This window comes from Streptomyces sp. 796.1 (assembly GCF_047525675.1).
Lineage (GTDB): Bacteria > Actinomycetota > Actinomycetes > Streptomycetales > Streptomycetaceae > Streptomyces.
The window spans coordinates 1-57,671 of the sequence record NZ_JBLIWA010000019.1; the positions used below are offsets into that span (position 1 = coordinate 1).

The window sequence follows — 57,671 nt, forward strand, 5'->3', positions numbered from 1 at the left end:
TTGGAGGTTGTGGAGTCGGGTGTGGTGGGGGCTGGGGTGTTGTCGGGGGTTCGGGTGTTGGTGGGTGGTGAGGTGTTGCCGGTGGATGTGGCGCGGGGTTTGGTGGGTCGGGCTGAGCGGGTGGTGAATGTGTATGGGCCGACGGAGACGACGATTTGGTCGACGGCTGGTTGGGTTGAGGGTGGGGGTGTGCCGGGGATTGGTGGTCCGGTGGCGAATACTCGGGTGTATGTGTTGGATGGTGGGTTGCGTCCGGTGCCGGTGGGTGTGTCGGGTGAGTTGTATGTTGCTGGTGCGGGTGTTGCGCAGGGGTATGTGGGTCGGTTTGGTTTGACCGCGGAGCGGTTTGTTGCTGATCCGTTTGGTCCGGCGGGTGAGCGGATGTATCGCACGGGTGATGTCGTGCGGTGGAACGCGGGTGGTGAGTTGGAGTTCGTGGGGCGTGCTGATGACCAAGTCAAGGTGCGTGGTTTCCGGATCGAGTTGGGTGAGGTTGAGGCGGCGTTGGTGGATCAGGCGGTGGTGGGGCGTGCGGTGGTGATGGTTCGTGAGGATGTCCCGGGCGACCAGCGGCTCACCGCCTACGTCATCCCCGCGACCAGCAACAACACCAACACCCAAACCGACTCCGACACTCACACGCCCTCGGGCCCCGACTCCGAAGCCGACACGCTCACCCGCACCGGCACAGTCACCAATGTGGTGCGGGCCAGTCTGGTGGCGGAGGTCCGGGACGCCTTGGCCGACCGGTTGCCGTCGTACATGGTGCCGTCGGCGATCGTCGTACTGGATGAGTTCCCGTTGACGGCGAACGGCAAGGTCAACCGGCGTGCCCTGCCCGTACCGGCGTACGAGGGTGGGGCGGCGGAGCGCGGTCGTGCTCCCAGGTCCCCGCGCGAAGAGCTGCTGTGTGGGGTGTTCGCCGAGGTGCTCGGCTTGGAAGAGGTCTCGATCGATGACGACTTCTTCGCCCTGGGCGGTCATTCGCTGCTGGCGACGAAGCTGACCAGCCGCATCCGCTCCGTACTGAACGTGGAGATCGCGGTACGGCGGGTCTTCGAGACACCCACCGTCGCCCAACTCGCCACCACACTCGACGAGGCCGCCGCGGCGCGCGGGCGGGTCCAGGTGGTTGCCGCGCGGCCGGCGCGGGTGCCGCTCTCGCACGCCCAACAACGGCTGTGGTTCCTGCAACACCTGGAGGGGCCGAGCAGCGCGTACAACATGGTGGTCTCGCTGGACCTCGTCGGGCCGGTGGATGCGGATGCGCTGCGGCTGGCGCTCGGTGACGTGGTCGCCCGGCACGAGAGCCTGCGGACCGTCTTCGCCGAGGCCCCCGAGGGCGGCTCCTACCAGGTCGTCCTCGACGCGGCCCAGGCCAGGCCGCCGCTGCTGGTCGAGACGGTGGCGGAGTCGGCCGTCGACGAGCTGATGCGGCAGGCCGCCGGGTACGCGTTCGACCTGACCACCGAGATCCCGGTGCGCGCCACCCTGTTCCGGCTGCCGCCCGAGCCGGCCGGCGCGTACGGGCAACAGCCCGCGACCAGCGACCGGCCGACGACGTACGGTACGCCCCCGGCGAACGAACAACCCGCGGCCGGCCAGGAACAACAACCAAGCGAGCGCAGCACCCTGCTCCTGCTGACCCACCACATCGCGGGCGACGCCTGGTCGCGCGGCATCCTCGTCCGCGACCTCACCACGGCCTACACCGCCAGGGTGACCGGGGGCGCGGCACCGGTCTGGGCGCCGCTGCCCGTGCAGTACGCCGACTACAGCCTGTGGCAGCGCGGCGTCCTGGGTGCCGAGGACGACCCGACCAGCGAGATCGCACGCCAACTCGGCTACTGGCGCTCGACATTGGCCGACCTGCCGGAGGAGCTGGCGTTGCCGTACGACAGGCAGCGCCCGGCCGCCGCCTCGTACCAGGGTGACCGCATCGCCTTCGAACTGCCCGACGGGCTGTACGAGCGGCTGGGAGAGGTCGCCAGGGAACACCGGGTCAGCCTGTTCATGGTCCTCCAGGCCGGCCTGGCCACCCTCTACACCAGGCTCGGCGCCGGCACCGACATCGTGTTCGGCACACCCATCGCCGGGCGCACCGATGACGCGCTCGAAGACCTGGTCGGGTTCTTCATCAACACCCTGGTGCTTCGCACCGACACCTCAGACGACCCGACGTTCGGCGAGTTGCTGGAGCGGGTGCGCGCCGCCGACCTGGAGGCGTACGCCCACCAGGACCTGCCCTTCGAGCGGCTGGTCGAGGTCCTGAACCCGGAGCGCTCGCTGTCCCGGCACCCGCTGTTCCAGACGGTGCTCAACCTGGACAACGCGGCCCGCGAGCTGGCCCCCGACGGCGCCGACCAGACCGGGCCCGGCGGGCTGAAGGTCACCGGCCGGCCGCTCGGCGCCCCGTCGGCCAAGTTCGACCTGGCCTTCGAGCTCGCCGAGCGCGGCGGCCCGGCCGGGGCGCGCGGGCTCAACTGCGCACTGGACTTCAGCACCGAACTCTTCGACCGGCGCACCGCACACGACATCGCCACCCGCTTCGTCCGCGTGCTGGAACAGGTCGCCGCCGAGCCGACCGTACGGATCGGGGACGTGGCACTCCTCGACCCGGCCGAATGGGCCGAGCTCACCGCGGCGCCGGCGACCAGCACCGCCCCAGCAGCACTGCCCCACCCGACCACCCCGACCGGGCGGCCCGCCCCGACCGCACCACACCGAGGCAGCGGCACCGCCGACACCCTCGTCACGCGCTTCGCCCGCCAGGTCGCCGCCCGGCCCGACGCCGTCGCCGTCAGCTACGAGCGGACCACCCTGACCTACGCGGAGCTCGACGCCCGCGCCAACCGCCTCGCCCACCTGCTGCGCGAGCGCGGCGCCGGGCCCGAGCGGTTCGTGGCGCTGCGCATGCCGCGTACCGAAGAACTGGTCGTCGGCGTGCTCGGCGTGTTGAAGTCCGGCGCGGCCTACCTGCCGATCGACCCGGCCTACCCCGACGACCGCATCGCCTACACCCTGGACGACGCCCGCCCGGTCCTCACCGTCACCCCCGACGTGCTCGCCGAGTCCGACCCGTACCCGGCGACCGACCCGCAACAGCAGGTCGCAGCGGAGAACGCGGCGTACGTGATCTACACCTCCGGGTCGACGGGCCGCCCCAAGGGCGTGGTGGTGCCGCACGCCAACGCCGTCCGGCTGATGGACGCCACCGACCACTGGTTCGGCTTCGGCCCGGGCGACGTGGGCACCCTCTTCCACTCGTACGCCTTCGACTTCTCCGTATGGGAGCTGTGGGCGCCGCTGCTCTACGGCGGGCGCCTGGTGGTCGTCCCGCACACCGTGAGCCGGGCCCCCGACCAGTTCCTGCGGCTGCTCGCCGACGAGCAGGTCACCGTGGTCAACCAGACGCCGTCCGCGTTCTACCAGCTCATCGCGGCCGACCAGGAGAACCCCGAGCTGAGCGCGCGGCTGCGGCTGCGCACGGTGGTCTTCGGTGGCGAGGCGCTCGACCTCGGCCGGCTCGCCGACTGGTACGACCGGCACGACGAGCACGCCCCGACGCTGGTCAACATGTACGGCATCACCGAGACCACCGTGCACGTCACCCACATCGCGCTCGACCGGGCCGGCGCCGCAGCCGCCACCGGTTCCGTGATCGGCGTCCCCATCCCCGACCTCGCCGTCTACGTGCTGGACGAGCGGCTGCGCCCGGTGCCCCCGGGCGTGGTCGGTGAACTGTACGTCGTCGGCGCGGGGCTCGCCCGCGGCTACTGGGACCGGGCCGGGCTCACCGCCGAACGGTTCGTCGCCAACCCCTACGGGCCCGGCCGCATGTACCGCACCGGCGACACCGGCCGCAGGCTCGCCGACGGCCGTCTCGCCTACGCCGGGCGCGCCGACGACCAGGTCAAACTGCGCGGCTTCCGGATCGAACTCGGCGAGATCGAAGCGGCCCTGTTGGAGCGGGACGAGGTCGCCCAGGCCGCCGTGGTGGTGCGCGAGGACCGGCCCGGCGACCGACGGCTGGTCGGCTACGCGGTCCCCACCGGCGGACGGCAACTCGACCCGGAAGCGCTCCGCGCCCACCTCACCGGCGTGCTCCCCACCCACATGGTGCCCTCCGCGGTGGTCACCCTGGACGCGCTGCCGCTGACCGTCAACGGCAAGCTCGACCGGCGGGCCCTGCCCGCACCCGAGTACGGCAGCCGGGCCGAAGCGGGTCGGCGCGGGCCGCGCACCGAGCGCGAGAAGACGCTGTGCGGACTCTTCGCCGACGTACTGGCGCTGGACGCGGTCGGCATCGACGACGGCTTCTTCGACCTCGGCGGCGACAGCATCATGTCCATCCAACTCGTCAGCCGCGCCCGGCGGGCCGGCATCGAACTCTCCGTACGCGACGTCTTCGAACAGCGCACCGTCGCCGCGCTCGCCGAGGTCGCCACCGAAACCGCCCCCGCGGCCGTCGAAGCGCCCGGCGAGGACGTCGGCACCCTGCCGCTGACCCCGATCATGCACTGGTTCTACGAGCGCGGCGGGGCCACCGACCAGTTCAACCAGTCCCGCATCATCCAGGTCCCGGCCGGGCTGCGCCCCGCCCACCTGCACGGCGCCGTCCAGGCCGTGCTCGACCACCACGGCGCGCTGCGCGCCCGGGTCCACGACGGGCCGCCCCGCCACCTGGAGATCCCCGCGCCCGGCAGTATCGACGCCGCCGACCTCATCCACCACGTCGACGCCAGCGGCCTGGACGAGGAGGGCCGGCGCGCACTGGTCCGGCGCGAAACCGAAGCCGCCAGGCAACGGCTCGACCCGGCCGCCGGCACCCTGGGGCAACTCGTCTGGTTCGACCACGGGCCCGACACACCCGGACTGCTGCTCTGGCTCGTCCACCACCTCGTCGTGGACGGCGTCTCCTGGCGCATCCTGGTCCCCGACCTCGCCGAGGCGTACCGGTCGGTGAGCGCCGGCCGCCGGCCGCAGTTGCAACCCGTGGGCACCTCGCTGCGCCGCTGGTCCCAGCGGCTGACCGAGGCCGCGGCGGCGCCCCGGCGGACCGCCGAGAGCACCTGGTGGCAGCAGGTGCTGCGGCCCGGCGCCCCGCTGCTCGGCCGGCGGGCCCTGGACCCCGAGCGCGACACCTACGCCCGCGCCGAACACCTCACCCTGTCACTGCCGGTCGAGGTGACCGAGCAGGTCCTCACCCACCTGCCCGCCGCCTTCACCGCCGAGGTCAACGACGTCCTGCTGGCCGCCTTCGCGCTCGCCTGGGCCCGCTGGAGCGGCAGCCGCAGCCGGGCCGCCTTCCTCGACCTGGAGGGCCACGGCCGCGAAGAGGAGACCGTGGGCCAGGCCGACCTGTCCCGCACCGTCGGCTGGTTCACCAGCCTCTACCCCGTACGGCTGGACGCCGGGGCCGTCAACCTCACCGAGGCGTTCGCCGCCGGGCCCGCCGCCGGCGACGTCGTCAAACGCGTCAAGGAACAGCTACGCGCCGTACCCGACAAGGGCATCGGCTACGGCCTGGTCCGCCACCTCGGCCAGACCACCGCGGAACGGTTCACCGGCCTGCCCACCCCGCAGGTGGCGTTCAACTACCTCGGGCGGTTCACCGTCGCCGACGCCGAACAGGCGGGCAGCGCCGCCGTACCCGACTGGACCGTGCTCGCCAGCGCCGCCGGACTCGGCGGCACCGACCCGCGGGTGCCGCTCGCCCACCCGCTGGAGCTCAACGCCCGCACCGACGACGGGCCGGCGGGCCCGGCCCTGACCGCGACCTGGACGTGGGCCGCGGACGTCCTAGACCACGCCCAGGTCAGCGAGCTCGCCACCGGGTGGTTCCAGGCCCTTGAGGCCCTAGCCGACCACGCCCAACGCCCCGACGCGGGCGGACTCAGCGTCTCGGACGTCTCCCTGAGCCTCCTGAGCCAGGACGAGATCGAGTCGCTCGAAGACGACTGGAGGAATTCGTGATGGTGACGCAGTCCGGGTTACAGGACATCCTGCCCCTGGCACCGCTCCAGGAGGGCCTGCTCTTCCACAGCGCCTACGACGAGGCGGCGCCGGACGTCTACCTGGTGCAGGAGGTGCTGGAGCTCGCGGGCGAACTCGACGCCGAGCTGCTGCGCGCCTCCTGCGCGGCCCTGCTGCGCCGCCACGCCAACCTGCGCGCGGCCTTCCGCTACGAGGGCGTCTCACGCCCCGTCCAGCTCATCCCGCACCAGGTGGAGGTGCCGTGGACCGCACTGGACCTGACCACCCTGCCCGAAGCGGAGCGCACCGCAGCCGCCGACACCGCCCTGGAAGAGGACCGCAGGCGCCGCTTCGACCTGACCAAGCCGCCCCTCATGCGGTTCCTGCTGATCAAACTGGGTGAACTGCGCCACAAGCTGGTGCTGACCAACCACCACATCCTGCTCGACGGCTGGTCACGCCCGCTGCTGCTGCGCGAACTCCTCGCCCTCTACCAGGCCGGCGGCGACGACGGCGGTCTGCCCCGGGTGCCACCCTTCCGCGACTACCTCACCTGGCTGGCCGCCCGCAACCCGGCCGCCTCGCTCGACGCCTGGCGCACCGCCCTGGCCGACATCGACGGACCCACCCTGGTCGCCCCGCACACCGGCGACCACGCCCCCACCGTGCCCGGCCGGTTGGACGCCGAACTCGACCGCACCGCACACCACAGGCTCGCTGCCCTCGCCCGCGAACGCGCCCTCACCCTCAACTCCCTCGTCCAGGCCGCCTGGGCGGTCGTCGTCGGCCAGCTCAGTGGCCGCGACGACGTGGTGTTCGGCGCGACCGTCTCCGGCCGCCCGCCGGAGATCCCCGGCGTGGAGAGCATGGTCGGCCTGTTCATCAACACCCTGCCGGTACGGGTACGGCTGCGCGCCGACGAACCCCTGCTCGACCTCGCGCAGCGGGTGCAGGAACAGCAGACCCGGCTCCAGGACCACCAGCACATCGGCCTCGCCGACGTACAGCGGCTGGCCGGAGCCGGTGAACTCTTCGACACCACCATGGTGTTCGAGAACTACCCGGTGGACCTCGGCACCGGCGGCCAGGAGAACGGGGGCCCCGTCGCCCTGACCGTCGCCGGCGTACGCAACCGCGACGCCGCGCACTACCCGCTCGCCCTCGTCGCCGTCGGCCGCGACGGGCTGCGGCTGCGCCTCGACCACCAGCCCGCGCTGGTCCCCGCCGACCGGGCCCGGGCCGCCCTCGACTGCCTGGTACGCATCCTGGAATCGGTGGCCGCCGCCCCTGCCAGGCCGGTCGGCCGCCTGGAACTGCTCTCCGCCGCCGAACGCCGGGCCGTCATCGACCTCGGCCGCGGCGCCGACACCCACGTCCCGGCCACCGACGTGCCCACCGCCTTCCGCGCCCAGGCCGCCCGCACCCCCACCGCCACCGCCGTCGAATCCGGCGACACCACCCTCAGCTACGCCGCGCTCGACGCCCGCTCCGACGCGCTGGCCCGCCAACTGTCCGAGCACGGCATCGGCGCCGAGACTCCGGTCGCGCTGCTGATGGGACGCTCGCCCGAACTGATCACCGCCGTCCTCGCGGTGCTCAAGGCCGGCGGCGCCTACCTGCCGCTGCGCGACCGCGACCCCGTCGACCGGCTCCGCCAGGTCGCCGCCGGCGCCGGAGCCGCACTCGTCCTCACCGACCAGGCGCACGCGCCCACCGCCACCGAACTCGGCCTCCCCACGCTCACCGTCAACGAACAGACCACGGACGACACCCCCGCGGACGGCCCCGCCCCGTACGAAACCACTGCGGGTCGCCCCACCACCCCGATCCCCGCCGACCGCCTCGCCTACCTCATCCACACCTCTGGCTCCAGCGGCGCCCCCAAGGGCGTCGGCGCCACCCACCGCAACATCCTGGAACTCGTCCACGACCGTGCCTTCACGGGCGGCGCCCACCAGCGGGTCCTGGTGCACTCCCCGCATGCCTTCGACGCCTCCACCTACGAGATGTTCGTCCCGCTGCTCACCGGCGGCACCGCCGTCCTCGCCCCACCCGGCGAACTCGACCCCGAACTCCTCGGCAAGGTCCTCACCGCACACCGCGTCAGCGTCATCTTCCTGACCACCGGACTCTTCCAACTCGTCGCGGACGAGGCACCCGAACGGTTCGCCAGCGTGCGCGAGGTGTGGACCGGCGGCGAGATCGTGCCCGACGCCGCCGTACGCCGGGTCATGGCAGCCTGCCCCGACACCACCGTCATCGACGTCTACGGTCCCACCGAAACCACCACCTTCGCGCTCTACCACCGGCTGCCCCCCGGCGCGGAGGTCCCCGCTCCGGTGCCCATCGGCCGCCCGCTGGACAACACCCAACTGCTCGTACTCGACGCCGCCCTGCGGCCCGTACCGCCCGGCACGGTCGGCGAGCTGTACATCGTCGGCGCCGGCCTGGCCCGTGGTTACCGCGGACGCCCCGACCTGACCGCCGAGCGCTTCATCGCCGCCCCCTACGGCCCGCCCGGCGCCCGCGCCTACCGCACCGGCGACCTGGTCCGCTGGACCCCGGGCGGCGAGATCAGCTACGTCGGCCGCGCCGACGAACAGATCAAGCTGCGCGGCTTCCGCATCGAACTCGGCGAGATCCAGACCGTACTGGGCCGTCACCCGCACGTCGCCCAGGCCATCGTCACCGTCCACGAGCCCCACCCGGGCGACCAGCGCATCGTCGCCCACCTGGTGCCCGAACGCGGCAGCCACCCGGCGCCGGCCGAACTGCGCGAGCACGTCGCCGCCGAACTGCCCGAATACATGGTCCCCACCGCCTTCGTCACCCTGGACGCCCTGCCGCTGACCCGCAACGGCAAGGTGGACCGGGCCGCCCTCCCGGCGCCCGAGGCCAACCAGGACCAGGAGGCCGTCCGCCGCGCACCGCGCACCCCGCAAGAGGCCATCCTGTGCGGCCTGTTCGCCGAACTCCTCGGCCGGCCCACGGTCGGCATCGACGATGACTTCTTCACCCTCGGCGGACACTCCCTGCTCGCCACCCGCCTCGCCGGCCGCATCCGCCAGGCCCTCGGCGTCGAACTCGCCGTACGCCAACTCTTCGAAACAGCCACCGTCGCCACCCTGGCCCGCGCCCTGGACGGCGCGGCCCAGGCCCGCCCCGCCATCGAGGCCACCACGCCGCGGCCCGACCGCGTCCCCGCCTCCTTCGCCCAGCGCCGGCTCTGGTTCCTGCACCGCTTCGACGGCCCCAGCCCGCTCTACAACATCCCCTTCGCGCTCCGCCTCACCGGCGACCTCGACCACGCCGCCCTGCGCGAAGCGCTCGCCGACGTCGCCGACCGGCACGAGAGCCTGCGCACCGTCTTCGCCGAGGACGCCGAAGGCCCGTACCAGATCGTCCGGCACGGCCCCGCCGCCCGACCCGAACTCACCCCGGTCACCGGCGTCGACCAGGACCGGCTGCCCGCCGCCATCGAAGAGGCCGCCAGCCACTGCTTCGACCTGGAGACCGAACTGCCCCTGAGGGCGTGGCTGTTCGAGACCGGGCCGAACGAACGGGTGCTGCTGCTGCTCGTCCACCACATCGCCGGCGACGGCTGGTCGGTGCCGCTGCTCGCCCGCGACCTGATCACCGGCTACCTGGCCCGCCAGCGCGGCGCCGCACCCCACTGGCGCCCGCTGCCCGTCCAGTACGCCGACTACAGCCTCTGGCAGCGCACCGCGCTCGGCGCCGAAGACCAACCCGACAGCCCCATCGCCCGGCAACTGGCCTACTGGCGCACCGCGCTCGCCGACCTGCCGGACGAACTCAGCCTGCCCACCGACCGGCCGCGCCCCAGCCAGTCGGCCCACCGCGGCGGCCGGATCGCCTACACCGTCCCCGAAACCCTCTACGCCAAGGTGCGCACCCTGGCCCGCGCCGCACGCAGCAGCCCCTTCATGGTGCTCCAGGCCGCCTTGGCCACCCTGCTCAACCGGATCGGCGCCGGCGACGACATCCCGCTCGGCACCCCCATCGCCGGCCGCACCGACGACGCCCTGGACGACCTGGTCGGCTTCTTCGTCAACACCCTGGTGCTGCGCACCGACACGACGGGCAACCCCACCTTCCGCGAACTCGTCGGCCGCGTACGCGAAACCAACCTGGCCGCCTACGCCCACCAGGACCTGCCCTTCGAACGCCTGGTACAAGAGCTCAACCCACAGCGCTCGCGCTCGCACCACCCGCTCTTCCAGACCATGCTCACCTTCAACAACACCGAACAGCGGACCGCCGACACCCAACCCCTCGCCAGCCCGCCAGGGTTGGAGATCAGCACGCTGCCGGCGACCAACGGCACCGCCAAGTTCGACCTGCTGTTCTCCTTCGCCGAACGCCACGACGCCACCGGCGCACCGGACGGGCTCAACGCGGGCGTCGAGTTCAGCGCCGACCTCTTCGACCGCGCCACGGCCGAGCGGCTCATCGGCTGGCTGCTGCGCGTCCTGGAGGCGGCCACCGCCGAGCCCCGGCAGCGCATCGGTGACCTGCCGCTGCTCACCGATGCCGAACGCGACCAGGCGCTGGCCGCCGGCCACGGCCCACAACGGAGCCTGCCCGGCACCTCGCTGCCCGCCAGGTTCGAGGCCGTCGCCGCCCGCCACGCCGACCGCACCGCGGTGCAGGACGCCGGCGCCACCCTCAGCTACGCCGAGCTCAACGCCCGCGCCAACCGGCTGGCACACCTGCTCCTCAGCCGCGGCGCAGGACCCGAACGGCACGTGGCGGTCGCCCTGCACCGCTCGGTCGACCTGGCCGTCGCCGCCCTCGCAGTCCTCAAGGCCGGTGCCGGCTACCTGCCGATCGACCCGGCCCACCCCGCCGAGCGGATCGCCGGACTGCTGCACGACGCCCGCCCGGTGCTGGTCCTCACCAGCCAGGACCTGACCGCCGCGCTGCCCGCGGGGCGCGACACCCACACCGTCGTCCTGGACGGCGCCGAGGCCGCAACAGCCCTCGCCGCCCTCCCCGCCACCGACCCCACCGACGCCGACCGCACCGGCCCGCTGCACCCGGACCACCCGGCGTACGTCATCTACACCTCGGGCTCCACCGGCCGGCCCAAGGGCGTGCTGATGCCCGCCGCGGCCCTGGCCAACCTCATCGACTGGCACGGCCGCGCCCTGCCCGGCGCGCCCGGCACCCGCGTCGCCCAGTTCACCGCCGTCGGCTTCGACGTCTCCGTACAGGAGGTGCTCGGCACCCTGCTGCACGGCAAGACGCTGGTGGTCTGCCCCGACGAGGTGCGCGCCGACCCGGAACGGCTGGCCCACTGGCTGGCGACGGAGCGGATCCAGGAGCTGTACGCGCCCAACCTGGTGCTCGACGCGGTCTGCGCCGCCGCCACCGCCGCCCGCCTCACGCTGCCCGACCTCACCGACCTCGTCCAGGCCGGCGAAGCGCTCACCCCGGGCGGTGCCATCGCCGCCTTCTGTGCCACCCCGGCCGACAGCGGCCCCCGCCGGCTGCACAACCACTACGGGCCCGCCGAAACCCACGTGGTGACCGCCGCCGAACTGCCCGCGGCGCCCGCCACCTGGCCCGCCGCCCCACCGATCGGCACCCCCGTCGACAACACCGCTGTCCGTGTCCTCGACCCATGGCTGCGCCCGGTCCCCACCGGTGTACCAGGCGAGCTGTACGTCGCCGGCCGGGCCCTGGCCCGCGGCTACCTCGGCCGCCCCGACCGCACCGCCGAACGCTTCGTCGCCGACCCGTACGGCCCGCCCGGCAGCCGCCTGTACCGCACCGGCGACCTGGCCCGCCGCACCGCGGACGGGCAACTGCACTACCTCGGCCGCGCCGATGACCAGGTCAAGATCCGCGGCATCCGCGTCGAACCCGGCGAGGTCGCCGCGGTGCTGGCCGGCGCGCCCGGCGTGGCCCGGGCGGCCGTGGTGGTCCGCGAGGACCGGCCGGGCGACCGGCGCCTGGTCGGCTACGTGGTTCCGGCCACGGGCGAGCAGCCGAGCACCACCGCCCTGCGCGACCACGCCCTGCGCGCCCTGCCCGAACCCCTGGTCCCGGCCGCTTTCGTCACCCTGGACGCGCTGCCGCTCACCACCAACGGCAAGCTGGCCCACGCGGCGCTGCCGGCACCGGAGTACGGGGCCGGCACCGCGTCCCGCGCCCCGCTCACCCCGGAGGAGCGCGCGCTGTGCGCCCTCTTCGCCGAGGTCCTCGGCGTCGAACAGGTGGGTGCCGAGGACGAGTTCTTCGCCCTCGGCGGCCACTCCTTCCTCGCCGCCCGGCTGGTCGGGCGCATCCGCGAGGAACTCGGTGGTGACCTGCCGGTCCGGTCGGTCTTCGACGCCCGCACCCCCGCCGCGCTGGCCAGGCTGCTGACCGGCGGCGCAGGCAAAGCGGCGACCGGCCCCGACCCGCAGCAGAGCTCGACCGGGCTGCTGCTGCCACTGCGGCCCCGCGGCACCGCTGCCCCGGTGTTCTTCCTGCACCCCGGCGGCGGCTTCAGTTGGTGCTACTCGGGACTGGTCCGCCACCTCGGCGCCGACGTGCCGGTCTACGGCCTCCAGGCCCGCGGCCTGGACGGCGGCGGCCCACTGCCCGGCGGCATGCCCGAGATGACCGAGGACCACCTGGCCCGCATCCGCTCCATCCAGCCGCACGGCCCCTACCGACTGGCCGGCTGGTCCTTCGGCGGCCTGGCCGCGCACGACCTGGCCGTACGGCTACGCGCCGCGGGCGAACAAGTCGCCATGCTGGCGGTGCTCGACTCGTACCCGCCGGGCGAACACAGCGACACCTCGGAACCCGTGGAACACGAGGTGGTGGCGAACAACCTGCAAGCCATGGGCTTCCCCGTCGACCCGCTGGAACTCCAGGCGGACCAGCAGGGCGTCCTGCTGCGCTTCCGGGAGTTCCTCCAGGCCGGCAACCAGCCGATGGCCTACCTGGACCACCTCCAGGACCAGGACGTGCTTTCCCTCAAGGACGTCTACGTCAACAACGTCCGGGTCATGCGCCGGTTCGAACCGGGCCACTTCGACGGCGACATGCTGTTCATCTCCGCGGAAGAGAAACCGGAAGGCAGCCCGGAAACCCGTTTCGATGTCAGCTTGTGGCAACCCTTCGTCAGCGGATCGATCGAGGTCTGCCCGATACAATCAACCCACGGAAACCTCTTGGCCGACGCCCGACATGTGGCCCGCATCGGCCGATTCCTGGCGGACCGTCTCTGACGACGCCGGGCCGTCCCGAAAGACCTCGGGGCCTACCGAGGCGCAGCCACCAAGGAATTCTTCGAGAAGGAGCGATCCATGAGCACCAACCCCTTTGAGGACCCCGATGGCACCTATCTCGTGCTCGTCAACGATGAGGGGCAGCACTCGCTGTGGCCGGCGTTCGCGGAGGTTCCGGCCGGCTGGCAGACCGTCCTGAGCGACGCCACCCGGGACGCGGCGCTTGAGTACGTGAACACGCACTGGACCGACCTGCGCCCCAAGAGCCTCATCCGGGAAATGGAAGGCGCCGAAGCCTGATCGTCAGGGGCGGGGCTGCGGCCCCGCCCGGCATGGCCCGCCAGCCGGCGCCCCGTGGCGTCAACCCGGCCGGCGGGCCATCCGTCTGTCAGCGCGCCGATACGGCGCGGTCACCAGGGGAGGAACGCGATGCCGGTCGCTGCGGTGAACGGGATACGACTCAGTTACGACGACCGGGGCACCGGAGAACCGGTGGTCATGATCCAGGGGACCGGCGGCAGCCGCACCGTGTGGGAACTGCACCAGGTGCCGGCCCTCACCGACGCCGGATTCCGCGTCATCACCCTGGACAACCGGGGCATCCCGCCGACGTCCGAATGCCCCGAAGGGTTCACCCTCGACGCCATGGTGCGCGACGTGGCGGCCCTCATCACCCATCTGGACCTCGGCCCCTGCCGGGTCATCGGCACCTCCCTCGGCGCCTTCATCACCCAGGAACTCGCCCTGGCCCACCCCGAACTCGTACGCCAGGCCGTCCTGATGGCTACCCGCGCTCGCAGCGACGTCCTGCGCTCGGCGATCACCGAGAGCGAGATCGACCTGTACGACGCGGGCACCGAACTCCCGCCCCGGTACGCGGCCGTGGTGCACGCACTGAAATCGCTGTCACCGCGCACCTTGGCCGACGACGCGGCGATGGCCGACTGGCTCGACCTCTTCGAACTCATCGGCCCGACCGGCCCCGGCCAGCGCGCCCAGATGGAGGTCAGCAAGCTCGGCAACCGGCTCGCCGCCTACCGCGATATCCGGGTGCCGTGCCAGGTCATCGCCTTCGCCGACGACCTGATCACCCCGCCGCACCTGGGCCGCGAGGTGGCCGACGCCATCCCGGGCGCCAGCTACGAACTCATCGACGGCTGTGGCCACTACGGCTATCTCGAAGACCCGGCCACGGTGAACGACACGATCGTGGAGTACTTCACCCGGGCCCTGGTCACCGACTGACGCGGGCCCGTCGTCCCCGGCGAGCGGGGAGTGCCAGGAGCCGAGGCCGGGGCCGGGGCCGGGGCCGGTCGATGCGACCGGCCCCGACCCCGTGGGGGAGGAGGGAGAGCCTCCGACGGGGGTTGCGAATGACCCTCCCCCCTCGCTCGGGTGCCCGCCGCGGCGCTAGGCGTGGCCGCCGGGGCGGGGCGGATCCTGGTGGTGTTGGTGCTGCACGGGCCCCTCGGGCCAGCGCCGCGCGTACGGAACCGTGGAGTCCGCCCCCTCCGGCGCCTGCGGCGGCATCGGCTGGTGAGCGGTGGTCGGCGGCAGGTCGCGGGTCGCCAGGTTCTGGGTGGGCGTGTCGTGGGCGGCCGGCGCCGCATGACGGGCCGCCGCGTGCCGAGGTGCGCCCACCGGTCCGGCCACGGGCTGCGGGGTGGCCGTCGCCAGCCGGCTCGGCCACCAGTTCCACCGGCCCAAGGCGGCCATCAGCGCGGGCAGGACGAAGATCCGGATGATGACCGCGTCCAGCGCGATGGCCGCGGCAAGACCCACGCCCAACTGCTTGAACTCGATGGCGTTGAGCGTCCCGAAGATCGCGAAGACACCGATCATCACCACGGCCGCGCTGGTCACCACGCCGGCCGAGCGGGTGATGCCGTCGCGAACGGCCTCCTTGACGGCGCTGCCCTCAAGGGCCGCCTCCCTGATCCGGCTGACGACGAACACGTGGTAGTCCATGGACAGCCCGAACAACACGACGAACAGGAACAGCGGCAGCCACGACACGACCGCCCCGGTGCTCTCGAAGTCGAGGAGCGACTCCGCCCAACTGTTCTGGAAGACCGCCACCAGCACCCCGAACGCCGCCGCAGTGGACAACAGGTTGAGCACCACGGCCGAGAGCGCCACGGCCAGCGAGCGGAAGATGAACGCCATCGTGCCCATCGTGAGCAGCAGGACGAACCCCACCACCCAGGGCATCCGTGCCTTCAGATGCCCGGTGAAGTCCAGCCCCTGGGCCACCTTGCCGCCCACGGCGCCCTCCGAGTCCGGCACGTCGGACAGCACTTCAGGCACCCAGGCCCGCAACTTCTTCAGCGACTCGGTGGCCTTCGGATGCTTGGGTTGGTACGGCGTGCCCACGTCGACGGTGTGCACCCGGTGGTCATCGGACTCCCGGATGACCGGCTTCTGGTCGTGCGCGAACAGCGGGTTGCCCTCCGTACGGCCCAACAACTCCTTCAGCGCGGCCTGCACCTGCCCCGCCTCACCGGCCGGCGCCCGCACCGCGACCTTGTGCACGGTGCCCTCGCTCGGGAACGCCTCGGTGAGCCGGTCCATGGCCTGGACGACCGGGATGTCACGGGAGAGGTCGTCGGAGCCGGGCTGCTTGAGCTTCATGTCCAGCGCCGGCAGCGCGAGCGCGAGCAGCGCCCCGACCGAGACCACGAGCGTGAGGAACGGCTTGACCAGCGCCGGACGGAGCAGCACCGGCCACACCCGCGACTCGCCCTCGCGCATCGTCAGCCGCCACAGGACCGGCATCCGTGGCCGGTCCACCCAGCGACCGAGCTTGCCGAGCAGGGCGGGCAGCACGGTCACCGAGGCGAGCACGGCGACCGCCACCACGATGATGGAACCGGTGGCCAGCGATGCGAAGGTCGCTTCCTGCGCCAGGTACAGCCCTGCCATCGCCACGATCACGGTGGTGCCGGAGACCACGACGGTGTGTCCCGAGGTCTCGGCGGCGATCTCGATGGCGTCGATGTGGCCCTTGCCCTTGCGGCGTTCCTCCCGTTCGCGTTTGAGGTAGAAGAGCGAGTAGTCCACCCCGACCGCCATGCCCATCAGCAGGATCACGTTGCTGATGGCGCTGGTCTCCGGCAGGACGTGCGAGGCCAGGTGGGAGAGGCCCATCGCGGTCACCACGCAGGACAGGGCGAGGATGACCGGCACCCCGGCCGCGATGACGGCGCCGAAGACCACCAGCAGGATCAGCAGGGTCAGCGGCAGGCTGATGAGCTCGGCCTTCTTGAAGTCCTCGCCGATGGTGTCCTGCATGCCCTTGGCGGTCGAACCGGTTCCGACCTGATCGATGTGCAGGCCCTCGTGTGCGTCTTCGACCTCGGAGCTCACATCGAGGAGCGGGGGGACGTTCGACGCGGCGTCATCGGCCTCGCCCTTCATCTCCACCGGTACCAGCAGCGCCTCGCCGTTCTCCGCCGGGACCGGGTCCTCGACCTTGGCCACCTCGGGCAGCGCGGCCATCCGGGTGGCGAGGTCACGCGCCGCCGCCCGTGCCTTGCCGGCGTCCAGCGGGCCGCCGGAGGCCATGGTGATCAGGACGTTCTCCTCGGGCGTCTCCGGGAAGTCGCCGTCCACGGTGATCTTCCCCGCCCGGCCCGACTCCCGGACGCCCGACTCCTGCTCGTCGAGCTTGTTGCTGCCGACGGCGCCGCCGAGGAAGAGGCAGAGGGCGACGAAGACTGCCCACAGACCGATGGCCGACCACGGATGCGTTGCGCTCCAGCGCGCGATTCGTACGGTAGCCGGTTTCTTTCGCACCGTTTCGTTTCCCTCCAGTGATGCGGGAGCCGCCGTGGCAGCCGTATCGGAGTAGAAAATCTAGTTCCGCAGCCCGGACATGGACACGTGGTAAACCGTCGAGGTGGCCGTAGTTTCCCGTAAGCCTGACCCTGTGGTTTCCCATAGGCGCACCCTGCGGGAAGCCGTAACGGCGGCTGTGGGCGCTTGACCACAGAAGAATGCAACAGCTATTTTCGAATTCCCTTTAGCGCTTTTCGAAGGGTGCTCGTTTCTCGGCTCATTTAGTCGAATCCGTCGGCATTTTTAGAAATTCTGACGGCAGGTAGCTGACGTTCTGTGAAGTCCACTGAGGGGAAGAAATGGAAACCACCATCATTACTCGGCATCATGTTGCCAAGATCGTCCAGGAAAAGGGTTTCGACCAATTCATGGACCGAATGATTGACCGGCTCGGCGCGGCCTTCGCGGCGCCCGAAGGACACGGCGTGACCCCGGTACGGGACGGTTTCCTGCGCGGCCCAGGCGATACGGCCATTCTGGAGTGGATGCCGCACCACCAGCCGGACGATTCCATCACCATCAAGACGGTGGGGTACACCCCGACCAACCCGACGACGCACCGGTTGCCCACCATCATCGGCACCATGACCCGCTACGACGACGTGACCGGCCGACTGCTGGCCGTCTGCGACGGCATCCTGCCCACGGCGATCCGTACCGGCGCCGCCTCGGCCATCGCCAGCCGGCTGTTGGCCCGCCCCGACAGCCGGGTGCTCGGCCTGGTGGGCGCGGGTGCGCAGGCGGTGACCCAGGCGCACGCCCTCAGCCGCGTCTTCCCGCTGGAGCGCATCCTCGTCCATGACATCGAGCCCGCGCACGAGGCGTCCTTCGCCGAGCGTGCGGAATTCCTCGGCATCGAGGTCGAGGTGGCGTCGGTCGCCGACATCGAGGCGGCGGCCGACATCCTGTGCACCGTCACCTCGGTCGGCGTCGGCGACGGCCCGGTGCTGCTCGGCGAGCGGTTGCGCCCGCACGTGCACATCAACGCCATCGGTGCCGACCTGATCGGCAAGTTCGAGGTGCCCAAGGCCGTCCTGAAGTCGGCCTTCGTCACCCCCGACCACCGGGGCCAGGCGCTGCGCGAGGGCGAGTGCCAGCAGTTGACCGACGCCGACCTGGGCCCGGACCTGCTGACCCTGTGCGCCCGGCCTGAGCTCGCCGAGGCCCAGCGCGAGCGGGTGACCGTCTTCGACTCGACCGGCTTCGCGTTGGAGGACCACGTGGCCCTCGACGTCCTGCTGGAACTCGCCGCCGAGGCCGGCCTCGGTGACCAGGTGCAGTTGGAACACCTGCCGGAGGACGCGCTGAACCCGTACGACTTCGAGTGAGACGACCGGGCCGTCCTCGCTCGCACCGTCGAGCGCGGACGGCCCGGCGGGGGAGGGGCGGCCCGGCGCGAGCGGGAGCCTCGGGGCGGGTGGGCGCGGCCGAGCCGGGCCCCTCGTCCCGCCGCCCCGGGGGCCCGCGGGCATCGCTTTCCCGCAGGACGACCCTGACGAACCCTGACGACCGTACGCGCCACGCTGCGACCTGCCACCACGGCAACAGCCCGCGGCAGCAACACGCATCACCGGCCCGCCGGCCCACCCACGCCCAGCGGAGCAGGCCAACGCCCCTCGCCGACGGGGCGTGGCATCCGTACGCGACCGCGGGGCTCAGGACTCCAGATACCGCAAGATGGCCAAGATGCGCCGGCTGTAGCCGGTGGTGTGGGACAGCTCCAGCTTGTCGAAGATGGAGTTGAGGTTCTTCTCCACCGAACTGAGCGAGATGTGCAGCTTCTGCGCGATGGCGGTGTTGGTGTGCCCCTGGGCCAGGGCCTCCAGCACGCTGCGTTCGCGCGGGGTGAGCTTGGCCAGCGGGTCGCTGTGCGTGGTGCGGATGACCAACTGCCGTACGACCTCCGGGTCGATGGCCGCGCCCCCGGCGTTGATGCGCTCCAACGCGTCGAGGAACTCCTCGATCTGGGCCACCCGGTCCTTGAGGAGATAGCCGACCCGCTCCGCGTTGCTCGCCAGGAGCTGGGCGGCGTAGTTGCGCTCCACATGTTGGGAGAGCACCAGCACACCCATCTTGGGCCACCGCTCGCGGATCTCCAGGGCGGCGCGCACGCCCTCGTCCGTGTGGGTGGGGGGCATGCGGATGTCGACCACGACGGTGTCCGGGGCCTGCTTCTCGACCTCGGCGATCAGGGACACCGCGTCGCCGACGGCGGCGAGGACCTCGTGGCCCTCCTCGATGAGCAGCCGGACCAGGCCCTCCCGCAGCAGGGTCGAGTCTTCGGCGAGGATCACACGCATGGCAACTCCGCGGTCAGCGTCGTCGGACCCCCCAGGGGGCTGTCGATGCGGAGGACGCCGTCGAGTGCGCCCACCCGACTGCGCAGCCCGGTCAGCCCGCTACCCGCCGGGTTCGCCCCGCCGCCGCCATTGTCCTCGATCCGCACCACCAGTACGGGCCCGTGCAGGGTGAGCCGGACCGAGATCTGCGTGGCATCGGAGTGTTTGGCGGCGTTGTTGACCGCCTCTGACACCACGAAGTACGCCGCCACCTCGACCGACTTCGGGAGCGGCCGGTCGACGTCGAACTCCAGGCGCAACGGGATGCTGCACCGCTCGGACACCCCGCCGATCGCTTCTTCCAGGCCCAGGCTGTCCAGCGCCGACGGATAGATCCGCCAGGTCGCCTCGCGCAATTCGGTGATCACGTCCTGGGATTCCTGGTGCGCTTGCAGCAGCAGGGCCGCTGCTTGCTCCGGGTGTCTGCCCCGGCGCGCCCGGCCGAGCAGCATCGCCAGTGCCACCAGTCGCTGCTGGACCCCGTCGTGGAGGTCCCGCTCGATGCGCCGGCGTTCGATGTCCACCGCCTGGACGACCGCGGCCCTGCTGGTGGCCAACTCGTCGATGCGGCGCCGCAGCAACTCGCGCTCGGACGGCCCGAAGCACTCGTGGGCCAGCCGGGCGTCCAGCGCGGCCAGCGAGTCAAGGCCCTGGATGTCGAGGAAGAGCAGCACGCAGCCGAGCGGGACCTGACTGAAGAACTCCGCCCAACTGAGGCTGCCGTGCGCGATCTCGGTCAGCAGCACCGCCGCCAGGGCGCCGCCGAAGCCCAGGAGGGCCACCACGACGCCGCACACCACGCCGGTGTAGCTGCGGGTCGCCAGATACCCCAGGATCTTCTGGTCGGACGCCTCGTAGTGCTGCGGGAAGCGGTCGAAGAAGAAGGCCGAGCGCCGCATCCGCTCCAGCTTCGTGAGCCGGCGTCCCCATCGGGCCAGCAGTGTCAGCGCCCGGCCGCGCGTACTGCTCCGTAGCCACCAGGGGATCAGTGCGACGCCGGCCAGGAGGAAGAACAGCGTGTGCAGCAGGGCCGTGGCACAACCCAGCAGGACCCCGCAGGCCACCCGGGGCCAGGAGGGCTTGGGCCCCATGTCGGCGGCCCCACCATCGCCGTCGTTGAAGCCGTCGACCATGAGGCGGGGCTCGGGCCCGTGTCCATAACTTGCTGCGATGCCGACGCCGATACCTAGATCGGGGTTGATGCCAGGGCTGAGATCGGGGCCGGCGGCGGCGCCGAAGGCGAGCCCGGCACCGAAGGCGCGGCCGGAGCGTCGGGTGGGTGGCTCGGGGGAGTTGGAGTGGGGCGCGTCCGGTTCGGCGCGCGCCGTAGGGGCTGCGGGCCGCGACGCCCCGCAGCCGGGGCAGTGAGACTGCCCGGGCCGGGAGGCGCCGAGGGATGAGGGTGCGTCGTCAGTCATGAAGTCCCGCGCTGTCGGACCTGCTTGCGGTTACGGAAGCGTACGACCACGAACGCCACGATGGATACCACGACCACGACGAGCACGGCCTTGGAGAGGAACCCGACGTAGGTCTCGACCGCGTCCCACTGGTCGCCCAGCCAATATCCGGTGAGCACCAGCACCGCGTTCCACACGAAGCTGCCCAGGGTGGTCAGCAGCATGAAGACGGGAAGGCGCATGCGTTCGACGCCGGCCGGGACGGAGATGAGGCTGCGGAAGATGGGCACCATCCGGCCCAGCAGGATCGCCTTGGTGCCGTGCTTGGCGAACCACTCCTCCGTACGGTCCAGGTCGGAGGGCTTCACCAGCGGCAGCTTCGCCCACAGTGCGTGCATCCGCTCGCGGCCGAAGAGCGCACCGATCCAGTACAGGACCAGGGCGCCGACCAGCGAGCCCGCGGTGGTCCAGAACAGGGCTGAGGCCAGGCTCAACACCCCCTGCCCCGCGGCGAATCCAGTCAGCGGCAGGATCACCTCACTGGGCAGCGGGGGGAACAGGTTCTCCAGCGCGATGGCCAAGCCCGCCCCGGGGCCGCCCATGGCGTCCACGAGGTCTGCGGCCCACCCCGCGAGGCCGCCCGCGGGTTCCTCAGGCAGGGCGAGGTTCATCTGATGCATGCATGGCCTCCGAGTCGGCGGAAACGGTCGCCGGCGCCTTCAGGCCGCGACCCTTCCAACGTAGAAACCGCAGCTCGCCCGCGGTATGCGGGTTGCCGCCCGACCCACTGACGTTTCCCGCAACCAACCACCTGCGGTAAACCACAGCTCCGCTTCCGGCCCCCGCGGCCGGAAGCGGAGGGACAGGGCAGCAACCGGGAGACCGGCGGGGCCGGCAGGACCGGCGGGGCCAGAGGCACGAGCAGGGCCAACAGCGCTGGTGGGGCTGGTAGAGCCGGTGGTGCCGGGGCCAGCGCGGCTAGTGGGGCCACTAGGGCGAGTGAGACGAGTGAGGCCAGCAGGATCGGCAGGGTCCTCAGGGCCAGGGATGGGGTCAGTGAGGCCAGCGGGCAGATAGGGCCGGCATGGCAGAGATGGCAGACACGACAGACGTAGCCAGCGTGGTGGACGAGGCCGCTGGGGGCGCCGCGTCCCACCGGGATGGGGCGAGCGGAATACGGAATAGGGGGTGGCAAGCGCAGGTGCGGGGGTTGACACGGGTACCGGCCCCTGAAGGCTCCACACGAGGACTCTGCCAACCCGCCGCACACCCCCATCGACGCTCAGCAGCCCCACTCACGCTCGGCAGCCCCGGCAACCCGGCAGTCCGCCGCCAGCCCGCCGGCCGCACCACCGCCCCAAAGCCATGACGTGCGCCACGTCAGTAGCCCAGTAACCCAGGAGCCACGTTCGGAGCCACCCGGGCAGCCAGACCACCAGCAACCGAGCCAGCAGCCATGGCCGAAGCCATTGGACCGCCCCCACCCGAGCCCCCACACCCGAGCCCCCACACCCCACGCGTGCACGAGCCGACCGGACCGGGTATCGCGAAGGGGAGCGGCGTAGGGGACGGGGAGACGAGGCCCCCGTGCAGGTCCGCGGCGCCGTACGCCCACCGCACCCAGCGACACAGACCCCAACACCCCCTACTTCACCCCTAGAAGCCCGCCCCAGACCCCTACGTGGCCATTACACAAGGGTCGTCCCGCTGCGCGCCGAACCGGCTACAGTCGGCGATGTTCTGGTGGGGGAGCAGAACTGACGGGGCGTGTGATGGAGGAATCGGCACAGGGACGCCCGGGCTCCCGTGGCCCGGGGAAGGCGGAGGGGAGCGCCGATGGAGCCGTTGCAGCCAACTGATCCGCGGCGCGTGGGCGACTACGAGTTGCTGGCCAGGCTCGGCGCGGGCGGAATGGGCGTCGTCTACCTGGGGCGCTCGCCCGGCGGCCGGGCCGTCGCGGTCAAGGTCGTACACCAACGCTTCGGCCGCGACCAGCACTACCGCGCCCGCTTCCGCCGCGAGGTGAACTCGGCGCGGCTGGTGACCAACGCGTACACCGCCCCGCTGCTGGCGGCGGACCCCGAGGCGGCGGCCCCGTGGCTGGCCATGGGCTACCTCCCCGGGCTGACCCTCCGGCAGGCCGTCGACCGGTACGGCAAGCTGCCGCCACCCGCACTGCACCTGTTGGCCGTCGCGCTCGCCGAGGCCCTGGCCGACATCCACCGTGCCGGACTCGTCCACCGGGACCTGAAACCGAGCAACATCATGCTCACCGCCAACGGGCCGCGGGTGATCGACTTCGGCATCGCCCGACCCGAGGACGCGACCGGCATCACCGCAACCGGTTCGGTGCTCGGCACGGTGGGCTTCATGTCGCCCGAGCAGGCGAGAGGGGACGAAACGCAGGCGCCGGGCGACGTCTTCGCGCTCGGTGTGGTCCTGGCGTTCGCCGCGCTCGGTGAGGAGCCGTTCGGCACCGCCGACCGGGCCACCACGCTGGGGCGCGTCCAACGCGGGGTCATCGACCTGCACCGGATCGCCGACCGCAAGCTGCGCGCCGCCATCGCGAGCTGTCTGCACCCCAGCCCCGGCCACCGTCCCACCGCCGCCGACCTGCTCGACCGCCTGGGCCGGCCCAAGAGCACGGTGCAGGGCACCCGTTGGCTCCCGGACCCGCTGGCGCGGGACATCGACGCGCGCGGTACGCCCATCGAGCCGGCGCCCGGCCGGGCGGCACCGCCGCCCCCCGCCACCGGGTCCGCAGACCTCGCCGGCGCCACCACGTACGTCTCGCGCGTGGACCTGGCCGAGATTCCGGTGCCGCTGCCGGTCCCGCCGCGCCCCGGCCGCCGCTCCCTGCTCCTCTCGCTGGCCGCCGGGACGGTCGTGGTCGGCGCCGCGGTGCCGCTGGTGCTCCGCGTGCGGGCCCAGGCGGGCGAGTCGCCGCAGCCCGCCGCCCGGCGCCCCGGCACACGGTTGCGCTCCACCGCGCCCCGGGTGCCGGTCGCGGTCCGCCGCTGGCGTACCCGGGTGAGCACGGCCTCGCTGCGGCTGTACCGGGCGGGTTCCATGGTGATCGCCGCGGACGGGCGCGACCGGGTGACCGCCATCGACCCGCGCACCGGCCGGATCGGCTGGCAGCGGGTCAGCGAACAACGGGCCGTGGACGAGTCGGTCGCGGTCGGCCCCGACGCGGTCTACCTGTTCGACGCCGGGCCCGCCACGACCATCGAGCCGTACGCGCTGCGCGCCGTCCACCCACGCTCGCAACGCGTCCGCTGGACGCGCCGGGTGCCCGTCACCGTCCGGGGCGCGGCTGCCAGCGGACCGCTCGTGTGCGTGGCGGTCGATGACGAGGTACGGGCCCTGGCCGCGGCGGACGGGCGCCGCCGCTGGACCGCCCGGGCCAACGGCGAGGCGCTGGCCGTCGGCGCCCGCCTGGTGGTGGCCGTGGACGGCCCGGTGCTGGTCGGCCTGGACGCCGCCAGCGGCCGGACCCGCTGGCGGCGTGAGCTGGCCGAGGCCGCCAACTACTGCCTGATCAGCGACGACCTGGTGGTCACCAGGGACGCGCTGGGCGCCGTCTACGCCCTGCGCGGCCACGACGGGCGCACCGCCTGGCGCCGCCCGGTGGACTACCGCAGCTCCGTCCGGCACACCACGGGCGACCTGGTCTACGTCGGTGAGGTCGACGGCCGGGTGCGCGCCCTGTGCGCCCGTACCGGCAAGCAGATGTGGGCTCGGCGCCTGGTGGCCGAGGGGACGTTCGCCGAGTCGGACACGCTCTGCCTGGCCGGCGACACGCTCTGGGTCCAGGGCCCGCAGCAGACGGTGTACGGGCTGGACGCCACCGACGGCCGGGTGCTGGCGGTGTACGGAGCCTGGACGGCCCCCGAGTCCCAGTCGTCCACCGGCTCCCAGGCCGTCGCCGCAGGCGGGCTGGTGCTGCTCGCCACGGCGGACGGGTACGTCGAGGCCGTCGAGCCACCCCAGTGAACGGAGGCGCGCATGGAGCAGCTTGAACGGGGCGACCCGCGCAGCGTGGGGCGCTGCCGGCTGCTCGCGAGGCTGGGCGCGGGCGCGGCGGCCACCGTCTACCTGGGCAGGTCGCGCGGCGGCCGGGCGGTGGCGGTCAAGGTCATGCACCCCGAACTCGCCCACGACCCCGAGCAGCGCGACCGCTTCCGGCGCGAGGTGGCCGCGGCCCTCGCGGTCGGCGGGGCGCACACCCCACCGGTGCTGGCTGCGGACCCGGAGGCGGCGGTGCCGTGGCTGGTGATGGAGTTCCTGCCGTCGTTGTCGCTGCGCGACGCGGTCGAGCGGTTCGGGCCGCTGCCGCCCGCCGTGGTGCGCGGACTGGCGGCCGGGCTCGCGGAGTCGCTCGCCGCGGTCCACCGCGCCGACGTCGTCCACCTGGACGTCAAGCCGGCCAATGTGCTGCTGACCGCCGATGGGATCCGGCTGATCGACTTCGGCATCGCCGCCCGCGCCCGTGCCACCGGCACGGCGGGCTCCCGCGGCTTCATGTCGCCCGAGCAGATGGCCGGCGAGGCGGGGCCGCCGAGCGACGTCTACTCGTTCGGCATGACGGTGCAGTTCGCCCGCGGCCCCCAGCACACCGAAGGGCCCGACGCCGACGAGGCCCTGGGCACGGTGCTCGCGGCGTGCCGGCGTACGGAGGCCGGTGACCGGCCCACCGCAGCCGAACTGGTCACGCTGCTCAAACCGTTGGCCAACCCCGACGGGGCGTCGGCCAGCGGCTGGCTGCCGCCCGCGGTGCTGGCGGCCATCGAGGGGGAGACGAACACCGAGGTCAACCCGCCACCCGCGCTGGGTCAGCCCGGGCGCCGGCTGTTGCTGGTCGGCGGCGCGGCGGCGGTGGTCGGCGGCGCGGCCATCGCCGTGGACCGCCTGGTGAGCGGGCAGTCCTCGCAGCAGGGCGCGCGCCCGCAGGGTACGCCGCCCGTCCCCTCGGTGCCCCACTCCGCCGGCCCGACCGGGCCCGCGCTATTGCAGTTCGTGGTCACCGGTGACGGGCCGCTCGGCTCCCTCGATTACGGGGTCAACGGGACCTTCACCAGCCTCGACGACGTGCCGCTGGCCTGGCGGAAGACCATCGAGGTGCCGCGCCGCCTGGGCCGGGTCGACTGGCGGTTGCGGATCACCGCGCCCTCGTCGGACCTCGACTGCCGGGTCAGTGTGGACGGCGCCGAGAAGTGGCACGGCCCGCAGTCCGTGAGCCCGCACGTCGGCCCGACCCCCTACTCCATGGACGCCAGCGGCTCCGTCGCGTTCTGGGACCCCTCCCGAACGTAGCTGTCTAGAGTCCCCAGCACCCGCGAAGAAGGGCTCACGCCATGACGAGCAAGGTCAGCATCCTCCCGCAGGACCTCGGCAGCCTCAGCCGCAGCGCCCCGGCCGCCCGTCCCGGCACGCTGTTCGTCATGGGGGCCAACGGGGGCATGAGCGTCGCCCCGGACGCCGACTTTCCGCTGATGTTCGGGCGCAACGAGCCCGACGTCCACGTGTGCGTGGGCGCGGGGGACCGCCGGGTGAGCCGTCAGCAGGGGCTGATCACCCGTGAGGCGTCGCGCTGGATGCTGCGCAACACCGGCAAACTGCCCATCCGCTTCCCGCAGGCACGGCTGGTGCTCGGCGGGGGCAAGGCGGAACTGCCGGCCGGCTACACGCCGCTGTTCATCGTCTCGGCCCGGCAGGAACACCTGCTGGAGGTCCGGGTCACCGCGCCCGCCGGGGCCGGGGACCGGTGGGCCCGACGCAACTCCCACGAGGCGGACACCTACGACCACGACGTACAGAAGCTGCGCAAGGACGAGAAGCTGGTACTGGTCTGCCTGGCGCAGCGCTACCTACGCGACGAGCCGTATCCGCAGCCGCTCACCTGGGCGCAGGTCGCCGACGAACTCGGCGTGCTCTGCCCCGACGAACGGTGGAGCGGCAAGCGCGCGGCGTACATCGTCACCAACGTGCGCCAGCGGCTCAGCCGGGAGCACGGGGTGCCGGGGCTCCTGGAGGAGGAGATCCCGCAGCCGGTCGGCAATGCGCTCAACCACAACCTGATCACCCACCTGCTGGTGACCACCACGCTCACCCGTCCCGACCTGGACCTGCTAGGGCCGTGAGGCACCGCGCGGGCGAGCCGCCACCGCCCCGCGCCGTTCGTGCCGGGCCCCGCGCCGCCGCCACCTGGTGCCGTTCCCGCCGCGCTGCGCGTTGCGCCGCCCCTGCCCGACCTGGTCCGCCCGGTCGTCCTCCCGCCGCGCTCTGCGCCGCTCCCATTCCCCGCCCCGAGAAGGCGCGCCCGGCCGGCTCCGGCGGCCCAGTCGGGGCTTTCGTCCCCGTTTCGTAAGGCAGTGAGGGGCGCCACATGGACAACTTGTATGACCCACGCAGACCCCTGTGACCTCGTGGAACGGCAGATTCCACGGTGCTCGGGCCGGTCCGGTCGGGCGCGGGGGCGACCATCTGCGGGGGAAGTCAAACGGCGGAGGGCTAACATGTGAGCACCGCCTAGCTCGAAAGATAAATCTGTGACTGTCAATGAGGACTCGTTCACTGACTGGAAGAACCGCGAGGAGATCGCGGAATCCATGATCCCGATCATCGGGAAGCTACAGCGCGAGCGGGACGTCACCGTCCTGCTGCACAGTCGCTCCCTGGTGAACAAATCGGTGGTCAGCATCTTGAAGACGCACCGGTTCGCTCGGCAGATAGCCGGCGAAGAGCTCTCGGTCATCGAGACCATGCCGTTCCTCCAGGCGCTCGCCGCGCTCGACCTCGGCCCCTCCCAGATCGACATCGGCATGCTCGCCACGCTCTACCGCGCGGACGAGCGCGGCCTCACGGTGGCGGAGTTCACCGCCGAGGCCGTCGCCGGGGCGACCGGGGCCAACAAGATCGAGTGCCGGGAGCCGCGCGACGTCGTGCTCTACGGGTTCGGCCGCATCGGCCGGCTGATCGCCCGGCTGCTCATCGAGAAGTCCGGCTCGGGCAACGGCCTGCGGCTGCGCGCCATCGTCGTCCGCAAGGGCGGCGGCCAGGACATCGTCAAGCGCGCCTCGCTGCTGCGCCGGGACTCCATCCACGGCCAGTTCCAGGGCACCATCACGGTGGACGAGGCCAACGGCACGATCCTGGCCAACGGCAACGAGATCAAGATGATCTACGCCGACGACCCCTCGGCAGTGGACTACACGGCGTACGGCATCAAGGACGCCATCCTCATCGACAACACCGGCAGGTGGCGCGACCGCGAGGGCCTGTCGCAGCACCTGCGCCCCGGTATCGCCAAGGTCGTGCTGACCGCCCCGGGCAAGGGTGACGTCCTCAACGTCGTGCACGGCGTCAACCACGACGCGATCAAGCCGGACGAGCAGATCCTGTCCTGCGCCTCCTGCACCACCAACGCCATCGTCCCGCCGCTGAAGGCGATGGCGGACGAGTACGGGGTGCTGCGCGGACACGTGGAGACCGTCCACTCGTTCACCAACGACCAGAACCTGCTGGACAACTACCACAAGTCGGACCGTCGTGGTCGTTCGGCGCCGCTCAACATGGTCATCACCGAGACCGGCGCCGCCTCGGCCGTCGCCAAGGCGCTGCCCGACCTCAACGCGCGGATCACCGGTAGCTCGATCCGGGTTCCGGTGCCCGACGTCTCGATCGCGATCCTCAGCCTCCGGCTCGGCCGCGAGACCACCCGCGAGGAGGTCCTCGACTACCTGCGGAACGTCTCGCTCACCTCGCCGCTGAAGCGACAGATCGACTTCATCAGCGCCCCCGACGCCGTATCGAGCGACTTCATCGGCTCGCGCCACGCCTCGATCGTCGACGCCGGCGCCACCAAGGTCGAGGGCGACGACGCGATCCTCTACCTCTGGTACGACAACGAGTTCGGTTACTCCTGCCAGGTCATCCGGGTCGTCCAGCACGTCTCCGGGGTGGAGTACCCGACCTTCCCGGCGCCGGTCGCCTAATCGCCGGCGTCCGGCCGCCCACTAGCGGGGCGGGCCGCCCGCAACACAAGGAGTGCCGCCCGTGCTCCGTACGAAGGCGTACGGAGCACGGGCGGCCTTCGTTGTGACCCGCAGGGGCGGCGGGCCGGGTGCGGCGCCGAAGGTCTGGCCGTGCCCCGGACCCACGGGGCCCGCTCGGCCCCGCCCGCCGACTACTGCTCGGGCCAGGCCGACTCGCCGACGAGCAGCGCCTGTGCGGTCGTCAGGGTCGCCCTCCGGTCGAAGCGCTCGGCCTCCCAGGCGGTGGAGCGCAAGGTGCCCCGGTTGCGGTAGGCGCGCACGATCTTCAGGTGGTCGGGCCGGGCCACGAAGCCGTGGAGGGCGTCCATGTCGCGCCAGACCGAGACCGCGCCGGACCGGGGGCGCCGCAGGTCGGACGAGGCCCACAGCCACACCCCGACCGCGCCGTCCAACTCGCCCCAACTCCGGCGCAGCGTCATCCCGGCGGAGGCCACGCCCACGGCCGTCCAGGGGCGGCGGGCGGTGAACTCGGTGACGCTCACGACGATCGGACCGGTCTCGGCGTCAGGCCGTTGACGGCCGCCGGGCCCGGGTTTCCACGGCGCGAACCAGATAGGGGTCGGCATGTGATCCCTCGGCCTCCTCGGGGCGGTGTGTTGACCGTACGGCCCAGGCGGTGCCGCGCGGCGTGCCTGACGTGCGGTCAGTGCGACGCCTCCGGCCTGAGCGGCGACCCAAGTGTGTCGATCTGGAACACCGGCCTCAACCAACGACCGCACATATCGGCCGCGAACGCCTGTCCTCCCGTGAATTCCGGCCACGGCGACTAAATCTGAACGGTCGTTCGTGCTAACATGCCAGCCCCTGACGTCGAACGAGGAGTCGCGGGCATGCGCCCCATCGAGGCAGTCGCCAGCACCACCCTCAACGTTGTCTCTCGGGTTTCGGGACCGCTCGCGGGTGCCGGTGCGTTCAGCCTGTTCCACATGCCGTTCGTACGGAGCAAGCTGCGCAGCAGTGAGCGCGAGCTGTTCGCGCAGGCAGAGGTGGAGCGGCTGCCGGCCGCCGACGGGAAGCAGGCCGTGGTCTACCGCTGGGGCGACGGCAGCCGCCCCGTACTCCTGGTGCACGGCTGGCAGTCGCGCGGCTCCCGGCTGGCCGCGTTCGTCCAGCCCCTCCTGGACCAGGGCCACAGCGTCATCACCTTCGACGCGCCGGGCCACGGCGACGCGGCGGGCCGCAGCACCACGATCCTGGACTACCGCGCGGTGATCACCGCCCTGCACGACAAGTACGGGACGTTCGACGCGCTCATCGCGCACTCGCTGGGCGTGCTCGCCTCGTTCTTCGCGCTCACCCGCGGGGCCAAGGCGGAGAAGGTCGTCGCCATCAGCCCGGTCTGCGACTTCGAGTACCTGATCGGGGAGTTCTTCACCGAACTGCGGCTGCGCGACGCGCTCCAGGGCCGGCTGCGCGACCAGATCGCCAAGAACCTCTTCCCCGACCTGCCGGCCGAGCGGATGCCCTTCTCGGTGACCCATGCGACCGAGCACGTCACCGCCCCGGTCCTGGTCATCCACGACGAGGGTGACACGCGCATCGAGATTGCCCAGGGCCGTCGCATCGTCACCGCCTTCGGCGACCAGGCCCAGCTCGTCACCACGACCGAACTCGGCCACCGGCGCATCCTGAGCGATGCGGCCGTGGTGCGTACGGCGGTGGACTTCGTCCGGAGCGGCCCGAGTTCGGTCGGCGCGGACGAGGTGCGTCTGGCCTCGGCGGAGTGAGGCACCGGGATGCGACACCGGCGCCGAGCGGCCCCGCCGGGCGCTAACCGCACGATCGTCCGCATATTCGCTACACTTGACTGCCCCCACCAGCACGAAGAGGGTCTGGCACACGAGAGTAGGTACGGGTATGGCAGCGAACGCGACACACATCGACGGCCGGGTCGCTCGCGGTAACCAGACCCGTCAGCTCATCCTCAAGCGGACCGTGGAGATCGCCTCGGTCGAAGGGCTCGAAGGGCTCTCCCTGGGGCGACTGGCCAGCGAGCTGAAGCTCAGCAAGAGCGGGGTCTTCGCCCTGTTCGGCTCCAAGGAAGACCTGCAACTGGCCACCGTCCGCGCGGCCATCAAGGTCTTCCTCGAACACGTCGTACAGCCCGCCCGTGACCTGCCGCCGGGCGTGGAGCGGCTGTGGCGGGTGTGCACCGGCTGGCTGACCTACTCGCGGGAGCGGGTCTTCCCCGGCGGCTGCTTCTTCTACTCGGTCTCGGCGGAGTACGACGCCCGCGAGGGCAAGGTGCACGACACCCTGGCCGCCGCCCGCGTCAACTGGATCTCCTACCTGGAGCAGACGGTGCGCGACGCCCAGAAGGCCGGCCAGATCGCGCCCGACGCCGACGTGCCACAGTTGATCTTCGAGATCGTCGCCATGCTGGAGATGTCGAACGCCGAGTCGGTGCTGCACAACGAGGTCACCGCGTACGACATGGCGGCCAAGGCGATCGTCAGCCGGCTGCGCGACGTGGTCACCGACCCGGAGCTGGTGCCGCAGCTTCCCTGAGGGCGGGGCGGTCCTGCGGCCCTGCCCACGGCGGTCTGGCGGACACCGCGGCGGCCCACCCCTCGCCAGGGGTGGGCCGCCGCGGTGTCGCTGCCGGTCCCTCAGGCGCCCATCGCGTGCACGCCGCCGTCGACGTGCACGATCTCGCCCGTGGTGCGCGGGAACCAGTCCGAGAGCAGCGCCACCACCGCGCGCGCGGCCGGCTCCGGGTCGGACAGGTCCCAGCCGATCGCCGCCCGGGTCTCCCACACCGCGCGGAACGTCTCGAAGCCCGGGATGGACTTGGCCGCCATGGTCTTGATCGGCCCGGCCGCCACCAGGTTGCAGCGGATGCCGTGCGGGCCCAGATCGCGGGCCACGTAGCGGGAGGTGGACTCAAGCGCCGCCTTGGCCACGCCCATCCAGTCGTACGCGGGCCAGGCCGTGCTGGCGTCGAAGTCAAGGCCCACGATCGCCCCGCCCTCCTCCTTCATCAGCGGCAGGCAGGCCATCGCCAGGGCCTTGAGGGAGTACGCGGAGACCTCGACCGCGGTCGCCACCGAGTCCCAGCCGGTGGACAGGAAGTTGCCGCCCAGCGCGTCGCTCGGGGCGAAGGCGATCGAGTGGACCACCCCGTCCAGCCGCCCGTCGCCGTCCACGGACTCCCTGATGCGGTCCGCCAGGCTCTCCAGATGGCCCTTGTCCTGGACGTCGAGCTCGATCAGCGGGGCGGGCTTGGGCAGCCGCCGGGCGATCCGTTCCACCAGGCTCATCCGGCCGTACCCGGTGAGCACCACCTCGGCGCCCTGCTCCTGGCAGAGCCGGGCGGTGTGGAAGGCGATCGAGGACTCCATGAGGACGCCCGTCACCAAGATGCGCTTGCCGGCGAGGATGCCGCTCATCGTGCTACCTCCGTCTGCTGGACGTCGGCGCGGGCGCCGGCCGTCACGAAGTCCGTCACTTCGGAAATGAGTTGGGGCGAACCGAGGATGCGGCCGTGGCCGAACCTGCGGGTGGTGACCAGGCGTGCCTGGCCCTCGTAGACGCGCGCGATGCGGCGCGACTGCTCGGGGTCGACCGCCACGTCGTCCTCGTCGTGGATGACGAGCAGCGGGAGGTGGAAGTCGGCGGCCCCGTGGAAGACCGAGAACCGCGTCCACATGTCGGCCTCGCCCGGGTACAGGTCCCGTTCGATGCGGTGCTTGAGCTCCGCCACCAGTTCGGGGGAGAGCTTGAGTCGGATGCGGAACGCCTCGACGACGTACCCGAAGTCCGGTACGGAACTCACCGCCACCAGACGGCCGGCGCGCACCCCGCCGCGCAGGGCGAGCAGCGAGCCCATGACACCGAAGGAGTGCGCCACCACGGCCTCGAAGTCACCGCAGGAGGCGTGGAGTTCGGTGATGATGTCGCGGTACTCGACCAGGGTGGTGCTGTCGCCATCGGACTCGCCGTGGCCGGGGGCGTCGAAGGACACCGGGCTGTAGCCGAGCTCCACGAGCGGGGCGATGACCTTGGCGTACCGCGAGGCGCGTGACTCCCAGCCGTGCACCAGCAGGACCGGGCGCCGCCCGTCGCCCCAGCGGTAGGTGACCACCCGGTTGCCGCCCACGGTCAGTTCACCGGTGCGCGCGGACTCGATGGCCGCGCGCTCGTCGGGGCGGGGCCGGCTGCGGCCCTGGGGTCGACGGAAGAGGTCGTACAGCTCCTGCCCTTCATCACTCAGGGCCGCATTGGCACTTGACGTCGCGGGGTCCATGGCACGCCTTCCCGATCGATCAGAGTCGGCGAGATACTAGCACGACCGTTCGCTTATATTGCGCGCAGCTCAAGGGCGTGCTGGGGTGAAATGTAAACGGACGGTCGTGCTAGTATTTGGCCGTCAACTCTCTCCTCTGGAGGACGACATGGCGCTTGCGCACTCCTGTCCCGACCCGGGCCGGAAGGCGGCCCGTCAGCCGGGCCCGAACCAGTGGTTCAAGGACCACCTGGACTCCGTGATCGAGGCCGAACTCCTCCAGGGCGACGCCCGTGCGGCGTCGGCCGGAGAGCGGGTGGCACGATGACCGAAACCGGCACCGGCGCCCCGCGGCGCATCGGGATCGCCATCGCGGCGGGCATGTTGAAGGGCTCCTACGGCCACGGGGTGCTCTCCGCCTTCGAGGACCACGGAGTGCGCGCCGAGGTGTACGGCACGGCCTCCTCCTCGGTGCTCTCCGGCGGCCTCGCCGCCATCGGCCAGGCGCGCCGCACCGGCGTCGACTACTGGCTGGGGGCCGCGGCCGGGGCCCAGGAGAAGGGCATGAGCCAGGTGGTGCTCGACAGCATCGAGAGCTACGGCCCCGCGCTGCGCGCCGGGCTCTTCGCTCCCGGGGCGCCGGAGTTCCTGTTGGCCACGAGCAAGGTCACCAACGCCGCCGCGGCCGAGCTCACACAGGGCCCCGGCGCCAAAGAACTCGGCAAGCAGTTGCTGCGCAACGTCTTCGCCGGGGACCGGAGTTGGGTCGAGGAGAACCTGTCCACCGTCGTGTTCTCCTCCCGCGGGCTGCCCACGGGGGAGCAGCCCGCCCTGACGCCGGACAACTACGACGCGGTCGCCTACGCCTCCACCCGCATGTTGCACGCCTGGAAGGTGCCGGCAGAGGTGGCTGGCGAGGCGTACGTGGACGCCTCCTACACCTGCTCCTGCCCCGCCCGCGAGGTGGCGGCCACCGGCGTCGACGTCGTCATCGCGATCGGCTGCGACCCCTTCCCGCTCTTCCGCGACCTGTACGCGAGCGAGGAGATCGCCGACGGCTCCACCATCGGCGGGGCGCAGGTCCTGGTCATCAAGCCGGAGCAGGACCTGAAGGAGCTGGGCGTGGACTACGCGGCGGCGTCGGCGGATGGTCTGGTGAAGGCGTACGACCTCGGGGTCGAGACGGGGGAGCGCTTCGTCGCCGCCCGGGCCGAACTGCTCGGCCTCACCTCCCGCGCCGGACGGGGGGAGGGGGCGTGACGCACGTGGTCACCGAGCAGTGCGTGCACTGCAAGTTCGCCGAGTGCGTCACCTACTGCCCCGTGGCCTGCTTCCGGGAGGCCGACTCCTTCCTGGTGATCGACCCCGTGGAGTGCATCGACTGCGGCAACTGCGTGGAGGCGTGCCCGGCGGACGCGATCTACCCGGAGGGCGAGTTGACGCCCGATCTGGAACCGGCCCTGGAGTGGAACGCCCGGCTGGCCTCCCGGCTGCCGCTGGCCACCGTGCCGGTCTCCCCGCTCGCCGACGGCGACGACTGGAACGGCAAGCCGGACAAGTGGGCGTCCCTGACCGCCGAACTGGCCCCACGGCAACCCTGAGCCGCAACCGCCCCACGCCCGCGCCCGAGCGCCGCGGACCCGGTGCTGTGACCACCGGGTCCGCGGCCCCCGACGCAGCCTGCCGCTGACGTCACCTACTCGGGCCGGACGCCCGCCCGACGAGGGCTCGGCCGCTGGTGAGCCCTACGGGGGTGGGCAGCGCGTCGGCCGGCCCCGACCGTGCCGGGTCGTGGCGCGGACGGCGCTCGCGGGGAGGCCGGGCCCACCGGGAATCCGTACCGGTGGTGGGCCCGGCAAGGGCGGCGGTGACGGCGGTCCGCCGGAGGGGGGCGGGCCGCCGACGCCGCCGCCCTCGTGCGGCGGCGTTGTCACACCCTCCGCCTAGGGTTGGACCATGACGACGCACACGAACGAGTCGACCGACCGCGACAGCTTCGCACCGCTGGTCTTCCTGGCGTACGACCACGCCCCCGGCAGCTACGGCCTGCTGCTCAGCGATGACCACATGGGCTCGACCACCGCGCTCTTCGACCAGCACGGTCACCAAGGCGGCGGGTACGACTGGGAGGCCGTGGCCAGATCCGCGGTGCACGCCCGCGCCCCCGAGGTGGCGGACCGGCTCAAGTACGACTGCGAGGCAGGCATGTTCGTCGCGTACGGCTCCGACGCCGAGGCGCTGCGCAAGCTGGGCGCGCTGCTGGCCGAGGCCCATCGCGACCCGAAGGTGCTCGCCGACTATCTCGCGACCGCGGACCCCGACTGGTTCGACTGATCGGGGCTGCCCGGCGGGGTGGCCCGCCCGGGACGGGGTGCCGGTGCCTGCTGCCCGGGTGCTGCGGGAGAAGACGGCTCCGCCCCCGCCCCAGGCTGCTCAGGCCGCGGGGACGGGGGCGGAGGCCGGTCATTCCTCAGACGGCGACGGTGGCCGCCTCGCGCTTGGCGCGCGCCGCGCGGATGCCCTCGCGGCGGTCGGTGAAGGACGTCGCCTTGGCATCCAACTGTGCGACGAAGGCGGCAAGTTCCTCCCGCGCCGCCTCGCCGACCGGGCCAAGGCCCTCCTGCTCGAAGACCCGCAACTTGCGCAGGATGGGCATGACGACGCTGTCCCGGTGCAGCCGGAGGTCGTAGATGCCGGCGATGGCGATCTCGGCGGACTTGCGCCCGAAGTCCTTGATCGTGGAGCCGGGCATCTCGAAGCCGACGACGACGTCGCGTACGACCTCCATGGCGGTGTCAGGTGCCAGCTCGAACGCGGCCTCGACCAGGTTGCGGTAGAAGACCATGTGCAGGTTCTCGTCCGCGGCGATCTTGGCCAGCAGGGCGTCACAGATCGGGTCGCCGCTGATCTGGCCGGTGTTGCGGTGCGAGATGCGGGTGGCCAGTTCCTGGAAGGCGGCGTACGTGATCGCGTGCAGCGCACTGTAGCCGTCGGGGCGGTCGTACCCGGCCGACATGTGTGCCATCCGGGCGCGCTCCAGGGCCCTGGGATCCACGGCCCGGGTGGTCAGCAGGTAGTCGCGGAGCGCGGCGCCGTGCCTGGCCTCCTCCGCCGTCCAGCGGTCGACCCAGTTGCCCCACGGGCCGTCCTTGCCGAACTCGGCCACCGCGAAGTGGTAGCCGGGCAGGTTGTCCTCGGTCAGCAGGTTGACCACGAGCGAGGTGCGGGCCACCTCGGGCAGGGTGGCCTCGTCCTGGGTCCACTCCTGGCCGCCGAGCGGACCGGAGAAGTCGCGCCCGGCGCTCCAGGGGACGTACTCGTGGGGGAACCATTCCTTGGCGACGTCCAGGTGCCGGTGCAGATTGCTCTCCACCACCGGCTGGAGCTCGGTGAGCAGGAAGCGCTCGGCGCGGGCGACGCTGCGGTCGGATCGATCGATGGGGGGCATGACGCGTTCTTCCTCACATCGTTGGCACGGCGGGAAATCCCGCTACTGGGGCGCGGGTTGCGGTTGCTCCGTGGCCCGGGAACGGATCGTCGGCGCGACCGCGACGGCGGCTGCCGACCCGATGGCGCAGGCCAGGAACACCTGGAGGTAGCCCTGGTCGTCGAGGGCGTTGTGTCGCTGGAGGATCGCGGCCAGCACGGCGATCCCCAGGGCGCCGCCCACCTGGCGGGTGGTCATCAAGAGGCCGGAGCCCGAGGCGAAGCGCTGCGGCTGGAGCGAGGCCGTCGCGGCGTTGGAGATGGCGGTCAGGGCCGCACCGATGCCGAGCCCGGCCAGCACGCCGATCGGCAGCCACAGGGCCAGGTACTGGCGCTCGGTGTCGAGCAGCAGGTACATCGCCGCACACGAGGCACCGAAGAGCGCGGAACCGCCGGCCACCGCGACCCACTGGTGCTGCGGGCTGACCCGCCGGCCGACGACGGTGGCGCCGACCGCGGCGGCGAAGGCGCCCGGGGTGACGGCGAGGCCGGCCTTCAGCTCGGAGTAGCCCCAGACCGCGTTCAGGAACAGCAGGGTGCTCAGCAGGTAGGCGTACATGGCCGCGCCGAAGAGCAGGGAGGCCACGTTGGTGGCGGCGAAGCTACGGCTGCGCCACAGGTCCCACTCGATGGCCGGAGCGGGGTGCCGGCGCGAGGTGAGCAGCGCGGCGGCGAGCAGCACCGCGCCGCCGATCAGCAGGCCGATCACCCGACCGCTGCCCCAACCCCACTCGGTGCCCTGGGTCACGCCGAAGACGATGCCGCCGATGCCGAGCGCCAGCGCGACGGTGCCCACCGGGTCGGGCAGCCGGCGCCCGCTGGCCGGATCGCCGGCCAGCTTGGCGGCGACGAGCACGATGGCGAGCCCCACCGGCAGGTTGATCAGGAAGACGCTGCGCCAGCCCCAGGCGTCCACCAGCAGACCGCCCAGGCTCGGACCGACGGCGGCGGCCATGCTGCCGACCGCGCCCCACACCCCGAGCGCGACCTGCCGGCGGGCGGCCGGCGTGTGCTGGAGCACCAGGCCGAGCGCCGAGGGGATCATGCCGGCGGCGGCCACGCCCTGGAGCGCCCGGGCGCCGACCAGCATCGGCACGCCGACGGCCAGCCCGCTGAGCGCGGAGGCCAGGGTGAACAGGACGGTGGACCACAGGAACAGCTTCTTGCGCCCGATGATGTCCGCGGTCCGGCCGGCGACGGCCAGCAGCGCCGCGAACACCACGGTGTACGCCGTGATGACCCAGGTCAGTTGGGACAGCGAGGCGTCGGGGAAGTCCGCGCGCAGGTCGGAGAAGGCGATGTTCACGATCGTGGTGTCGAGCACCGCGAGGAAGGTGGCCCCGGAGGCGACGATCAGCGCCAGTTTGGCCGTCGCCGCCGCCTGCGGCGTCTTGCCGTCCGGTGCCGCGGCGGCTTCGGGTGGGCCGACGTCGGGTGACTGGGGTGAGGCGGTGGTCATTGCGCGAGGGTCCCTTCGCCGTGGAGCGCGCGGTGGTCATCGGTAGCGCAGCGGTCGCCGAGCGTGCGGGGGGCGACGCACGATAAAAGTAAACGATCGTACGTTTATTTTAAAGGTGGATCTAGTGGTCCACCGGCGCCGGTGCGATGAACTCCAACGCGCTGTCGATGACGGCCGGTTCACCGAGCACCTTGCGGTGCCCGAGCCCCCTGGTGAGGACCAGGTCCGCCTGCTCCCCGTACGCCGCCTTCAGCGCGTGCGCCTGGGCGACCGGGACCATCTCGTCGTCCACGTCGTGGATGACCCGCATCGGCACATCGATCTCCGCGGTGTTGCGGGTGGCGTCGAACAGCTCCCAGGGGCCCGGCACTTCGGCGAAGAGCCGGTGCTCGATCCGCTCCCGCAGGTCCCGCCGCAACCCGGGCCCCAGGCTCAGGATCCGGGAGAACTCGTCGGCGAAGTGGTCGAAGTCCTTCACCGCCGAGACGGTGACCAGACGCTCGGCGCGGACGCCGGCGCGCAGCGCCAGGAAGGCACTGGTGGCGCCGAGCGAATGGGCGATGACCGCGTGGAAGGTCCCGTAGCGCGCCTGGAGTTCGGCGATGATCCTGCGGTATTCGAGCACGGTCGTGCTGCGGCCCGATGACCCGCCGTGTCCCGGTGCGTCGAAGGAGACGGCCGTCAGCCCCAGCGCCCGAAGCCGCGGCACGAACCCCGCGTACCGGGAGGCCCGGGACTGCCAGCCGTGCACCATCAGCACCGGACGTTCCCCAGGTCCCCAGCGGTAGCAGCGCACCCGCTTGCCGGCCACGACCAACTCGTCGGTCACCGCCTGCTCGTGCACCGCGCGCTCCCGCGGCAGCACCGCACCGCGCCGCAGCGGATAGCAGAACAGCGCGTACGAGGCCCGACCGGCCAGCCGCGGGGCGGGTCTGGCCAGCGTGTTCAGGGCAGAGCCGACCAGCGGCTCCACGCCACTCATGCCGTCCCCCGTCCGCCGCGCGCGCCCGTGGTGCGGGAGCCGCCGGCACCGGTGGCCCGGCCGCTGGCTGCGGCGCCCCGCCCCGGTCGCCGGCGCTACGTCCGGCGGTCCGGTCAGCCCAGCCGCATGTGGTGCAGCAGCAGCAGCGCCGCCGCCATGTTGGCCGCCGGCACCTCACCCCTGGCCACGATGTCGGGGACGATCTTCAGCGGCACCCACTCGATGCGGTCCGACTCGAAGGCGTCCTCGGGCGGGCCCACGTGGGCGGCGTCCTCGGCCCAGTAGATGTGGTGCCTGGCGTCCGTCAGGCCGTTGGACGGCTCGACGGAGAGCAGGTGCCGCAGCGGGCCGGGGCGCCAGCCGGTCTCCTCCTCCAACTCGCGGGCCGCCGCGTCCACCACGCGCTCGCCGTCCTCGACGACCCCGGCGGGCAGCTCCCACCCCCAGGTGTCGGTGATGAACCGGTGCCGCCACAGCAGCAGCACCTCATTGGCCTCGTTGACCACGGTGGCCACGGCGACCGGCCGCAGCCTGATCAGGTAGTGGTCGAGGTGGTGCCCGTCGGGGAGTTCGACGTCGGCCAGATTGACACGGAACCAACGGTTCTCGTAGACCGTCTGCTCCTTGAGGTTCTTCCAAAGCACGGTGAGCCACCTTCCGCCGTAGAGAGCAGCGACTCGGCGGGAGCAGCCCCACCGTGCCTCACAGCGGAACGCGCAGTGCCCCGTCGATCAGTTCGGCCGCCTCGGACGTCGCGGCGCATCCGCTCTCGACGAGATGCTCGCGCACCGCGCGGAGCCGGTCCCGTAAGCGCTGCGATTCCATTCCGCGTGCCCGCTGTGCCATCTCGACCGCGGTCGCACCCGCCCGGTCCGCGTCGCCCTGGCGCAACGCGATGTGCGTGAGCATCGCCAGTCGGTGGACCCGGCCCCGGTCGTGTGCGGGGGTGTCCACCGCGGCCGTGGCGTGTTCGCGGGCTGCGTCCAGGTCGCCGAGGTTCAACAGCGCCTCGGCGACCTGCACGTTCACCAAGCCCGGCTGCACGTAGCCGGTCTCGTCGGGCTCCTGCCCCGGGCGGATGCGCTCAGCCGCGCTCTCCGCCCGCCGGATGCAGGACAGCGCCCCTGCGCCGTCGCCGAGCCGTGCGTACGCCTTGGCCTGCATGGCGTACAGATCGGCGGCGAGGGCCGGGGTGATGCGGGGGCCGGCGGCGCGCAGCGCGGATTCGGCGAACGCCACCGCCTGCCGGTACTCGCGCATGAACAGCGACTGGTTGACCAACAGGGCGATGACGTAGGCGCCGAGGCCGCGGTCACCGCTGGCCTTGGCGAGCCGCAGCGCCTGGTGGAAGTAGCGCTGGGCGAGGCCGTGCGCGTCCGAGTCGTACGCACAGATCCCGGCGACGGCGACCAGGCCGCCGGTGGCCCGGTGCAGGTGGCGGCCGGTCGCGTCCGGATAGCTGCCGCGCAGCAGCGGCGCCGCCTCGGAGATGAGGAACCCGACGACCCGCGCCCTGGTCGCCACCCCGCCGGCCTTGCGGTACATCTGCTCGTAGTGGGTGCGGGCCGAGCGCAGCATGGCGATGTCGGTCATGGAGACCCGGGTCAGCCCGGTGCGCGAGACGTCCGAGTCCTCGGGCGGGTTCTCCCATTCCCAGACCGGGATGACGGCCGGGGTGCCGGTGACGGCGGGGGCGCTGACGACGTGCGGGCGCTGCTGTTCGTCCGAGCGCCACAGGGCGGTGGCGCGCTCGACGAAGCCGGACAGCGGGGTGGCCGCGCCGCGGGTGCTGCCGGGGGTGCCGAGGCCGATGGCGTCCAGGGTGAGCGCGCGGTGCAGCCGCTCGCCGAGCACTTCGCAGATCAGGTCGGGCACCTGCCCGCGGGGCCGCTGCCCCTTCAACCAGCGGGCGACGGCCGTGTGTTCGTACCGCAGCTCCATGCCGCGGGCCCGACCCGCCTCGTTGACGTGTGCCGCCAGTGCCGCGTGCGAGATTCCCGCCTCGTCCAGCACGGCATCGAGCAGTGTGTTGGGCTCCATGCTGCGCTCCCCATGCCTCCCGGTGCCCCCGGTGCTCTCAGCGTAAGGGGAGGGCGCGCACACGGGGTGTGAAGTGACCGCACGGGCTGCCGGAGCCCGCCGGGCAGCGCCCGCGCCATGGCCGTTCGTACGGCGGTGACCTGCGGGAACGGCAGCCTGCGGGGACGGTGACCGGCGGGGGTGCGGGTTCAACGGGGGTGCTGGCGGGGCGGGTTCGTCCAGTACGGGCCCAAGGCGGCCGGCGGCGCAGGGCCCAGGTTCGGCCGGCGGCGGGGCCGGGCGGTCGTACGCGTCGGTCCGCAGCAGTACTACTGACGTGCCGTCACAGCGCGCGCCGGCCCGTGGGTCACGAGAGGTGGGCGTCGCCGGCCGGGACCGTCACCGGCGCCTGGGCCGGCACCCGACTGCGGTCGTTGCGGAGGACGACCAGGGCCGCGTCGTCGGTGAGTCGCCCGCCGGTGTGTTGCAACAGCGCGTCGTGCACCTGGTCGACGACGGACTGCGGGTGCACCGGGCCGCCGCGGGCCGCCCACGCCAGGGCGCAGGTGAGCGGGAAGAAGAGGCCGTCGGCGTCCCGCGCGTCCGGCGCCCCGTCCGTGTACAGGACCAGCGCCTCGCCGGGCAGCAGCAGCGTGCAGCGGATCGGCGTCGGCCCGTCCGGCAGCGGGAACGCACCGAGCGGCGGCATCGGCTCGTCGGGCGCGAGTTGGGTGACCTGCGGCAGCGCCGAACGATGGGCCAGCGTGCGCCGCCCGGCCCGGTGCGGGCCGACCGGGCGGCCGTGCCCCTGACCCACCAGCAGGATCGGCCAGGGGTGCCCGCAGTTGAGGGCCATCACCTCGCCGGACGGCAGCACTTCGAGGAGCAGCAGGGTGACGAAGTCCTCGGCGGTCGTCGACTGCGCCGCGTCCGCGCCGGCCGATTCCGTCGCGCCCGGCCCGGCGGCCGGCCCACCGGTCGGGCCGCCGGCCGGCGCGGTGGCCTGCTGGTCGGCGGCGGTGCGCTCGTGCAGATGACGGCGGAGCGCCCGGTCGAGACGGCTCAGCACCCCGGCGAGTTCGGGCTCGTCGTGCGCGGCCTCGCGGAAGCTGCCGAGCACGGCGGCGACGGTGCCGAGCGCGCCGATGCCGTGCCCGCGGACGTCGCCGATGACGATCCGTACGCCGTGCGGCGTGGCCAACACCTCGTACAGGTCGCCCCCGACGACGGCGCCCCGGCTCGCCGACAACTGGCCGCCGGCGATGGCCAGTTGGTCAAGTCTGGGCGGGAGCGGGCGGAGCAGGGTCCGTTGGGCGGCGACGGCCACCGCCTGGGTGCGGTCGAGCTCCTTGAGCAGCCGGAGCCGGCGCCGGTTGGTCAACCCGCAGGCGACCAACACGGAGACGACGGCGGCGCAGGTGCCCAGCGGCGCGGTGGCAGTCTCGTGCGGTCGGCAGACGGCGATGACGGCCAGGGCGGCGAGTGCCCCGAGTCCGCCGGTCAGCACCCGGCTGCATCTGCCGCCGAGGGCGAGGGCGAGTACGGGCGCCGCGGCGAGCAGCGGTTCGAGCCGCGGCCCGGGCGGATCCGCCAGCTCCCAGCCGAGTACGGCGAGCACCCAGAGGGCCGGCAGGACGAGCGCCAGCACCTGTGGGGCTCGTGACGCCGCCGTGAACATGGCGCCCAGCGCCTTGGTTCCGATCATCCACCGGCCCCCCTAGCAGCGCATCAGGTGGTCGGCCGGCCCCTGGCCCTTGCATGCGGTGGGGGTGCGCGACCGGGACGATTGTGGCGACCATCGACCGGGGGTTGACTGAGTACGCTCCGCTTCTCACTCCTTCGGGTGAGCAGGCCCCAGGTCGCGCATGATCGGTGAGCACATACGCCCGAAATCCCGCCGCGCCCCGCACAGCCGCGCGAGCGCCGGCCCGCCGCAGGTCACACGCCGCGCCCCCGGCCACCACCACCCGCGCCCCGGGGCCCGTACGGCAGGTCGGCAAGGCACCGCGGGCGCGCGAAGGGGCGCGCCCCGCGCAGTGCACGCGGGACACGCCCCTGGGTTGGGCCGAGCCTGATCCCCGACGGGTGCGGGGGCGGCGGGTCAGGCGCCGCGCAGCACCGCCCCGGTGCGCTCGACGGCAGCCGCGACCGCTGCGTCCCGGGCCGCGGACGCCTCGTCGGCGGTCAGCGTCCGGTCCGCGGCGCGCAGCCGCAGCGCGTACGCGAGCGACTTCTTGCCCGCGCCGAGCTGCTCGCCGGTGAAGACGTCGAACAGCCGCACCGACTCCAGCAGTTCGCCGGCGCCCGAGGTGAGCGCCGCCTCGACGTCGGCGGCCGGCACCGCTGCGTCGACGACCAGCGCCACGTCACGGGTGGCGACCGGGAAGGTGGCCACCCGCGGCGCCTGCACCAGTCCCGGGGCCGCCTGCTCCAGGCGGTCGAGCTCGATCTCCATGGCGCAGGTGCGCTCCGGCAGGCCGAGCGCCTTGATCACCCGCGGGTGGAGTTCGCCCGCGTTGCCGACCAGCACTTCCTGGCCGTCCACGAGGGCGAGCAGCGCCGCACAGCGGCCCGGGTGCCACGGGGCCTGCTGGTCCTGCCGGACGATCAGCTCGACACCGGCCTGGGCGGCGATCAGCCGGCCGGCCTCGACGGCGTCGTTCCAGTTCGCCTGGCGACCCTCGCCCCACCAGCCGGCCCGCTCGCGGGCGCCGGCCAGGACGACCGCGACGCGGCGCGGCTGCCGCGGCAGGGCGCCGTTGAGCGCGGCGAGCTCCGCGTCGGTCGGACGGCGGTCGACCGGCAGCCGGACCGCGGCGACCGCGGTCTCCTCCGCGGAGGCGACGGCGCGGAAGACCAGGCCGGTCTCGAACAGGGCGATGTCCTGCTCGCCCCGGCCGAGGTTGCGGCGGAGCGCGCCCAGCAGCCCGGGCAGCAGGGTGGTGCGCAGCACCGGCTCGGTGTCCGAGAGCGGGTTGGCCAGCCGGACCACGGCGCGCCGCGGGTCGTCGGCGTCGAGCCCGAACTGGTCGAGCACCTCCACGCCGATGAACGGGTAGTTCGGCGCCTCGGTGTAGCCGGCACCGGCCAGCGCCCGGCCGACCCTGCGGTGCAGCCGCTGGCGCTCGGTCAGGCCGCGGCCGGCGGGCGGCTGCGGCAGCGTGGAGGGCAGGTTGACGTAGCCCTCCAGCCGGATGACCTCTTCGGCGAGGTCGTTCGGGTCGGTCAGGTCGGGCCGCCAGCTCGGGGCGGTGACCACCAGTTCGTCCTGGCCGTAGACGTCGCAGCCCACTTCCTGGAGCCGGCGCACGACCGTCTCCCGGCCGTAGTCGACGCCGGCGACCCGGTCCGGGTGGTCGGCGCGCATCGTGATGGTGCGCGGCCCGCTGGGCGTGGTGACCTCGGTGACGCCGGCCTCGGCGGTGCCGCCGGCGAGCAGCACCAGCAGGTCAACGGCGCGCTGTGCGGCGGCGGACGCGGCCTGCGGGTCGACGCCGCGCTCGAAGCGCCGCGACGCCTCGGAGGACAGCTTGTGCCGGCGGGCCGTACGGGCGATGGAGACGGCGTCGAAGTGCGCCGCCTCGATGACCACGTCGGTGGTGCCGGCGGCCGTCTCCTGGTCGCTGGCGTCGGCGATCTCGGTGTTGGCTCCGCCCATCACGCCGGCGAGCCCGATCGGCCCGCTGTCGTCGGTGATGACCAGGTCCTCGGCGTCCAGGACGCGCTGGGTGCCGTCCAGCGTGGTGAGCTTCTCGCCGGCCTCCGCGCGCCGTACGCCGATGGTGCCGGCCACCCGGGAGCGGTCGTAGGCGTGCAGCGGTTGGCCGAGTTCCAGCATCACGTAGTTGGTGACGTCGACGGCCAGCGAGATCGGCCGCATGCCGGCCTTCTGGAGGCGGCGCTGGAGCCAGATCGGCGAGCGCGCCTCGGGCGAGAGGCCGACCACCGTACGGGCGGTGAAGCGGTTGCAGCCGCGCGGGTCGGCGACGCTGACCGGGTAGCCGAAGCCGTTGGGCGCCGGCACGTCGAGCAGGGCCGGGTCGCGCAGCGGCAGCCCGTAGGCGGTGGCGGCCTCGCGGGCGACGCCGCGCAGCGAGAGGCAGTAGCCGCGGTCGGGCGTGACCGCGATGTCCAGCACCTCGTCGACGAGCTCCAGCAGCTCGATCGCGTCGGAGCCCACCTCGTGCTCGGGCGGCAGCACGATGATGCCGTCGTGGTCGTCGGACATGCCCAGCTCACTGGCGGAGCAGATCATGCCTTCGGAGACGTGGCCGTACGTCTTGCGCGCGGAGATCTTGAAGCCGCCGGGCAGTTCGGCGCCGGGCAGGACGACGACGACCTTGTCGCCGACGGCGAAGTTGCTGGCGCCACAGATGATGTTCTGCGGCTCGCCCGTTCCGTTGGCCTGGCCGACGTCGACCTGGCAGTAGCGGATGGGCTTCTTGAAGCCGTCGAGCACCTCGATGGCGAGCACCTTGCCGACCACCAGCGGGCCGGTGAGCCCGGCGCCGAGCTGCTCGACGGTCTCCACTTCGAGTCCTGCGTCGATGAGCTTGGCCTGCACGGCGCGGCCGGTCTCGCCGGCCGGCAGGTCCACGTACTCCCGCAGCCAGGAAAGCGGGATTCGCATCAGATCTCCGTCCCGAACGGTCGGGTGAAGCGCACGTCACCCTCGACCATGTCTCGCATGTCCTCGACGTTGTGGCGGAACATCAGCATCCGTTCGATGCCGAAGCCGAAGGCGAACCCGCTGTACTTCTCCGGGTCCACGCCGCAGGCGACCAGGACGCGCGGGTTGACCATGCCGCAGCCGCCGAGCTCGATCCAGCCCTCGGACGAGCAGGTGCGGCAGGGGCGGTCGGGGTTGCCGACCGAGGCCCCGCGGCACACGTAGCACTCCATGTCCATCTCGGCGGAGGGCTCGGTGAAGGGGAAGTAGTTCGGCCGCAGCCGGGTGTGCACGTCCGCCCCGAACAGGCTCTGGACCATGTGGTCCAAGGTGCCCTTCAGGTCGGCCATGGTCAGCCCCTCGTCGATGGCGAGCAGCTCCACCTGGTGGAAGACGGGGGTGTGGGTGGCGTCGAGCTCGTCGGTGCGGTACACGCGGCCGGGGCAGATCACGTACACCGGCGGCTCGCGGTCGAGCATCGCCCGCACCTGCACCGGCGAGGTGTGGGTGCGCAGCACGATGCCGGACTCCGCCTCGTCCACCGGCTCCCGCTCGGCGTCCGCCCGCACGAAGAAGGTGTCCTGGGTGGCGCGCGCCGGGTGGTCGGGCGTGAAGTTGAGCGCGTCGAAGTTGAACCACTCCGCCTCGGCCTCGGGCCCCTCGGCGACCTCGTAGCCCATGGCCACGAAGATGTCCTCGATGCGCTCGGAGAGGGTGGTGAGCGGGTGCCGGGCGCCGGGCGTCAGACGGTCGCCGGGCAGCGTGACGTCCACCGCCTCCTCGACCAGGACGCGCGCGTCGCGCTCCGTCTCCAGTTCCTCCTGCCGCGCCTTGAACGCGCGGTTGACCTCGCCGCGCGCGCCGCCGACGCGCTTGCCCGCGTCGGCCTTGGCGTGCGGCGGCAGTGCGCCGATCTCACGGTTGGCCAGCGCCAGCGGCGAGCGGTCGCCGGTGTGCGCGATCTTCGCCTCGTGGAGCGCCGCGAGGTCCCCGGCCGCGGCGAACGCGGCCAGCGCCTCGTCCCGCATCCGGGCGATCTCTTCCGGTTTCAGTGCCTCGACCTCTACCGGGTCATAGGACTTGTTGGGTGCCGACATCTCTTCCCGTGCTTCCGATTGGCTATTGGCTTCGCCCCGCCTCGGCGCCTCGCTCGTCCGCGGACCGAGCACGTGTGGCTCGGCCGACGACGGTGGTGCCAAAGGTGCCAAAGGTCGAGTCTACGGGGCGTCCGTACTCGATCGAGCCCGTAGGGGCGTCGGGCTGCTGCCCGGCGGTGATCAGGCCAGATAGGCCGGGGCCCCCACGGGCAGGGTAAATCGGAACTCCGCGCCGCCGGCGCGGGAGCGGCCGACGGTGATCGTCCCGCCGTGCGCCTCGACGATCCCCTTGACGATGTACAGACCGAGGCCGGTGCCGCCGCGCTTGCTGCCGCGCCAGAAGCGGGTGAAGACCCGGGCCATGGACTCCTCGGGGATGCCGGAACCCTCGTCACTGACGGTGACGGCCGTGCTCGGCTGGGCTGCGGTGTCCACGGTGGACCCTTCGGACTTGGCGGGGACGAGGGTGGGCTGCACCTCGATGGTGACCGTTCCCGAGCCGTGTCGCACCGCATTTTCCAGCAGGTTGCCCAGCACCTGGTCGACCTTGTCGGGGTCGGCCCACAGATCGGGCAGCGGCTCCACGACCTTGATCAGGAAGTGGTCGGTGCGCTGGCCAGCGGTGGTGTGGGCCTGGACGTGGCGGCGTACGGCGGCGGCGATGTCCACGGGCTGGCGGCGCACCTCAAGCCGGCCGGAGTCGATCCGGGAGATGTCGAGCAGTTCGGCGATCAGCCGGGTGACGCGGTTGGCGTCGGCGTCGACGGTCTCCAGCATGAGCCGCTTCTGGTCGTCGGTGAACCGCTCCCACTTGGCCAGCAGGGTGGCCGTGAACCCCTTGACCGAGGTGAGCGGCGAGCGCAGTTCGTGCGCCACGGTGGCGATGAGCTCCGCGTGCGAGCGCTCGGTGCGCCGCCTGGCCTCGGTGCCGCGCAGCGTGACGACCACCTTGCGCACCGGCCCCGTGGGGTGGACGCGCACGTACCGCGCGGCCACCAGCACCTCGCGCCCGCCCGGCAGCAGCAGGTTGCGCTCGGGTTGGCCGCCGCGGATGGCGAGTCCTCCGTACGGGTCGGTCAGCGCCCACCAGCGCCGCCCCTCCAGGTCCTCCAGGGGCAGCACCTGGTCGAGCGGGCGGCCGAGCGCGTCGGCCGCGGGGGTGGCGGTGATCCGGGCGGCGGCGGCGTTGAAGCAGGTGACGCGGCCGTTCTCGTCGGCGACGACCAGGCCGTCGGGGAGGTCGTCGGAGTGCACGTCGGTGTACGTGTCGGCGGGTGCCGCTGCCGGTGGTGCGGCGGGTGCTCCGGTACGCGCTTCGGCGGGTGCTCCGGCAGCCGCCTCGGCCGCCCAGGTGTCGATCTCGCCGGACAGGCACGCCCCGGGCGCGGGCGAGGTGGCCGCCGCGCCGGAAATCCTGACGTTCATGCTGCACCCCCTCCCGGGCTCCAGGGGCGCAACCCTACTAGGTCAAGGTGACGCTGCGGAGCCCCTCCGTCGCTACGAGCGGGCGCGCTGGGCGCGTGCGGAGGCATACAGGCACACGGCGGCGGCGGTCGCCAGGTTCAGGCTCTCGGCCTTGCCGTGGATGGGTACCCGTACGACCTCGTCGGCGAGCGCCCGGGTCTCCTCCGGGAGCCCCCACGCCTCGTTGCCGAACACCCAGGCCGTGGGCCCGCTCATGCGGCCCGCGTCCAGTTCCGCATCCAGGTCCCGTGCGCCGGCCCCATCGGCGGCGAGCACCCGTACGCCCGCCTCGTGCAACCCGTGCACCACCCGCTCGATGGGCACCCCGACGGTCACCGGCAGGTGGAAGAGCGAGCCGACCGAGGCCCGTACGGACTTGGGGTTGTACAGGTCGACGGAGGCGTCGGTGAGGATGACCGCGTCGGCGCCGGCCGCGTCCGCGCAGCGCAGCACCGTGCCGGCGTTGCCCGGGTCACGCACGTGGGCGAGTACGGCGATCAGCTTGGGCCGGGCGGCCAGCACGTCGGCCAGCGGCGCGTCCAGGAAGCGGCAGACGCCGACCAGTCCCTGCGGGGTCACGGTCTGCGAGATCTCGGCGACCACCGCGTCGCTGACGGTCACCACCGGGACGCCGGCGGCGTGCGTGGCGGCCACGATGTCGGCGTGCCGCTCGGCCGCCTCGGGCGTGGCGAACACCTCGATCAGGGTGCCGTCACCGGCGTCGGCGCGGTGTCTGGCGACCGCTTCGCGCACCGCCTGCGGGCCCTCGGCGAGGAACCTGCGCTCCTTGGTCCTGGCGTTGCGGCGGGCCAGTCGGCGGGCGGCCAGGACGCGCGGCGATCGCAGGGAGGTCAGCTCGGGGGCCGCCATGTGGTGGTACTCGCTTCCGGGTGCGGTGGTGCTGGTGCCAGGGCGTTGCTTCCCGCTCGGTGCCCGGGAAGCAACGGGGGAAGCAGCGAACCCGCAGGCGGGAGCCGCCTGCGGGTTCGGTGTGGGCCGTGTGGGGCCCGGGCCTCGAAAACCGCTCAGGCGGCCTTGGGGGCGTTGACGTCGCTGGGCAGCGCCTTCTGGGCCACCTCGACGAGCGCCGCGAACGCGTTCGCGTCGTTGACCGCGAGCTCCGCCAGGATCTTGCGGTCCACCTCGACGTTGGCGGCCTTCAGACCCTGGATGAAGCGGTTGTACGTCATGCCGTTGGCACGGGCAGCCGCGTTGATGCGCTGGATCCAGAGCTGCCGGAAGTCGCCCTTGCGCTTCTTGCGGTCGTTGTAGTTGTAGACGAGAGAGTGGGTGACCTGCTCCTTCGCCTTGCGGTACAGGCGCGAGCGCTGGCCCCGGTAGCCGCTGGCCTGCTCCAGGATCGCCCGGCGCTTCTTGTGGGCGTTGACTGCCCGCTTGACGCGTGCCACTTGTTTAACTCCTTGTACGGGGCCGTGGTTGCCTCACACGGCCCGGAAACGAATGGGTCCCGAACTCGACGCGCACCCCGCCGGAGCGGGGGCGACGTCACTTGCCGAGAAGCTTCTTGACCTTCTTGGCGTCGGCCGGGGCCAGTTCGACGGTTCCTGCGAGGCGGCGCGTCAGCGTGGACGGCTTGTGCTCAAGAAGGTGGCGGCGACCGGCGCGCTGACGGAGCACCTTGCCGGAGCCGGTGACCTTGAAGCGCTTGCTGGCACCGCTGTGCGTCTTGTTCTTCGGCATGTCGCCGTTCTCTTCTCGTCGGGGGCGCTCAGCAGCCCGTGCGGGCGTGCGGGAGCGTCAGCTCGTTCAGTTGGGTTCCGGGGTGGGCCCCGGCGTTGCGGCCTCGGGCACAGGCCGCCACGATCAGGCCTCGGCCGGCTCCTCGGCGGACTGCTCGGGAGCGTCCGCTACGGCGCCCTGGCGTTCCGCCTTGCGGGCGGCCTGCGCCTCGCGGGCTTCGGCCATGGCCTCGGTCTTCTTCTTGTGCGGACCGAGAACCATGATCATGTTCCGGCCGTCCTGCTTCGGGTTCGACTCCACGAAACCGAGGTCCTGGACGTCCTCCGCGAGCCGCTGGAGCAGTCGGTAGCCGAGCTCCGGCCGGGACTGCTCACGACCACGGAACATGATCGTGATCTTGACCTTGTCGCCCTGCTTGAGGAACCGGACGACGTGACCCTTTTTGGTGTCGTAGTCGTGCGGGTCGATCTTCGGCCGGAGCTTCATCTCCTTGATGACCGTGTGCGCCTGGTTCTTGCGCGCCTCACGGGCCTTCATGGCCGACTCGTACTTGAACTTTCCGTAGTCCATGAGCTTGCAGACCGGCGGACGGGCGTTCGCCGCGACCTCGACCAGGTCCAGGTCGTACTCCTGCGCAAGCTCCAGGGCCTTGGCAAGAGGAACGATGCCCACTTGCTCGCCACTGGGACCGACGAGTCGCACCTCGGGGACGCGAATCCGGTCGTTGATGCGGGGCTCGGCGCTGATGGGGCCTCCTCAGTTGCACCACGCGGCGGCCTGGCGGACAGCCACGTAACGTCAGTTTTCGGTGTGACCACCGTGCCGAGACGCACAAAACGCCCCGTACGGGACACAGGGGGGCTCCACGCTTTCCGGGAGCACCACTGCGGCGTCACCGCGGGGCGCATCAGGCAGCTCCACGTCGTCCGTACGGAACGACGGGCCCTACCGGACCGGGACCCGCCGGCCTCAAGGGCCAGCAAGGTGGGAGAGTCGGAGCCTCCACTTGTGGGCCGGGCACACCAATGCCCAGCCGGTCACTCACTAGGCTACACCACCGGCGAGACGGGCGCGCTCGGGCGGCGCGGCGGCTGCCGTGGCGGCACGCGGGGGCCCGGGCGCCGCACGGCGGGCCCGTCACGCCCGGGCGGGCGCCGGCCCCTCCGACCGGCCGCACGCGCCGTGGGCTGCGGCCCCTCTCGTACGATGCAGGACGAGCACCGGTCGGACCCGGGGTGCGTACGGCCGCCGTGTCGCACGCGCCGGGCCGGGCCGGATGCGTCTCGCCGTGGCGTGCGCGCCGGTGTGCCGGCCGGACGCGACCGTCTCGAATCAGCCTGCCGCCGCACCCACCGTACGGCGCCTGGCGTACCACCGACTTCCGACAGACGAGAGAGCCATGAGCGACGCCGACGCCCAGCAGCCGACCCAGGACCAGGGCGAGAACCCCGACTTCGACACGATGACCCGGGACATCGCCGAGGTGCCCGCGGTCGAGGTGATCACGACGGTCGCGGTGCACCTGATGAGCGCCGCCGCGGTCAACCTGGGGCTGGCCGAGGAGGGGCCCGAGCACAAGGACCTGGACGAGGCGCGGAAGCTGATCACCGCGCTGGCGGGGCTGGTCACCGCGAGCGCGACCGAGGTCGGCTCCTACCACGCGGCGCCGCTGCGGGACGGCCTCAAGTCGCTCCAGCTCGCCTTCCGCGAGGCGTCGGTGGTGCCGGACGAGCCGGGCCAGGGGCCGGGCGAGAAGTTCACCGGGCCGGTCTTCGGCGGCTGACCGGCCGCTGCGGCCCGCCCGCTCGGCGGACGGCGTCCGGGCGCGCCGCCGCCCCGCTCCGGAAGGGGCGGGGCGGCGGCGCGTCGGTGGCAGGCCGGGTCAGACCTCGGCGCGCTCCCGGTCGAGCAGGTCGCCGGGGCGCGGGTGGGTGAACTGGTGGCACAGGGTGGCGAGCACCGCGCCCACCAGCGGGGCGATCAGGAACAGCCAGAACTGTTCGAGCGCGTCGGTGCCGGCGAAGATCGCGGGGCCGAAGCTGCGCGCCGGGTTCACCGAGGTGCCCGTGAGCGGGATGCCGACCAGGTGGATCACGCCGAGCGCCAGGCCGATCGGCAGTCCGTCGAAGCCGACCACGGCCACCTTGTGGGTGACTGCGAGCACCACGAACACCAGCAGGAACGTCAACACCACCTCGGCCAGGAAGGCGCCGCCGGTGTTGATGTGCACGGCCGAGCGGTCGCCGTAGCCGTTGCTGCCGAAGGCGCCGCTGGTCTCAAGCCCGGGCACCTGCTTGGCCAGCAGGAACAGGATGGCCGCACCCGCGATGCCGCCGAGGAACTGGGCGATCCAGTACTCGACCGCCGTACGCACCGAGATCCGGCCGGCCGCCAACATGCCCAGCGTCACGGCCGGGTTGACGTGGCAGCCGGAGATCGGGCCGAGCGCGTAGGCGAGGGCGAGCAGGGTGAAGCCGAAGGCGAGGGCGATGCCGACGGTGCCGATGTAGTCGGCCGCGAGCACCGCTGACCCCACCGCGAAGAACACCAGCAGCAGCGTCCCGACGAACTCCGAGATGATGGGCCTCGTCTCCAGTCTCGTCGTCTCCATGCCGCGCTCCCTTGGGTGGATGATCGGGAAATGCCCCTGTTGCATTGTGGGGCGTTATGGGGCATCTCGCCCGTCGGCGGCGTGGGGAGCGCGGGCGCGTACGGCAGACGCGGGGTTCGGGGGTACGAGGCCGCCCCGCGGGCCGACCGCCCGCGGGGGGCTCGCGCGGATGCCCGGTTGTCCGCTGGGCGCGGGCGGCGGGCAGGGACGCGCGGGAGCCGCGCCCGGGAACGCACGCGCGGGTACGGGATGGGTGGGGCGGGTGACCCCTGTGCGGCCGGGGTGGGGTGCGGCCGGGGCGCTGCTCGTACGAGGGCCGCGCGGCGTCGGCGGCGGGCTCGGGCCGGGGCCCGTACTGCCCCGGCGGACTCGTACGGCCCCCGCAGGGCGGCTAGGCCACGTACAGCGGCTCGCCCTGGAGGGTCGCGTGGGCCGGCAGCAGGGCCAGTTGCAGGCCGCGGACCAGGCGGGCGCGGAGCACCTCGTCCGCCGCGAGGGCGCCGGCCACGCGCTCGGCCACCTCGCGGGCGGGCGCGTCGGCGGCCAGGGTCAGCGCCAGGGTGCCGTCGGCGTCGGCCCCGCCGGCCGGCGCGAGGTGCGCGCGCAGCACGCCCGCCTCGGCCGCGAGCACGGTGCGCAGCGCCTGTGCCACGGCCGGGTCGGCCAGCGGGTCGACGCTGGTCCGCCCCTCGGCGATGGCGAGCAGTGCGGGGCCGGTCAGGGCGTAGGTGACCGGGCCGGCGAGGTCGAGTACGAGGGTGTCGGCCCGCTCGTGCGCGACGGCCTGGAGCGCCTGGTGCAGCGGGACGGCGACCGGCCTGGCGTCCGGGCGCCAGCGGGCCAGCGCCTCGGTCGAGGTGAAGGCCGGCAGCGCGCGCCGCCCGCCCGGGGCCTCAAGGGTGGGGACGGCCATGTCGCTGGTCTTCTCGCGGCGCAGCGTGCCGCCGTCGGCGGTCGGCACCTCCTCCACCTCGCCGAGCACCGCGACCACCGGCACCAGCAGCCTGGCCCCGGCCAGTGCGCGGAGCACCTGCGGCTCGGCGGCCGGGTCCGCGGCCCAGGCGGCGAGCGCCGCGGTGAGCTGCGCGTCGGCCGAGCCGTCGTCGTCGGAGAAACCGGGGTCGGGAATGTTCTTGAGCGCCACGCGTCGAGGCTACCCGGGGTGGCCGCGGGCGGGGTGGGCGGTACGGCTGCGCGGGGTGGCCGGGTCAGCTCGCGTCGGGCCGTGTGGTCGCGGGGCGGGGTGCGCGGGCCCGGTCGCGCCAGAGGAAGACCGCGGTGAGCAGCAGGGCCGCACCGGCGAAGCCGGCCGTCAGGGCGAGTTCGCTGGGGGCGGCGCCCTCGTCGGCCGACTCACGCTCGGGGCCGCGGCCGAAGTAGCGGTCGGGGTAGTCGGCGGCGCGCGGGAGCTGGGCCGCGGCCGGAAGCCGGCCGGCCGCTTCGATGGCGGCGGTGACGTCGACCATGCCGGCCCCGAGCTCGTCGTTGCGGCCCCCCTCCGGCCGGTCCTGGGCGGTCTCCGTGAGCAGCCGCTTGATCTGTACGGGGCTGAGGTCCGGGTGGGCGGAGCGCACCAGCGCGGCGGCGCCGGAGACGAAGGCGGACGCGGCGCTGGTGCCCCAGCCCTGGTAGTAGCGGCGGTTGGGGTCGGCGATGACGACGTCCACGCCGGGGGCGCAGATCGTGGCGTACCAGCGGCGGGTGGAGAAGGCGGCCCGGCTGCCGTACCGGTCCACCGCGGTCACCGCGATCACGCCGGGGTAGGCGGCCGGGTAGGAGACCCGGTCGCCCTCGCCGCCGCCGTTGCCCGCGGACGCGACGACCACGACCCCCTTGCGCAGGGCGTACTGGACGGCGGCGTCCTCGCGGCGCTCGGGGTGGGCGGACTCGCTGTCGTCGCCGAGCGACAGGTTGATCACGTCGGCGCCGTGGTCGGCGGCCCAGCGGATGCCGTCGGCGAGGGCGCCGCCGCGGGCGCTGCGCGCCTCCTTGCGGGCCGGGTCGCCCTCTTCGAGGATCACCCGCACCGGCAGGATGTTCACCTCGGGCGCGACCCCGACCACGCCGTCGCTGCCGTCGAGCCCATGGCCCCGACCTGCGATGATCCCGGCCATTGCGGTGCCGTGCCGGGCCCAGGACGGGTCGCCGCGCTGCGCGCCGAAGCCGATCATGTCCTTGCCCGGCAGCACCTGCCCCTGGAGGTCGGGGTGCTGGTCGTCCACGCCGGTGTCGAGCACGGCGACCGTGATGCCCGCGCCCTTGGTGGTGCGCCAGGCGTCCGGGGCGTGGATGGCGTCCAGCGCCCACTCCTGGGACCTGATGCCGTCGGCGTGGGCGACGGGTGCGGGCGGCAGCAGCGCGACGGCCCCGAGCGCGGCGACGGCGGCGAGGAACCGGCGGCCCCTCACGCGCCGCGGACGCTGGCCGGGGCGCGCGCCATGGCGGTCGGGGCGGTCGGGGCCGTCGATGCGGTGGCCGTGGTCGCCGGTGCGGCGGCCGTGGCGGTCCGCGGTGGCAGTCGCCTGCGGGACGGCGGGCCGCGGCGGGGCGGATCGCCCGTCGTGCCGGTCTCCGCGGCCGGTCTCCGGTGCTGTTGTGCTGGTCATCGGGGCTCCGTCGCGGCGTCCACGGCCTTGCGGAACGCGCGTTCCACGCCGGCAGCGACGCCCTTCGCGTCGTGTCCGAGGCCCGCCTGGGCCGGTCCTGTGGTCGCCCCGCGGGCCGTGGCGCGGGCCGCCGGCTCGGGGCGGTCGATGCTGCGGCCGTCGGCGAAGCCGGTCACCGCGTACGCGATCACCGGTAGGTCGCCGGCCACGCTGATCCGCCAACTGGCCCGCTGCGCGTCGCCGAAGTGGGCGGCTGCGGTGCCCTTGGCCGCGTACGGCCTGGGCAGCAGGTCGGTGCGCAGGTCCAGCCGTTCGGCGTCGAACCGGCTGCGCAGCGCCCGCATCCCCGCCGCGTCGGAGCGCGTGATGACCAGGCCCACCGTGGTGACGCTGGTGCTGGTGGCGTCGGTGTACGTGGCGCGCAGCAGGCGCTGGCAGCCCACCGGGGAGAGCGCGGTTTCCAGCAGCGGGTCGAAGGCGCCTTCGCACCGGCCGTCGGGAGCGACGGCGATCCGGGTCCAGGTGCGGTCGGCGCCGCCCGGACCTGCTTCGGGACCGGTCAGGGTGGGGGGGAACAGCGTGTCGACGGGGACGCTGCGCCACACCGAACGCGCCTGCTGGAAGGCGTCGGCCGACCGGTCACGCTCGCCGTCGTCCCGCAGCCAACTCCCCAACACCGCGCCGACCAGCAGTCCCACGCCGAGCACGGCGCACCCGACGGCGGCCACGGCACGCGCCCAGCCACGGCCCCGCCCACGGGGTCGTACGGGCCCCGCGGCCACCGCCCCGTGCGCTAGCAGATCGGCCACGAGCCCGGCCACCGGGTCGCGCCCGGGCACCGGCGCCATCGCTGCCGCGAGCCCCGCGTCACTTTCCCGCGCCCCGACCGCGCGTTCCCCGTCGGGGGCGGAGTCCGGGTGGGGCGGGGTGGCCGGTGCGCCGTGGTCGACCGGCGCGGCGGGCGCGGGCGGACCGCCGGGCCGAGGTGGGAGCGGCGGCGGAGCCGCCGGACCTGGGGCGGTCGCGGGTGGCGGGACCGCCGGGGCGGGAGAGTCCGGCCGCTGTGGGGCGAGGGGCGCCGGGGCCGGCGAAGCCGAGTCCCGCGGGGCCGCGCCCGGCGGCATCGCGGGCGGCGGGACCGCCAGGGCGGGAAAGTCCGGCCGCTGTGGGGTCGCGGGTGGTGGGACCGCCGGGGGCGGCGGGTTCCGCAGTGGGTGCGGTGCGGGTGGGGCGGCTGGGCGCGGCAGGGGTGAACCGTCAGCAGGCGGTGCGGTGGGGCTGCCCGGGGTGGACCGCCGCGGGGCGGGGTGGGGTGCGGGTGGGCGGCCCGGGGGGACGAGCGGGCGTGGGGGCGTCACCAGGGGCCCGGCGATCGGCACGGGCGGCGTCATACCGGATGCCGCCGGAGCGCCGGGGACCGCGCCCGGCGCACCGCCGACGCCGCTCGGCGCGCCCTGGGCGGCGGGACCCTGGGGGGCAGGGCCGTGGGCGAGAGGGCCACGGGCGACCGGACCGTGGGGGGCCGGGCCCTGGTCGACGAGGCGACGCGCGGTCGGGGTGTCGGTGCCGCTGGGGCCAGGCGTCCCCGGGGCGGGCGCCGATGGCTCGGGTGGCGGTGGGGAGGGGGGTGGTGGTGCGGGTCGGGAGGCGCTTGCTCGCTCCGCGTCGGCGCCCACCTGCACCCCCTCGCCCCCTTCGACCCTGGTCCGGCCCGGGCCGGCCGATCGCCTTTCGGGACAGGCCGGTTCGTATGTGGACAGCACGCCGCTGACCTGCCGGTCATGGCATGCGCGACACTCTACGGTGCAGCGGGCACGGTTCGCACCGGGCGCTCGACTACCCAGCGGTAATGACCTCTGGCAAGCTGCCCCCATGTCCTATCCGAGCATCGAGCGGGCCCGTCTGAATCGCGCCACCGCCCATCTTGACGCTCCGTTCGCGGTGGTCGACCTCCAGGCGTTCGACGCCAATGCGCGGGACCTGGTGCGCCGGGCGCGGGGCAAGCCGATCCGGGTGGCGAGCAAGTCGGTGCGGTGCCGTGCGCTGTTGGCGCGGGCGCTGCGGCAGGACGGCTTCGCCGGCGTACTGAGCTTCACGCTCGCCGAGTCGCTGTGGCTGGCCCGGTGCGGGTTCGAGGACGTCCTGTTGGCGTATCCGTCGGCGGACCGGGCCGGGTACGCGGAGCTGACCGGCGACCGCGACCTGGCCGCAGCGGTGACCGTGATGGTCGACGACCCGGCCCAACTCGACGCCGTGGACGCCGCACGGACGGGCACCGAACAGGTCCGGGTCTGCCTGGATTTCGACACCTCGCTGCGGCTGCCGGGCGGTGTGCTGCGGATCGGCGCGCGGCGCTCCCCGCTGCACTCCCCCGCCCAACTGGTCGAGCTCGCCCGCACGGTCGTGGCCAGGCCGGGGTTCCGACTGGTGGGTCTCATGGCGTACGAGGGGCACATCGCGGGCGTCGGCGACGCGGTGCCGGGGCGGCCCGTGCACTCCCGG

General features: G+C 72.9%; 41 protein-coding genes (1 of these 41 running past the window's edge). 17 read left to right on the forward strand and 24 right to left on the reverse strand.

What is annotated here, in order from left to right:
• The 4 genes from ACMA1D_RS14715 to ACMA1D_RS14730 all read left to right on the forward strand — a co-directional run.
• Positions 1-5,976 (forward strand): amino acid adenylation domain-containing protein (locus ACMA1D_RS14715; protein ID WP_414724409.1); only part of this gene is annotated, 5,976 nt, incomplete at its 5' end.
• The gene (locus ACMA1D_RS14720) at positions 5,976-13,220 is read left to right on the forward strand and encodes an amino acid adenylation domain-containing protein (RefSeq protein ID WP_414724410.1); all 7,245 of its coding nucleotides are present in this window, start codon (positions 5,976-5,978) and stop codon (positions 13,218-13,220) included. The genes ACMA1D_RS14715 and ACMA1D_RS14720, both read left to right, overlap by 1 nt.
• Before the next feature lie 78 nt (positions 13,221-13,298).
• Positions 13,299-13,520, forward strand: coding sequence for an MbtH family protein (locus ACMA1D_RS14725; protein ID WP_349993424.1), 222 nt, complete (start codon positions 13,299-13,301; stop codon positions 13,518-13,520).
• Positions 13,521-13,649: 129 nt separating this feature from the next.
• A complete protein-coding gene (locus ACMA1D_RS14730) occupies positions 13,650-14,465 on the forward strand; it encodes an alpha/beta fold hydrolase (protein WP_414724411.1) in 816 nt (271 codons plus the stop codon).
• Between the two features lie 165 nt (positions 14,466-14,630).
• Here ACMA1D_RS14730 and ACMA1D_RS14735 read toward each other — a convergent pair whose 3' ends face one another.
• Complete coding sequence (locus ACMA1D_RS14735) at positions 14,631-17,015, reverse strand: MMPL family transporter (protein WP_414724412.1); 2,385 nt, start codon at positions 17,013-17,015, stop codon at positions 14,631-14,633.
• A gap of 341 nt (positions 17,016-17,356) precedes the next feature.
• On the opposite strand from ACMA1D_RS14735, the gene ACMA1D_RS14740 reads away from it, so the two are divergent.
• Complete coding sequence (locus ACMA1D_RS14740; RefSeq protein ID WP_414724413.1) at positions 17,357-18,385, forward strand: ornithine cyclodeaminase family protein; 1,029 nt, start codon at positions 17,357-17,359, stop codon at positions 18,383-18,385.
• A gap of 327 nt (positions 18,386-18,712) precedes the next feature.
• Here ACMA1D_RS14740 and ACMA1D_RS14745 read toward each other — a convergent pair whose 3' ends face one another.
• From ACMA1D_RS14745 to ACMA1D_RS14755, 3 genes are read right to left on the reverse strand one after another with little or no spacing between them, the layout of a single operon-like run.
• Entirely contained in the window at positions 18,713-19,357 is a 645-nt protein-coding gene (locus ACMA1D_RS14745; RefSeq protein WP_414724414.1) for a response regulator, read from the reverse strand.
• Positions 19,348-20,814: a sensor histidine kinase gene (locus tag ACMA1D_RS14750; RefSeq protein WP_414724415.1), complete on the reverse strand. Its 1,467-nt coding sequence runs from the start codon at positions 20,812-20,814 to the stop codon at positions 19,348-19,350. Before ACMA1D_RS14750 ends, ACMA1D_RS14745 begins: the two co-directional genes overlap by 10 nt.
• Positions 20,811-21,473 carry a DedA family protein gene (locus ACMA1D_RS14755; protein WP_414724416.1) on the reverse strand — a complete coding sequence of 221 codons (663 nt, stop codon included), beginning with the start codon at positions 21,471-21,473 and terminating at the stop codon, positions 20,811-20,813. The genes ACMA1D_RS14750 and ACMA1D_RS14755 overlap by 4 nt, the downstream gene beginning before the upstream one ends.
• Before the next feature lie 1,156 nt (positions 21,474-22,629).
• Between ACMA1D_RS14755 and ACMA1D_RS14760 the strand changes: the two genes are divergently transcribed.
• The 4 genes from ACMA1D_RS14760 (at position 22,630) to ACMA1D_RS14775 (ending at position 28,790) form a co-directional block, all read left to right on the forward strand.
• Positions 22,630-24,789 carry a serine/threonine-protein kinase gene (locus tag ACMA1D_RS14760; RefSeq protein WP_414724417.1) on the forward strand — a complete coding sequence of 720 codons (2,160 nt, stop codon included), beginning with the start codon at positions 22,630-22,632 and terminating at the stop codon, positions 24,787-24,789.
• 12 nt (positions 24,790-24,801) lie between these two features.
• Positions 24,802-26,109: a serine/threonine-protein kinase gene (locus ACMA1D_RS14765; RefSeq protein ID WP_414724418.1), complete on the forward strand. Its 1,308-nt coding sequence runs from the start codon at positions 24,802-24,804 to the stop codon at positions 26,107-26,109.
• Between the two features lie 41 nt (positions 26,110-26,150).
• Positions 26,151-26,936: a hypothetical protein gene (locus tag ACMA1D_RS14770; protein WP_414724419.1), complete on the forward strand. Its 786-nt coding sequence runs from the start codon at positions 26,151-26,153 to the stop codon at positions 26,934-26,936.
• A gap of 408 nt (positions 26,937-27,344) precedes the next feature.
• Entirely contained in the window at positions 27,345-28,790 is a 1,446-nt protein-coding gene (locus ACMA1D_RS14775) for a glyceraldehyde-3-phosphate dehydrogenase (RefSeq protein WP_414724420.1), read from the forward strand.
• A gap of 191 nt (positions 28,791-28,981) precedes the next feature.
• Here ACMA1D_RS14775 and ACMA1D_RS14780 read toward each other — a convergent pair whose 3' ends face one another.
• Positions 28,982-29,416, reverse strand: coding sequence for a hypothetical protein (locus ACMA1D_RS14780; RefSeq protein ID WP_414724421.1), 435 nt, complete (start codon positions 29,414-29,416; stop codon positions 28,982-28,984).
• Positions 29,417-29,680: 264 nt separating this feature from the next.
• Here ACMA1D_RS14780 and ACMA1D_RS14785 point away from each other — a divergent pair, with 264 nt between their 5' ends.
• A complete protein-coding gene (locus ACMA1D_RS14785; RefSeq protein WP_414724422.1) occupies positions 29,681-30,577 on the forward strand; it encodes an alpha/beta hydrolase in 897 nt (298 codons plus the stop codon).
• Positions 30,578-30,707: 130 nt separating this feature from the next.
• The gene (locus ACMA1D_RS14790; protein WP_414724423.1) at positions 30,708-31,358 is read left to right on the forward strand and encodes a TetR/AcrR family transcriptional regulator; all 651 of its coding nucleotides are present in this window, start codon (positions 30,708-30,710) and stop codon (positions 31,356-31,358) included.
• Positions 31,359-31,459: 101 nt separating this feature from the next.
• Here ACMA1D_RS14790 and fabI read toward each other — a convergent pair whose 3' ends face one another.
• The gene (fabI, locus tag ACMA1D_RS14795) at positions 31,460-32,239 is read right to left on the reverse strand and encodes an enoyl-ACP reductase FabI (RefSeq protein ID WP_414724424.1); all 780 of its coding nucleotides are present in this window, start codon (positions 32,237-32,239) and stop codon (positions 31,460-31,462) included.
• Positions 32,236-33,096: an alpha/beta hydrolase gene (locus ACMA1D_RS14800; RefSeq protein ID WP_414724425.1), complete on the reverse strand. Its 861-nt coding sequence runs from the start codon at positions 33,094-33,096 to the stop codon at positions 32,236-32,238. The genes fabI and ACMA1D_RS14800 overlap by 4 nt, the downstream gene beginning before the upstream one ends.
• A gap of 148 nt (positions 33,097-33,244) precedes the next feature.
• Here ACMA1D_RS14800 and ACMA1D_RS14805 point away from each other — a divergent pair, with 148 nt between their 5' ends.
• The 4 genes from ACMA1D_RS14805 to ACMA1D_RS14820 all read left to right on the forward strand — a co-directional run bounded on the left by ACMA1D_RS14805 (position 33,245) and on the right by ACMA1D_RS14820 (position 35,409).
• Positions 33,245-33,403 (forward strand): hypothetical protein, encoded by a 159-nt coding sequence (locus tag ACMA1D_RS14805; protein WP_414724426.1) that lies wholly within the window; start codon positions 33,245-33,247, stop codon positions 33,401-33,403.
• A complete protein-coding gene (locus tag ACMA1D_RS14810) occupies positions 33,400-34,335 on the forward strand; it encodes a hypothetical protein (RefSeq protein ID WP_414724427.1) in 936 nt (311 codons plus the stop codon). Before ACMA1D_RS14805 ends, ACMA1D_RS14810 begins: the two co-directional genes overlap by 4 nt.
• Positions 34,332-34,676, forward strand: coding sequence for a 4Fe-4S dicluster domain-containing protein (locus ACMA1D_RS14815; RefSeq protein WP_414724428.1), 345 nt, complete (start codon positions 34,332-34,334; stop codon positions 34,674-34,676). Before ACMA1D_RS14810 ends, ACMA1D_RS14815 begins: the two co-directional genes overlap by 4 nt.
• A 355-nt stretch (positions 34,677-35,031) precedes the next feature.
• Positions 35,032-35,409 carry an immunity 51 family protein gene (locus ACMA1D_RS14820; protein WP_414724429.1) on the forward strand — a complete coding sequence of 126 codons (378 nt, stop codon included), beginning with the start codon at positions 35,032-35,034 and terminating at the stop codon, positions 35,407-35,409.
• Between the two features lie 136 nt (positions 35,410-35,545).
• Here the strand turns inward: ACMA1D_RS14820 and ACMA1D_RS14825 are convergent, their stop codons facing one another.
• From ACMA1D_RS14825 to infC, 13 genes are all read right to left on the reverse strand, one after another.
• Positions 35,546-36,523 carry an acyl-ACP desaturase gene (locus tag ACMA1D_RS14825; RefSeq protein ID WP_414724430.1) on the reverse strand — a complete coding sequence of 326 codons (978 nt, stop codon included), beginning with the start codon at positions 36,521-36,523 and terminating at the stop codon, positions 35,546-35,548.
• A gap of 42 nt (positions 36,524-36,565) precedes the next feature.
• On the reverse strand, positions 36,566-38,020 hold the full coding sequence (locus ACMA1D_RS14830; protein ID WP_414724431.1) for a DHA2 family efflux MFS transporter permease subunit: 1,455 nt from the start codon (positions 38,018-38,020) through the stop codon (positions 36,566-36,568).
• A 121-nt stretch (positions 38,021-38,141) separates the two neighbouring features.
• Complete coding sequence (locus ACMA1D_RS14835; RefSeq protein ID WP_414724432.1) at positions 38,142-39,002, reverse strand: alpha/beta hydrolase; 861 nt, start codon at positions 39,000-39,002, stop codon at positions 38,142-38,144.
• A 113-nt stretch (positions 39,003-39,115) separates the two neighbouring features.
• Positions 39,116-39,646, reverse strand: a complete 531-nt coding sequence (locus tag ACMA1D_RS14840; protein ID WP_414724433.1) for an NUDIX hydrolase — start codon at positions 39,644-39,646, stop codon at positions 39,116-39,118.
• Between the two features lie 58 nt (positions 39,647-39,704).
• Positions 39,705-41,042, reverse strand: coding sequence for a transcriptional regulator (locus ACMA1D_RS14845; RefSeq protein WP_414724434.1), 1,338 nt, complete (start codon positions 41,040-41,042; stop codon positions 39,705-39,707).
• Positions 41,043-41,388: 346 nt separating this feature from the next.
• Positions 41,389-42,726 carry a PP2C family protein-serine/threonine phosphatase gene (locus ACMA1D_RS14850; RefSeq protein ID WP_414724435.1) on the reverse strand — a complete coding sequence of 446 codons (1,338 nt, stop codon included), beginning with the start codon at positions 42,724-42,726 and terminating at the stop codon, positions 41,389-41,391.
• A gap of 396 nt (positions 42,727-43,122) precedes the next feature.
• Positions 43,123-45,651 (reverse strand): phenylalanine--tRNA ligase subunit beta, encoded by a 2,529-nt coding sequence (pheT, locus tag ACMA1D_RS14855; RefSeq protein ID WP_414724436.1) that lies wholly within the window; start codon positions 45,649-45,651, stop codon positions 43,123-43,125.
• A complete protein-coding gene (pheS, locus tag ACMA1D_RS14860; RefSeq protein WP_414724437.1) occupies positions 45,651-46,787 on the reverse strand; it encodes a phenylalanine--tRNA ligase subunit alpha in 1,137 nt (378 codons plus the stop codon). The genes pheT and pheS overlap by 1 nt, the downstream gene beginning before the upstream one ends.
• A gap of 180 nt (positions 46,788-46,967) precedes the next feature.
• The gene (locus ACMA1D_RS14865; protein ID WP_414724438.1) at positions 46,968-48,212 is read right to left on the reverse strand and encodes an ATP-binding protein; all 1,245 of its coding nucleotides are present in this window, start codon (positions 48,210-48,212) and stop codon (positions 46,968-46,970) included.
• Between the two features lie 72 nt (positions 48,213-48,284).
• Positions 48,285-49,121: a TrmH family RNA methyltransferase gene (locus tag ACMA1D_RS14870; protein WP_414724439.1), complete on the reverse strand. Its 837-nt coding sequence runs from the start codon at positions 49,119-49,121 to the stop codon at positions 48,285-48,287.
• 155 nt (positions 49,122-49,276) lie between these two features.
• Entirely contained in the window at positions 49,277-49,660 is a 384-nt protein-coding gene (gene rplT / locus ACMA1D_RS14875) for a 50S ribosomal protein L20 (RefSeq protein WP_030381833.1), read from the reverse strand.
• A gap of 97 nt (positions 49,661-49,757) precedes the next feature.
• A complete protein-coding gene (gene rpmI / locus ACMA1D_RS14880; protein WP_414724440.1) occupies positions 49,758-49,952 on the reverse strand; it encodes a 50S ribosomal protein L35 in 195 nt (64 codons plus the stop codon).
• A 123-nt stretch (positions 49,953-50,075) separates the two neighbouring features.
• Positions 50,076-50,699, reverse strand: coding sequence for a translation initiation factor IF-3 (infC, locus tag ACMA1D_RS14885; RefSeq protein ID WP_414724532.1), 624 nt, complete (start codon positions 50,697-50,699; stop codon positions 50,076-50,078).
• Between the two features lie 652 nt (positions 50,700-51,351).
• Here infC and ACMA1D_RS14890 point away from each other — a divergent pair.
• Positions 51,352-51,735 (forward strand): DUF1844 domain-containing protein, encoded by a 384-nt coding sequence (locus tag ACMA1D_RS14890; RefSeq protein WP_414724441.1) that lies wholly within the window; start codon positions 51,352-51,354, stop codon positions 51,733-51,735.
• A 99-nt stretch (positions 51,736-51,834) separates the two neighbouring features.
• On the opposite strand, the gene ACMA1D_RS14895 is transcribed toward ACMA1D_RS14890, so the two are convergent.
• The 4 genes from ACMA1D_RS14895 to ACMA1D_RS14910 all read right to left on the reverse strand — a co-directional run bounded on the left by ACMA1D_RS14895 (position 51,835) and on the right by ACMA1D_RS14910 (position 55,897).
• Positions 51,835-52,563: an MIP family channel protein gene (locus ACMA1D_RS14895; RefSeq protein WP_414724442.1), complete on the reverse strand. Its 729-nt coding sequence runs from the start codon at positions 52,561-52,563 to the stop codon at positions 51,835-51,837.
• A gap of 391 nt (positions 52,564-52,954) precedes the next feature.
• Positions 52,955-53,707, reverse strand: a complete 753-nt coding sequence (locus tag ACMA1D_RS14900; protein WP_414724443.1) for an SseB family protein — start codon at positions 53,705-53,707, stop codon at positions 52,955-52,957.
• A 64-nt stretch (positions 53,708-53,771) separates the two neighbouring features.
• Entirely contained in the window at positions 53,772-55,169 is a 1,398-nt protein-coding gene (mycP, locus tag ACMA1D_RS14905; protein WP_414724444.1) for a type VII secretion-associated serine protease mycosin, read from the reverse strand.
• Positions 55,166-55,897 carry a hypothetical protein gene (locus tag ACMA1D_RS14910; RefSeq protein WP_414724445.1) on the reverse strand — a complete coding sequence of 244 codons (732 nt, stop codon included), beginning with the start codon at positions 55,895-55,897 and terminating at the stop codon, positions 55,166-55,168. The genes mycP and ACMA1D_RS14910 overlap by 4 nt, the downstream gene beginning before the upstream one ends.
• A gap of 1,144 nt (positions 55,898-57,041) precedes the next feature.
• Between ACMA1D_RS14910 and ACMA1D_RS14915 the strand changes: the two genes are divergently transcribed.
• Positions 57,042-57,671, forward strand: partial view of an amino acid deaminase/aldolase gene (locus ACMA1D_RS14915; RefSeq protein WP_414724446.1) — the 5' portion only. It continues 567 nt past the right edge of the window; only the first 630 of its 1,197 coding nucleotides appear in the window; the start codon lies at positions 57,042-57,044; its stop codon lies beyond the right edge, outside the window.

Excerpts from the sequence above, each read along its gene's own strand:
- ACMA1D_RS14720 (WP_414724410.1), top strand. The coding sequence starts at position 5,976 with ATGGTGACGCAGTCCGGGTTACAGGACATCCTGCCCCTGGCACCGCTC.
- ACMA1D_RS14725 (WP_349993424.1), top strand. The coding sequence starts at position 13,299 with ATGAGCACCAACCCCTTTGAGGACCCCGATGGCACCTATCTCGTGCTC.
- ACMA1D_RS14730 (WP_414724411.1), top strand. The coding sequence starts at position 13,650 with ATGCCGGTCGCTGCGGTGAACGGGATACGACTCAGTTACGACGACCGG.
- ACMA1D_RS14740 (WP_414724413.1), top strand. The coding sequence starts at position 17,357 with ATGGAAACCACCATCATTACTCGGCATCATGTTGCCAAGATCGTCCAG.
- ACMA1D_RS14745 (WP_414724414.1), bottom strand. The coding sequence starts at position 19,357 with ATGCGTGTGATCCTCGCCGAAGACTCGACCCTGCTGCGGGAGGGCCTG.
- ACMA1D_RS14750 (WP_414724415.1), bottom strand. The coding sequence starts at position 20,814 with ATGACTGACGACGCACCCTCATCCCTCGGCGCCTCCCGGCCCGGGCAG.
- ACMA1D_RS14755 (WP_414724416.1), bottom strand. The coding sequence starts at position 21,473 with ATGCATCAGATGAACCTCGCCCTGCCTGAGGAACCCGCGGGCGGCCTC.
- ACMA1D_RS14760 (WP_414724417.1), top strand. The coding sequence starts at position 22,630 with ATGGAGCCGTTGCAGCCAACTGATCCGCGGCGCGTGGGCGACTACGAG.
- ACMA1D_RS14765 (WP_414724418.1), top strand. The coding sequence starts at position 24,802 with ATGGAGCAGCTTGAACGGGGCGACCCGCGCAGCGTGGGGCGCTGCCGG.
- ACMA1D_RS14770 (WP_414724419.1), top strand. The coding sequence starts at position 26,151 with ATGACGAGCAAGGTCAGCATCCTCCCGCAGGACCTCGGCAGCCTCAGC.
- ACMA1D_RS14780 (WP_414724421.1), bottom strand. The coding sequence starts at position 29,416 with ATGCCGACCCCTATCTGGTTCGCGCCGTGGAAACCCGGGCCCGGCGGC.
- ACMA1D_RS14785 (WP_414724422.1), top strand. The coding sequence starts at position 29,681 with ATGCGCCCCATCGAGGCAGTCGCCAGCACCACCCTCAACGTTGTCTCT.
- ACMA1D_RS14790 (WP_414724423.1), top strand. The coding sequence starts at position 30,708 with ATGGCAGCGAACGCGACACACATCGACGGCCGGGTCGCTCGCGGTAAC.
- fabI (WP_414724424.1), bottom strand. The coding sequence starts at position 32,239 with ATGAGCGGCATCCTCGCCGGCAAGCGCATCTTGGTGACGGGCGTCCTC.
- ACMA1D_RS14800 (WP_414724425.1), bottom strand. The coding sequence starts at position 33,096 with ATGGACCCCGCGACGTCAAGTGCCAATGCGGCCCTGAGTGATGAAGGG.
- ACMA1D_RS14805 (WP_414724426.1), top strand. The coding sequence starts at position 33,245 with ATGGCGCTTGCGCACTCCTGTCCCGACCCGGGCCGGAAGGCGGCCCGT.
- ACMA1D_RS14810 (WP_414724427.1), top strand. The coding sequence starts at position 33,400 with ATGACCGAAACCGGCACCGGCGCCCCGCGGCGCATCGGGATCGCCATC.
- ACMA1D_RS14820 (WP_414724429.1), top strand. The coding sequence starts at position 35,032 with ATGACGACGCACACGAACGAGTCGACCGACCGCGACAGCTTCGCACCG.
- ACMA1D_RS14825 (WP_414724430.1), bottom strand. The coding sequence starts at position 36,523 with ATGCCCCCCATCGATCGATCCGACCGCAGCGTCGCCCGCGCCGAGCGC.
- ACMA1D_RS14830 (WP_414724431.1), bottom strand. The coding sequence starts at position 38,020 with ATGACCACCGCCTCACCCCAGTCACCCGACGTCGGCCCACCCGAAGCC.
- ACMA1D_RS14835 (WP_414724432.1), bottom strand. The coding sequence starts at position 39,002 with ATGAGTGGCGTGGAGCCGCTGGTCGGCTCTGCCCTGAACACGCTGGCC.
- ACMA1D_RS14845 (WP_414724434.1), bottom strand. The coding sequence starts at position 41,042 with ATGGAGCCCAACACACTGCTCGATGCCGTGCTGGACGAGGCGGGAATC.
- ACMA1D_RS14850 (WP_414724435.1), bottom strand. The coding sequence starts at position 42,726 with ATGATCGGAACCAAGGCGCTGGGCGCCATGTTCACGGCGGCGTCACGA.
- pheT (WP_414724436.1), bottom strand. The coding sequence starts at position 45,651 with ATGCGAATCCCGCTTTCCTGGCTGCGGGAGTACGTGGACCTGCCGGCC.
- pheS (WP_414724437.1), bottom strand. The coding sequence starts at position 46,787 with ATGTCGGCACCCAACAAGTCCTATGACCCGGTAGAGGTCGAGGCACTG.
- ACMA1D_RS14865 (WP_414724438.1), bottom strand. The coding sequence starts at position 48,212 with ATGAACGTCAGGATTTCCGGCGCGGCGGCCACCTCGCCCGCGCCCGGG.
- ACMA1D_RS14870 (WP_414724439.1), bottom strand. The coding sequence starts at position 49,121 with ATGGCGGCCCCCGAGCTGACCTCCCTGCGATCGCCGCGCGTCCTGGCC.
- rpmI (WP_414724440.1), bottom strand. The coding sequence starts at position 49,952 with ATGCCGAAGAACAAGACGCACAGCGGTGCCAGCAAGCGCTTCAAGGTC.
- ACMA1D_RS14890 (WP_414724441.1), top strand. The coding sequence starts at position 51,352 with ATGAGCGACGCCGACGCCCAGCAGCCGACCCAGGACCAGGGCGAGAAC.
- ACMA1D_RS14895 (WP_414724442.1), bottom strand. The coding sequence starts at position 52,563 with ATGGAGACGACGAGACTGGAGACGAGGCCCATCATCTCGGAGTTCGTC.
- mycP (WP_414724444.1), bottom strand. The coding sequence starts at position 55,169 with ATGACCAGCACAACAGCACCGGAGACCGGCCGCGGAGACCGGCACGAC.